The sequence below is a fragment of the Fructobacillus sp. ESL1129 genome (assembly GCF_058507945.1).
On the sequence record NZ_CP196668.1, the window covers coordinates 690,000 to 747,016 of the forward strand.

Annotated in this window: 60 protein-coding genes, 1 tRNA gene and 1 riboswitch (2 of these 62 cut by a window edge); of the genes, 6 read left to right on the top strand and 55 right to left on the bottom strand. The window is 45.7% G+C overall.

Going from position 1 to position 57,017, the window contains the following annotated elements; translation table 11 throughout:
* The 9 genes from ACSYSL_RS03305 to efp form a co-directional block, all read right to left on the bottom strand.
* A protein-coding gene (locus tag ACSYSL_RS03305; RefSeq protein WP_010017799.1) for a metal ABC transporter permease crosses the window boundary here: on the bottom strand, positions 1 to 373 show its beginning. Its footprint begins 416 nt before the window's first position; only the first 373 of its 789 coding nucleotides appear in the window; it begins with the start codon at positions 371 to 373; its stop codon lies off the left edge, out of view.
* Positions 363 to 1,064: a metal ABC transporter ATP-binding protein gene (locus ACSYSL_RS03310; RefSeq protein ID WP_010017797.1), complete on the bottom strand. Its 702-nt coding sequence runs from the start codon at positions 1,062 to 1,064 to the stop codon at positions 363 to 365. The genes ACSYSL_RS03305 and ACSYSL_RS03310 overlap by 11 nt, the downstream gene beginning before the upstream one ends.
* 55 nt (positions 1,065 to 1,119) lie before the next feature.
* Positions 1,120 to 1,350 carry a Veg family protein gene (locus ACSYSL_RS03315; protein WP_010017795.1) on the bottom strand — a complete coding sequence of 77 codons (231 nt, stop codon included), beginning with the start codon at positions 1,348 to 1,350 and terminating at the stop codon, positions 1,120 to 1,122.
* A 93-nt stretch (positions 1,351 to 1,443) separates the two neighbouring features.
* Positions 1,444 to 2,331, bottom strand: a complete 888-nt coding sequence (gene rsmA / locus ACSYSL_RS03320; protein ID WP_491709086.1) for a 16S rRNA (adenine(1518)-N(6)/adenine(1519)-N(6))-dimethyltransferase RsmA — start codon at positions 2,329 to 2,331, stop codon at positions 1,444 to 1,446.
* Positions 2,315 to 2,920 carry a ribonuclease M5 gene (gene rnmV, locus ACSYSL_RS03325; protein WP_491709087.1) on the bottom strand — a complete coding sequence of 202 codons (606 nt, stop codon included), beginning with the start codon at positions 2,918 to 2,920 and terminating at the stop codon, positions 2,315 to 2,317. Before rnmV ends, rsmA begins: the two co-directional genes overlap by 17 nt.
* The gene (locus ACSYSL_RS03330; RefSeq protein ID WP_491708347.1) at positions 2,913 to 3,707 is read right to left on the bottom strand and encodes a TatD family hydrolase; all 795 of its coding nucleotides are present in this window, start codon (positions 3,705 to 3,707) and stop codon (positions 2,913 to 2,915) included. Before ACSYSL_RS03330 ends, rnmV begins: the two co-directional genes overlap by 8 nt.
* A 126-nt stretch (positions 3,708 to 3,833) precedes the next feature.
* Positions 3,834 to 4,247, bottom strand: a complete 414-nt coding sequence (nusB, locus tag ACSYSL_RS03335) for a transcription antitermination factor NusB (RefSeq protein ID WP_010017790.1) — start codon at positions 4,245 to 4,247, stop codon at positions 3,834 to 3,836.
* The gene (locus ACSYSL_RS03340; protein WP_010017789.1) at positions 4,244 to 4,711 is read right to left on the bottom strand and encodes an Asp23/Gls24 family envelope stress response protein; all 468 of its coding nucleotides are present in this window, start codon (positions 4,709 to 4,711) and stop codon (positions 4,244 to 4,246) included. Before ACSYSL_RS03340 ends, nusB begins: the two co-directional genes overlap by 4 nt.
* Before the next feature lie 94 nt (positions 4,712 to 4,805).
* A complete protein-coding gene (efp, locus tag ACSYSL_RS03345) occupies positions 4,806 to 5,366 on the bottom strand; it encodes an elongation factor P (RefSeq protein WP_010017787.1) in 561 nt (186 codons plus the stop codon).
* A gap of 190 nt (positions 5,367 to 5,556) precedes the next feature.
* Between efp and ACSYSL_RS03350 the strand changes: the two genes are divergently transcribed.
* The 3 genes from ACSYSL_RS03350 to ACSYSL_RS03360 are packed head-to-tail and all read left to right on the top strand — an operon-like array spanning position 5,557 to position 8,452.
* Entirely contained in the window at positions 5,557 to 5,772 is a 216-nt protein-coding gene (locus tag ACSYSL_RS03350) for an RNA polymerase epsilon subunit (RefSeq protein WP_010017785.1), read from the top strand.
* Positions 5,773 to 5,777: 5 nt separating this feature from the next.
* On the top strand, positions 5,778 to 7,460 hold the full coding sequence (rnjA, locus tag ACSYSL_RS03355) for a ribonuclease J1 (protein ID WP_010017784.1): 1,683 nt from the start codon (positions 5,778 to 5,780) through the stop codon (positions 7,458 to 7,460).
* 56 nt (positions 7,461 to 7,516) lie between these two features.
* A complete protein-coding gene (locus ACSYSL_RS03360) occupies positions 7,517 to 8,452 on the top strand; it encodes a hypothetical protein (RefSeq protein ID WP_491708348.1) in 936 nt (311 codons plus the stop codon).
* 21 nt (positions 8,453 to 8,473) lie between these two features.
* Here ACSYSL_RS03360 and metK read toward each other — a convergent pair whose 3' ends face one another.
* A complete protein-coding gene (gene metK / locus ACSYSL_RS03365) occupies positions 8,474 to 9,631 on the bottom strand; it encodes a methionine adenosyltransferase (RefSeq protein ID WP_491708349.1) in 1,158 nt (385 codons plus the stop codon).
* A gap of 77 nt (positions 9,632 to 9,708) precedes the next feature.
* Positions 9,709 to 9,793, bottom strand: a riboswitch (SAM riboswitch).
* 67 nt (positions 9,794 to 9,860) lie between these two features.
* Here metK and ACSYSL_RS03370 point away from each other — a divergent pair.
* Complete coding sequence (locus ACSYSL_RS03370) at positions 9,861 to 10,712, top strand: hypothetical protein (RefSeq protein WP_491708350.1); 852 nt, start codon at positions 9,861 to 9,863, stop codon at positions 10,710 to 10,712.
* A gap of 68 nt (positions 10,713 to 10,780) precedes the next feature.
* Here the strand turns inward: ACSYSL_RS03370 and ACSYSL_RS03375 are convergent, their stop codons facing one another.
* From ACSYSL_RS03375 to gnd, 14 genes are all read right to left on the bottom strand, one after another.
* Positions 10,781 to 11,257, bottom strand: coding sequence for a hypothetical protein (locus ACSYSL_RS03375; protein ID WP_187753447.1), 477 nt, complete (start codon positions 11,255 to 11,257; stop codon positions 10,781 to 10,783).
* A gap of 112 nt (positions 11,258 to 11,369) precedes the next feature.
* Positions 11,370 to 12,509, bottom strand: a complete 1,140-nt coding sequence (locus ACSYSL_RS03380; RefSeq protein ID WP_010017775.1) for a CamS family sex pheromone protein — start codon at positions 12,507 to 12,509, stop codon at positions 11,370 to 11,372.
* A 30-nt stretch (positions 12,510 to 12,539) separates the two neighbouring features.
* Complete coding sequence (gene ligA, locus ACSYSL_RS03385) at positions 12,540 to 14,582, bottom strand: NAD-dependent DNA ligase LigA (RefSeq protein ID WP_491708351.1); 2,043 nt, start codon at positions 14,580 to 14,582, stop codon at positions 12,540 to 12,542.
* Positions 14,583 to 14,648: 66 nt separating this feature from the next.
* Complete coding sequence (gene pcrA, locus ACSYSL_RS03390) at positions 14,649 to 16,901, bottom strand: DNA helicase PcrA (protein WP_187753449.1); 2,253 nt, start codon at positions 16,899 to 16,901, stop codon at positions 14,649 to 14,651.
* A 130-nt stretch (positions 16,902 to 17,031) separates the two neighbouring features.
* Positions 17,032 to 17,661, bottom strand: coding sequence for a glycoside hydrolase family 73 protein (locus ACSYSL_RS03395; RefSeq protein ID WP_187753450.1), 630 nt, complete (start codon positions 17,659 to 17,661; stop codon positions 17,032 to 17,034).
* A 99-nt stretch (positions 17,662 to 17,760) separates the two neighbouring features.
* Positions 17,761 to 18,060 carry a DUF1292 domain-containing protein gene (locus ACSYSL_RS03400; protein ID WP_010017769.1) on the bottom strand — a complete coding sequence of 100 codons (300 nt, stop codon included), beginning with the start codon at positions 18,058 to 18,060 and terminating at the stop codon, positions 17,761 to 17,763.
* A gap of 18 nt (positions 18,061 to 18,078) precedes the next feature.
* Complete coding sequence (ruvX, locus tag ACSYSL_RS03405; protein WP_491708352.1) at positions 18,079 to 18,513, bottom strand: Holliday junction resolvase RuvX; 435 nt, start codon at positions 18,511 to 18,513, stop codon at positions 18,079 to 18,081.
* Entirely contained in the window at positions 18,513 to 18,764 is a 252-nt protein-coding gene (locus tag ACSYSL_RS03410; protein WP_010017766.1) for an IreB family regulatory phosphoprotein, read from the bottom strand. Before ACSYSL_RS03410 ends, ruvX begins: the two co-directional genes overlap by 1 nt.
* 143 nt (positions 18,765 to 18,907) lie before the next feature.
* On the bottom strand, positions 18,908 to 21,589 hold the full coding sequence (gene alaS, locus ACSYSL_RS03415; protein ID WP_491708353.1) for an alanine--tRNA ligase: 2,682 nt from the start codon (positions 21,587 to 21,589) through the stop codon (positions 18,908 to 18,910).
* A gap of 330 nt (positions 21,590 to 21,919) precedes the next feature.
* Positions 21,920 to 23,335, bottom strand: a complete 1,416-nt coding sequence (locus ACSYSL_RS03420; protein WP_187753453.1) for an APC family permease — start codon at positions 23,333 to 23,335, stop codon at positions 21,920 to 21,922.
* A gap of 125 nt (positions 23,336 to 23,460) precedes the next feature.
* Complete coding sequence (locus tag ACSYSL_RS03425) at positions 23,461 to 25,080, bottom strand: APC family permease (protein WP_491708354.1); 1,620 nt, start codon at positions 25,078 to 25,080, stop codon at positions 23,461 to 23,463.
* Between the two features lie 148 nt (positions 25,081 to 25,228).
* Entirely contained in the window at positions 25,229 to 26,611 is a 1,383-nt protein-coding gene (locus ACSYSL_RS03430) for a gluconate:H+ symporter (protein WP_010017761.1), read from the bottom strand.
* A 31-nt stretch (positions 26,612 to 26,642) separates the two neighbouring features.
* Positions 26,643 to 28,196, bottom strand: a complete 1,554-nt coding sequence (gntK, locus tag ACSYSL_RS03435) for a gluconokinase (protein WP_010017760.1) — start codon at positions 28,194 to 28,196, stop codon at positions 26,643 to 26,645.
* A gap of 129 nt (positions 28,197 to 28,325) precedes the next feature.
* Positions 28,326 to 29,234, bottom strand: coding sequence for a phosphogluconate dehydrogenase (NAD(+)-dependent, decarboxylating) (gene gnd, locus ACSYSL_RS03440; protein WP_010017759.1), 909 nt, complete (start codon positions 29,232 to 29,234; stop codon positions 28,326 to 28,328).
* Between the two features lie 131 nt (positions 29,235 to 29,365).
* On the opposite strand from gnd, the gene ACSYSL_RS03445 reads away from it, so the two are divergent.
* Positions 29,366 to 30,229, top strand: coding sequence for a MurR/RpiR family transcriptional regulator (locus ACSYSL_RS03445; protein ID WP_010017758.1), 864 nt, complete (start codon positions 29,366 to 29,368; stop codon positions 30,227 to 30,229).
* Between the two features lie 54 nt (positions 30,230 to 30,283).
* Here ACSYSL_RS03445 and ACSYSL_RS03450 read toward each other — a convergent pair whose 3' ends face one another.
* The 11 genes from ACSYSL_RS03450 to ACSYSL_RS03500 form a co-directional block, all read right to left on the bottom strand.
* Positions 30,284 to 30,424, bottom strand: coding sequence for a hypothetical protein (locus ACSYSL_RS03450; RefSeq protein WP_010017756.1), 141 nt, complete (start codon positions 30,422 to 30,424; stop codon positions 30,284 to 30,286).
* Between the two features lie 5 nt (positions 30,425 to 30,429).
* Positions 30,430 to 30,618, bottom strand: a complete 189-nt coding sequence (locus ACSYSL_RS03455; protein WP_010017754.1) for a hypothetical protein — start codon at positions 30,616 to 30,618, stop codon at positions 30,430 to 30,432.
* Positions 30,619 to 30,728: 110 nt separating this feature from the next.
* A complete protein-coding gene (udk, locus tag ACSYSL_RS03460) occupies positions 30,729 to 31,358 on the bottom strand; it encodes a uridine kinase (protein ID WP_010017753.1) in 630 nt (209 codons plus the stop codon).
* A 92-nt stretch (positions 31,359 to 31,450) separates the two neighbouring features.
* Positions 31,451 to 32,818: an MFS transporter gene (locus ACSYSL_RS03465; RefSeq protein WP_029489965.1), complete on the bottom strand. Its 1,368-nt coding sequence runs from the start codon at positions 32,816 to 32,818 to the stop codon at positions 31,451 to 31,453.
* Positions 32,819 to 32,913: 95 nt separating this feature from the next.
* Positions 32,914 to 33,936, bottom strand: a complete 1,023-nt coding sequence (locus ACSYSL_RS03470) for a substrate-binding domain-containing protein (protein WP_491708355.1) — start codon at positions 33,934 to 33,936, stop codon at positions 32,914 to 32,916.
* 101 nt (positions 33,937 to 34,037) lie between these two features.
* Entirely contained in the window at positions 34,038 to 34,271 is a 234-nt protein-coding gene (locus ACSYSL_RS03475; RefSeq protein ID WP_010017750.1) for a hypothetical protein, read from the bottom strand.
* Between the two features lie 30 nt (positions 34,272 to 34,301).
* Positions 34,302 to 34,769 (bottom strand): SprT family protein, encoded by a 468-nt coding sequence (locus ACSYSL_RS03480; protein ID WP_491708356.1) that lies wholly within the window; start codon positions 34,767 to 34,769, stop codon positions 34,302 to 34,304.
* A 49-nt stretch (positions 34,770 to 34,818) separates the two neighbouring features.
* Positions 34,819 to 35,070, bottom strand: coding sequence for an acyl carrier protein (acpP, locus tag ACSYSL_RS03485; protein WP_010017748.1), 252 nt, complete (start codon positions 35,068 to 35,070; stop codon positions 34,819 to 34,821).
* A 64-nt stretch (positions 35,071 to 35,134) separates the two neighbouring features.
* Positions 35,135 to 36,163 (bottom strand): phosphate acyltransferase PlsX, encoded by a 1,029-nt coding sequence (plsX, locus tag ACSYSL_RS03490; protein ID WP_029489963.1) that lies wholly within the window; start codon positions 36,161 to 36,163, stop codon positions 35,135 to 35,137.
* A gap of 36 nt (positions 36,164 to 36,199) precedes the next feature.
* A complete protein-coding gene (recG, locus tag ACSYSL_RS03495) occupies positions 36,200 to 38,233 on the bottom strand; it encodes an ATP-dependent DNA helicase RecG (protein WP_491708357.1) in 2,034 nt (677 codons plus the stop codon).
* Positions 38,234 to 38,356: 123 nt separating this feature from the next.
* Positions 38,357 to 38,671, bottom strand: coding sequence for a SemiSWEET family transporter (locus ACSYSL_RS03500; RefSeq protein WP_029489962.1), 315 nt, complete (start codon positions 38,669 to 38,671; stop codon positions 38,357 to 38,359).
* A gap of 327 nt (positions 38,672 to 38,998) precedes the next feature.
* Between ACSYSL_RS03500 and ACSYSL_RS03505 the strand changes: the two genes are divergently transcribed.
* Entirely contained in the window at positions 38,999 to 39,430 is a 432-nt protein-coding gene (locus ACSYSL_RS03505) for a DUF16 domain-containing protein (RefSeq protein WP_187753459.1), read from the top strand.
* A 162-nt stretch (positions 39,431 to 39,592) separates the two neighbouring features.
* Here the strand turns inward: ACSYSL_RS03505 and ACSYSL_RS03510 are convergent.
* From ACSYSL_RS03510 to pyrF, 20 genes are all read right to left on the bottom strand, one after another.
* Positions 39,593 to 39,663 (bottom strand) — tRNA-Cys (locus ACSYSL_RS03510).
* A 95-nt stretch (positions 39,664 to 39,758) separates the two neighbouring features.
* A complete protein-coding gene (locus tag ACSYSL_RS03515; RefSeq protein ID WP_010690788.1) occupies positions 39,759 to 40,061 on the bottom strand; it encodes a hypothetical protein in 303 nt (100 codons plus the stop codon).
* Positions 40,045 to 40,824, bottom strand: coding sequence for a YibE/F family protein (locus ACSYSL_RS03520; protein WP_187753460.1), 780 nt, complete (start codon positions 40,822 to 40,824; stop codon positions 40,045 to 40,047). The genes ACSYSL_RS03515 and ACSYSL_RS03520 overlap by 17 nt, the downstream gene beginning before the upstream one ends.
* Complete coding sequence (locus ACSYSL_RS03525) at positions 40,821 to 41,906, bottom strand: YibE/F family protein (RefSeq protein WP_491708358.1); 1,086 nt, start codon at positions 41,904 to 41,906, stop codon at positions 40,821 to 40,823. The genes ACSYSL_RS03520 and ACSYSL_RS03525 overlap by 4 nt, the downstream gene beginning before the upstream one ends.
* 40 nt (positions 41,907 to 41,946) lie before the next feature.
* A complete protein-coding gene (gene dnaI, locus ACSYSL_RS03530) occupies positions 41,947 to 42,900 on the bottom strand; it encodes a primosomal protein DnaI (protein ID WP_491708359.1) in 954 nt (317 codons plus the stop codon).
* A 3-nt stretch (positions 42,901 to 42,903) separates the two neighbouring features.
* Positions 42,904 to 44,259, bottom strand: coding sequence for a DnaD domain protein (locus ACSYSL_RS03535; RefSeq protein ID WP_491708360.1), 1,356 nt, complete (start codon positions 44,257 to 44,259; stop codon positions 42,904 to 42,906).
* Positions 44,260 to 44,859, bottom strand: coding sequence for a dephospho-CoA kinase (gene coaE / locus ACSYSL_RS03540; RefSeq protein ID WP_491708361.1), 600 nt, complete (start codon positions 44,857 to 44,859; stop codon positions 44,260 to 44,262).
* Entirely contained in the window at positions 44,860 to 45,558 is a 699-nt protein-coding gene (locus ACSYSL_RS03545) for a DUF975 family protein (protein WP_491708362.1), read from the bottom strand.
* A gap of 11 nt (positions 45,559 to 45,569) precedes the next feature.
* Positions 45,570 to 46,400: a bifunctional DNA-formamidopyrimidine glycosylase/DNA-(apurinic or apyrimidinic site) lyase gene (mutM, locus tag ACSYSL_RS03550; RefSeq protein ID WP_491708363.1), complete on the bottom strand. Its 831-nt coding sequence runs from the start codon at positions 46,398 to 46,400 to the stop codon at positions 45,570 to 45,572.
* A gap of 199 nt (positions 46,401 to 46,599) precedes the next feature.
* Positions 46,600 to 46,992 carry a type II toxin-antitoxin system HicB family antitoxin gene (locus ACSYSL_RS03555; RefSeq protein WP_491708364.1) on the bottom strand — a complete coding sequence of 131 codons (393 nt, stop codon included), beginning with the start codon at positions 46,990 to 46,992 and terminating at the stop codon, positions 46,600 to 46,602.
* Between the two features lie 56 nt (positions 46,993 to 47,048).
* Complete coding sequence (locus tag ACSYSL_RS03560; RefSeq protein WP_491708365.1) at positions 47,049 to 47,213, bottom strand: type II toxin-antitoxin system HicA family toxin; 165 nt, start codon at positions 47,211 to 47,213, stop codon at positions 47,049 to 47,051.
* 134 nt (positions 47,214 to 47,347) lie between these two features.
* Positions 47,348 to 47,671 (bottom strand): hypothetical protein, encoded by a 324-nt coding sequence (locus tag ACSYSL_RS03565; RefSeq protein WP_491708366.1) that lies wholly within the window; start codon positions 47,669 to 47,671, stop codon positions 47,348 to 47,350.
* A gap of 11 nt (positions 47,672 to 47,682) precedes the next feature.
* Positions 47,683 to 48,411, bottom strand: coding sequence for a multidrug ABC transporter permease (locus tag ACSYSL_RS03570; protein WP_491708367.1), 729 nt, complete (start codon positions 48,409 to 48,411; stop codon positions 47,683 to 47,685).
* Positions 48,411 to 49,304 carry an XRE family transcriptional regulator gene (locus ACSYSL_RS03575; RefSeq protein WP_491708368.1) on the bottom strand — a complete coding sequence of 298 codons (894 nt, stop codon included), beginning with the start codon at positions 49,302 to 49,304 and terminating at the stop codon, positions 48,411 to 48,413. Before ACSYSL_RS03575 ends, ACSYSL_RS03570 begins: the two co-directional genes overlap by 1 nt.
* 233 nt (positions 49,305 to 49,537) lie before the next feature.
* Positions 49,538 to 50,869 carry a DEAD/DEAH box helicase gene (locus ACSYSL_RS03580; protein WP_491708369.1) on the bottom strand — a complete coding sequence of 444 codons (1,332 nt, stop codon included), beginning with the start codon at positions 50,867 to 50,869 and terminating at the stop codon, positions 49,538 to 49,540.
* 72 nt (positions 50,870 to 50,941) lie between these two features.
* Complete coding sequence (obgE, locus tag ACSYSL_RS03585) at positions 50,942 to 52,261, bottom strand: GTPase ObgE (protein WP_491708370.1); 1,320 nt, start codon at positions 52,259 to 52,261, stop codon at positions 50,942 to 50,944.
* Between the two features lie 189 nt (positions 52,262 to 52,450).
* On the bottom strand, positions 52,451 to 54,250 hold the full coding sequence (gene uvrC / locus ACSYSL_RS03590; protein WP_491708371.1) for an excinuclease ABC subunit UvrC: 1,800 nt from the start codon (positions 54,248 to 54,250) through the stop codon (positions 52,451 to 52,453).
* An 81-nt stretch (positions 54,251 to 54,331) separates the two neighbouring features.
* Positions 54,332 to 55,957: a CTP synthase gene (gene pyrG / locus ACSYSL_RS03595; protein WP_491708372.1), complete on the bottom strand. Its 1,626-nt coding sequence runs from the start codon at positions 55,955 to 55,957 to the stop codon at positions 54,332 to 54,334.
* A gap of 207 nt (positions 55,958 to 56,164) precedes the next feature.
* Positions 56,165 to 56,794 carry an orotate phosphoribosyltransferase gene (gene pyrE / locus ACSYSL_RS03600; RefSeq protein WP_491708373.1) on the bottom strand — a complete coding sequence of 210 codons (630 nt, stop codon included), beginning with the start codon at positions 56,792 to 56,794 and terminating at the stop codon, positions 56,165 to 56,167.
* Positions 56,795 to 56,811: 17 nt separating this feature from the next.
* Positions 56,812 to 57,017, bottom strand: partial view of an orotidine-5'-phosphate decarboxylase gene (gene pyrF, locus ACSYSL_RS03605; protein WP_491708374.1) — the 3' portion only. It continues 520 nt past the right edge of the window; the window shows 206 of its 726 coding nt (coding positions 521–726); its start codon lies beyond the right edge, outside the window — the gene reads right to left on this strand; its stop codon occupies positions 56,812 to 56,814.

Genomic DNA, 57,017 nt, shown 5'->3' on the forward strand with positions numbered 1-57,017 from the left:
GCGAAATGCCCAATACCGAACCAAAGAGAATACCAGTAGCCGAAGAGGAAGAAGAGTGGCCCAAAGCCAGGAACAAAATTCCCAATCCAATGGCCAAAGCCGAAATGGCTGATGTGACATTGTCTGATTTGACTTTGGCATTTTCTAAGGACCCAATGGCTAAGGCCGATAGAGCCGTCAGGGCAATCATCCCCATCAACGGTGCAAAGCCTAACCAAAAGCCCATGGCGGCCCCTGCAAAGGCAATTTCGGAAAGTGAATGGGTTAAGAAGTTATACGACCTCGCCACCACAAACGTTCCCACAAGTGCTGAGACAATGGCAATGACCGTTCCCGCCACGAAGGCATGGACCATATAGGGTTCAGAAAACATGGTTCACCTCCTCACGGTGTGTTGAATCAGCTGCAACAGGTAGCTCCTTGGCTAAGCCCAGGTCAACTTCTTGGTTATGCAACCAAAGATAACGGTCTGCCTTCCCTTTCACCCACGAAGTATCATGAGAAATCCAGAGAACGAGCATTTTCTGCTCCTGCTGCACCTGCCGAATCTGCTTAACAAGAGCCAGCGTGTGTTCACTATCCAAGGCAGAACTTGGTTCATCTAAAATTAGTAAATCAGGTTGTTTTGCCACCGCCTGAGCGATATACGCCCGTTGCTTTTGTCCGCCGGAAGCCATGGCAATTGGCTGATCAGCAATCGCTTCAAGGTCAAAGCGCTGAATCGCGTCAGCAACATGCTGCTTTTCGCTTTTACTAAGCCAGGGGAGTCCGTAATTGCGCACCCCAAGTGCAATAAAGGAGCGAATCGATAGGGGGTAATCAGCTCCAAGATCTCGAAACTGCGGAACATAAGCAACGTTTTCAGCCTGCACTTGAATGGCCCCGGTTTTTTCCTGGCTAAGTGCGGCGTTTAGAATCGCTGTCACTAACGTCGTTTTCCCCGCACCATTTTCGCCGAGAATAACCACCAACTGATCATCAGTCAGCGTAAAGGAAACATCTTTTAAAATTACCTTTTTACCAAAAGCGGCCCGAAAATGGTCAACTTGAATTATCGTTTTCATGCTTCTTTCCTCTAAAAAATAAAAAGGACCCCGCGAGGGCCCCTTTTGTTCAGTTTTATTCCGCAAAGTCAACCTGGACATTCTTCGTCAAAATGTCTGCATAACTATACGAAGCTTGCTTAAACTGTGTATCTTCGTCTAATTCCACAACAAATAGTGATGGAAAAGTAGAACGCAAAACGCCAGAACGTTCTGTAAATTTTTTGCGGCCGGCCTGCGAAACGACGGTAACGGCTTCGCCAATGTGATTGTCTAATCTTGATTTAATTTCTTCGATGCTTGACATTTGAACCGCCTTTCTCATTAAACAATCATAATTATAACCGAATGTTAATAATTTTTCAACTTGAAAGGGAATTAAAATAGAATGAATCAAAAGTTATTGTAAGACTTTTTTCTCTTTTAAAGCCTCATAGAGTCGCGTAAAATCTGCCAACGTCAAACGCTCTGCCCGAATACCAGGGTCAATTTCCGCTAATTGCAGGGCTTGTGTGACCCCCTCCTTAACCGCCTCCTCCTTACCAAATCGTTGCAAGAGGTTATTCCACAGCGACTTACGTCGGTGTGCAAAACAAGCCTTTACTAATGAAAAAAGCTGTTTAGGATGATCGACTGGCTTTTCGGCTGGTTTAGGAGTCAGCGTTACCACTGCAGAATCCACGTTAGGTGCCGGATTAAAGGCCTTAGCAGGCACCTTCAAGGCAATGGCAACCGAGGCGTAGTAGTCTAGCATAACGGTCAAGACCCCATACTCTTTTGTCCCCGGTTTTGCGGAAAGTCGGTCAGCCACCTCTTTTTGCATCATGACCACGAGCTTTTCCCAATGGATGCCTGCTTGCAAAAGGGCGAGTAAGATGGGCGTCGTGATGTAGTAGGGTAAGTTGGCAACGACTTTGACAGCGCTTTTTTCACCAAATGATTCGGCCAGCACCGTCTTAAGATCCGCTTCCAGTACATCCTGTTCGACAATTTGCACGTTATCATAAGGTGCTAAAGTCTCGGCTAAAATCTTGACCATGTCGGGATCGATTTCAAAGGCCAACACCTTTTTGGCAGCCCGAGCAAGGTACTCCGTCAAGCCACCAATTCCAGGGCCAATTTCAACAACCAAATCCTCTTTTGTTAAATCAGCTGCTTGCACAATTCCTGACAAAATATTGCCATCTGTCAAAAAGTTTTGTCCAAACTTCTTTTTGGCACGAAGACCATACTGATTCAAAATCGCTTGTGTTCTGGCTGGTGACGCAATGTCAATTGTCTTGGCCATCTTGGCCTCCTTTTAATACTTGCAAAATGTCATTTTGTTGAAATCCAAGAGCCCGCAAACGCTTTAAGAACTGTTTCCCGTTCGCATAACCCAAAGAAAGTCGGTCGCCAACCAATCGGCGTCTTTCCTTCGCTTGACCAGAACCCACTAGTCCGTTGGTTAACAAAAAGGCCTGATCAATATCCGAAGGAGGCACTGCTTGGCCAACTCGCTGATCGGCCTCCAAAAGAATAGACCGCAAGTCATTCGGACTCGCATGCTCGACACCGAGTGATTGATGGGGGTTGTCCTTCTCGGCACGGCCTTGATCACGTGAAATACTGGCCATGACGACCGTTGGTACGGCGGCTAAAATGAGCTGCCGTAGTCGATTGCCATTAAAATCAGGGTCTGTTAAAACGATCACTCCCCGCCGCTCAGCAGCTAGGCGAATGCGTTCAATCGTTTCTTTTCCCAAGGCAGAACCACCGGTTTCAATGGTGTCACAGTTCACCGCCAAGGCTAACCGTTGGGTATCTGCCCACCCTTCAACAACGACCATGGCCCGAACAGTCGGCAATGCATTTTCCTGAACTGACAGCTTAGTCATGGTTCAAAAAAGCACGGTGGGCATTTTGAACCGTTTTAGCCGCCAATTCATCACGATCCATTTCGAGCGTTTCTGCCAATGAATCCACTACGTATTTCGTCCAACCTGGTTCATTTGTTTTGCCTCGGAAAGGCGTTGGCGCGAGGTATGGTGCGTCTGTTTCAACCAAAATTTGTTCCAAAGGAACGACTTTAGCCGCTTCTCGAACGTCTTGTGCTTTTTTAAAAGTCACAACACCCGAAAATGATACGTAATAACCAAGGTCTGCCCAGGCCTTCGCTTGTTCAGGAGTACCAGAAAAAGAATGAATGATGGCCTTCTCGACCCCTTGCTCCTTCAAAACGCGGTAAACGTCGTCAAAGGCATCCCGGTTGTGGATAATGACCGGTAAATCGAGTTGTTTTGCCAGCTCAATATGGGCCAAAAAGGCCTTCATTTGAACATCGCGATCAGTATCCCAATGATAATCCAGACCGGTTTCACCGACACCAACAACCGATGGATCTTTTAGCTGTTCGGCTAACTCGGCTCGAGCCTGATCATCAAAATCAGGTGTATCTTCTGGTTGATAGCCCAAAACGGCCCACACCCCCTCATTCTCGTGTGCAATTTCAAGCGCCCGGGTGTTCCCCACTCGGTTATAGCCGACCACGTTCATTTCGAGCACCTGAAACTCATGAGCCCGACCTAAGTAAGCCGGAACATCGAAGTAAAGCGCATCGTCATTTAAGTGAGTGTGCGCATCGTATGTTGGTGCAGGTTGTTCGTTTGGGTGGTAAATTGCCATGAAAGCCTCCTCTATATCTTCTAACATTTTAGCACAGGAAAGGGCTTTTCTGCTGCTATTCAATCGTCCTCGCCATTTTTAACGAACAAAAAGAACCGACCACAACGGCCGGTTCCTTTTGTTTCGTTATTCAACGTTAGCTGGTGCAAAGTTTTTCAACACCCCATTAATGAACTGAGCATCTTCGACCGTTGCATATTCCTTCGCCAATTCAACTGCCTCATCGACAACAACCTTGTAGGGGGTTGGTTCCGGAAGTGTTAATTCATAACTTGCCATTCGAAGAATCACTAAGTTCAAACGAGCAATTCGGTCCAATTTCCAGCCGGTTACCAAGTGCTTGGCCAATTCTTCATCCAGTTCCTTAGACGTTGCCAACACCCCATTCACTAATTGGGGTAAAAAGGCTTGGTACGAACGCTTACCAAGAACTAGATCATAATTCAAATCCATCTGGTTATCATCAGGAACTTCTTTGGTAGCCGCAAAGAGAATTTGCATGGCTGCTTGTCGTTCCTCATGTCGTGACATTTGGGTCATTTTGCTGACTCCTTCTTCCCACTTTTATCAAAAAGGTGTTCTGGATCAATCGTTTGGTGGTCCTCATCAGGCACTAAACCAGTAACGGTGACGTTCACTGAATCAACAACCAAGCCCGCTAAATTAGCCAAATCGGCCTTCACTGCCTGTTGAATAGCAAAGGCGACTTTTGGAATAACCGCCCCGTATTCAAGAATGACGGCTAAGTCAAAGGTCACTTGATTATCCTCACCCTTTTTTAACAAGACGCCAGGGACTGCTGGTTGTACCCCAGCTACCCGAGTCAAATACTTAGGCAAGTGTTCGTAAACCTTGGCTTGCATAGCCGCAACGCCATCAACTCCTTGTGCAGCAGCCTGCGCAACGGCTTCCAATGCCGCTTTTGAAACGAGCATCTGACCGTCTGCCATTTGCTCCTTTGTCAGCAAAAAGTTCTTGCTTGTTAAATCAGTTGACTTTGCCATGGGCTTTCCTCCTTGATTGACCAAAATTGACTGTCCTTAAACAGTCTAACAAAACACAAAAGACTGCTTCACCAGAGCAAAGCAGTCGTCATGATTACGCGCGGCCCTTGTAAGAACCATCTTCCGTGTTAACGATGATGGTTTCACCTTCGTTAACAAAGTCAGGAACCGTAATCGTTGCACCGGTTTCAACAACGGCAGGCTTACCAGAACCCGTTGCAGTAGCGCCCTTGATGCCTGGTTGCGTCTCGACAACCTTCAGTTGAACGGATGAAGGCAATTCGGCCCCCAACACTTCTGAACCATACATCGTGATCTTAACTTCCATCCCTTCAAGCATGTACTTCAAGGCTTCCTTCAAGTTTTCATCAGGGATGTTGATTTGTTCGTATGATTCCGTATCCATAAAGACACGACCATCGTTTTCAGCGTACAAGTAAGACATTGGACGCGTCGTAATTTCAGCTTGTTCAAACTTGTCACCAGGACGGAAAGTCACTTCGTTAACCGCACCCGTACGCAAGTTCTTCAACTTTGAGCGAACAAAAGCCGCTCCCTTACCAGGCTTCACGTGTTGGAATTCAATCACGCGCCAGATTGAATTTGAGTATTCAATCGTCAAACCTGTCTTCAAATCATTCATGCCAATTGCCATGAGCATATCCCTCGTTTATTCGTAATTGACTTTTATTGTAACAAAAAAAAGCAGTTTTCGCACGGTTTAACTGGTATTTTTTCAAGGATAAGCAAGCAATAAAAGTCGCGACTTCCCTCTATCTATGGTAAAATTGCAATTAAGGTTTCCGATTCGAGACAAAAAAATTACTATTTTGGAGAAAACAAACATGGTTTACAAAGTTTATTATCAAGAAAGTATGGAACGCAACCCTAAGCGTGAATATACCCAATCGTTTTATCTAGAGGCTGATAACCAAGCCGATGCCTACGCAATGGCACAAAAGAATACCGACTATAACATTGAAACAGTTGAAGAACTCTCTGACGCAGCTCTGGTGTACGAACAGGCTGATCCGGAATTCAAGTTAACGACTTTTAACTAATTTTCATGAATAAAATCGATATCAAACCAAACGAAGTGGCGGTCTACGCCCTCGGAGGCCTAGGTGAAATTGGGAAAAACACCTACGGGATTGAATACCAGGACGAAATTGTCATTGTCGATGCTGGTATTAAGTTTCCTGAAGATTCCCTCTTAGGAATTGACTACGTCATTCCCGACTACTCGTACTTAGTCGAAAACATTGATAAGGTGAAGGGCTTGGTCATCACCCACGGTCACGAAGACCACATTGGGGCCATTGCCTACTTCTTACAGTCCGTTAACGTTCCGGTATATGCCGGGCCATTGGCCATGGCGCTTATCCGCAACAAGCTGGAAGAAAAGCAAATGCTCAACCGGGTGGAGCTGCATGAAATCACGGATGGTTCTGTGATTAACTTCGGTAAGACTTCTGCCGAATTCTTCCGCACGACTCACTCGATTCCCGATGTCTTCGGAATTGCAATCAAAACACCGGTCGGTACAATTGTCGAAACCGGTGACTTCAAGTTTGACCTCACACCAACCACCAAGCAAAAGCCAAACCTCTGGTCAATGGCCCGGATTGGTGAAGAAGGCGTGCTCCTCTTGATGTCCGATTCAACAAACGCAGAACGGCCTGAATGGACCAAGTCCGAAGCCTGGGTACAAAAGACAGTTGATAAGTTATTCAGCCAGTTGAAGCACGGTCGAATTATTTTCGCCACGTTCGCTTCCAACATGAACCGTATTAAGATGGCAACCGACGCCGCCATCAAAAATGGTCGTAAGATTGCGGTCTTTGGTCGTTCCATGGAATCAGCCATGACCAACGGTCGCGCCCTTGGTTACTTGGATATCCCAGACGATGCCCTTGTCGAACAATCGCAAATCAAAAACATCCCAGACGATGAACTCCTGATTATGTCCACTGGTTCCCAGGGTGAATCCATGGCGGCTTTGGCTCGAATTGCCAACGGTACGCACAAGCAAGTGCGTTTGAAGCCAAAGGATAACGTAATTTTCTCCTCTTCTCCAATTCCCGGTAACACCGCTTCGGTCAACGCCGTCATTAACAAATTGGAAGAAGGCGGCGCCAACGTCATCCACGGTAAGTTGAACAACATCCACACTTCTGGTCACGGTGGTCAAGAAGAACAGAAGTTAATGCTCTCCTTGATGAAACCAAAGTACTTCATGCCCGTCCACGGAGAATACCGCATGTTGAAGGTCCACGCCGGTTTGGCTGAGGAATTAGACATTCCCAAGGAAAACACCTTCATCCAAGAAAATGGGGACGTTTTGGCAATGGACGGGGTTAACCCACCTCGTCTTGCTGGTCACTTCCCTGCCGAAGATACTTATATCGACGGATCTGGAATTGGGGACATTGGTTCCGTGGTCTTACATGACCGACTCAAATTATCACAAGATGGTTTGGTCATTGTTACGGCAACCATTGACTTGAAAAAGAAAGAAATTCTGTCAGGTCCAGATATTTTGTCACGTGGTTTCGTTTATATGCGTGAATCTGGTGATTTGATCAACGATGGTCGCCACGTTATCTTTAATACAATTCGCAAAGCAATGTCTCAAAAGTCTGCTTCCGAATCCGATATTCGTCAAGCGATTATTGATGACCTCTCCAAGTACCTACACAAAGAAACTGCCCGCAAGCCAATGATTTTGCCAATGCTAATTATGGTTTAAGGCCGAAGGCATGCCAACGCATGCCTTTTTTAACGCAATCATTTAGGAGGGCGATTATGCCCAATCAAGCACATTTTTTTCTTGATACAGAGCTGTTCCATGGTAAGAACAAAAACGCCATACTTGATCAGATTCAAGGTGAGCTAACCACAGCAAGCCTCAGCGTGAGCTTTTCCAAGTCCCGCCCCCACCACTCGCTTTACCAGGCGGCAAAACTAGTGGCCACCAACCGCCGCTATAAAGAGGACCAGTCCCCCATCGTGGTGATTGGCAATGAGGCTTCAGTGAATGCTGTTTTAAACGCTTTTCTGACCACTAACCCAAGCAAACGGCGGCCACTTTTAGCCATTAATCCCGACGTCAAACACCGTTCCGTTCATGAGCTGATTCACATTATTGTGTCATCACTTGCGAAAATGACGATTCAAGAACGACCACTAGCCGCCATTTCAGGAGAAGTACCCAATGTCGGTACACTTTATTTCTTTGATACGTTGCAAGTTGGTCCTGACTTTTCAGCACTACTCCCCGACTTTCAACAAGAAGTCATCTGGAAAAAGGCTTGGGAACAACTCCTCTCTTTTTGGGGCTATCTTTCCAGGAGTCAGGACCGAATCTTCTTCTCTTGGACACTGCGTCAGGGGACCGACTATCAACACAATGTGAAGACACTCGGTCTACAAATCCGCCTGGTCGATTTACCTGGGCAATCGCCTTTCATGGTACGCATGGTCAATCAAGTGGCTTTCCCGAAAATTCTTTGGACCTATCTGCAAGGGAAAAAAGGACGGCAAAATCCCTCTCGACGTGGATTCATTACGTTCTCTTTGGCGGAGCAAGCCGATTTTCATATTCGCGATTTACAGAGTCCCAAACTGGACGGTTCCCTTCTCAAGGCGGGTGCCTATAGTTTCACTCTTAAAATGGCCGGTTCATACCCGCTCATCCAAGCCACTACTAATCATCAAAAGAAAAACGAAAAAAAGAACTAGCTTCTGCTAGTTCTTTTTTTCTTATAACTGCTCCCGAATGGCTTCGACTTTATCCAGCCGTTCCCAAGGTAAATCTAAATCAGGACGCCCAAAGTGCCCGTAGGCGGCCGTCTGTTGATACATTGGCTTTCTTAAATCGAGCGCTTGAATAATGGCCAAAGGACGAAAGTCGAACAAATCATGAACCACTTCTTCAATTTTTTGCTCCGACACCTTGGCCGTACCAAATGTTTCGATGTTCAACGAAACTGGTTCAGCCACCCCAATGGCATAGGCCACCTGGAGTTCGACTTTGTCAGCAACACCAGCAGCAACCAAGTTTTTAGCCACATACCGAGCATAGTAGGCACCAGAACGGTCCACTTTTGTTGCATCCTTGCCCGAAAAGGCCCCACCACCGTGGTGAGCAGCCCCACCATAGGTATCCACAATAATCTTGCGACCAGTTAGACCTGAATCGGCTTGCGGGCCACCCAAAACAAAACGACCGGAAGGATTGATGTAGTACTTCGTCTCATCATCAACCAACTCCTGCGGAAGAATTGGATCAATCACCAAACGCTTCACGTCTTTTCGGAGCTGATCGAGTTCAACCTGTTCGTCGTGCTGCGTGGACAACACAACGGCAGCGATTCGCTCAACCTGCCCATCATCTGAAAGTGCCAACGTTACTTCGCCCTTTGCATCTGGACGTAGGTAATCCAACTGTCCCTCCTCACGAACTGCGCGAATCTTTCGCATGAGTTGATGAGACAGGTCCAATGCAAGCGGTAGATAGTCAGCGGTTTCATTAGTCGCATAACCAAAAACCATTCCTTGGTCGCCCGCCCCTAGCTGATCCGGATCATCATCTGCGGCATCGACAGCTTGGGCAATGTCTGCCGACTGCTCAACAATCTTGTTGGACACATTGATGGAATCAGCGGAAAAGCCCAACTCCGGTTGGTTGTAGCCAATTGCCCGAACCGTTTCAACAGCAATTTGGCGAATATTCACATAGGCCGTTGTTGAAAGTTCACCAAAGATCGACACATCACCCGTTGACATTGTCACCTCAATCGCGGCACGTGCGTTGGGATCCTGTTCTAAGACGGCATCTAAAATGGCGTCTGCAATCTGGTCCGCGACTTTGTCAGGATGACCATTGGCCACCGATTCAGCTGTAAAATACTTTGTCATTTCTTCTCCTCCTGACTATCAAAACCTATAAGAGCAAAAGAAAAGCGCCCAAAGCAAGTCTTTGGACGCCATGACCTTGCCTATCTTACAGAATTACCACCGTGCAACTGCCGGTTGGTGCAGGTTCATCGTGCTGTATCACTTCCCTGCTCTTGATAGTTTTGTAATTTATAATTGTTATTGTACATGATAAAATAAAAAAGAACAAGGATGTTAACGGAGAAAAAGTATGTCAGACGAATATTCAGATAAAGAAAAAATGGCGCTCGATGCCCTTTTAAAAAAGCCAACGGAAACGGGGCACGACTTTTTCAAGCGAAGTAAGAAAGGAAGTGCTCCAGATACAGGAAACACGGGAACCAGTAGGGTGAACGCTTCGTTACCAGCTGTTTATCCATACACGGTTCCCGGTTTCACTGTTCTTCTGGTGGCTATCTGGTGGTTAAAACCGCTCTTAACGGGGCGCTTAGCCAATGTTTTCTCTTTTGAGCAGGCCTGGCCTTTGCTTGCCTATTCTCTTTTTACCTCGCTTGCCTTAGCCTTCCTAGTGGCTAATCGCTTTCAACGACCAACGTGGCATTTTTACGTTTCGCTCATTGCTTCACTCCTTGTGCTTTTTTCTTCATCATTACGAACCCGTTTTGAAGTGATGTTGCTATTACTGCTGTTTTTACTGGTTCTAACGCTGCTGCCCTTCCCAAGTGTTCAATTACAAAATGTAATTGGAATCACCGCGCTGAGCGCTTTAATAACTTTTGCAGTCCCGGTTTGTATCACATTTTTAGCTTATAACTACGTTGATCAGGACTTTTTAAAGAACTCTTGGCACCTCTTCTATGGTTCACTCTTTTACTTCACACCGCTTTTCTTACCAAAAGCCAAAGGACGGTTGCTCTCACTCTTCACCGGGTCGGCGCTGCTCATCCACGCCTTCTACACCACAGGATTTGGACTTCCTGCCGTAGCAACAACCATTTTAGTCCTTGCAACCTTTATTTTCTCCTGCATGCGACCACAAACCTACCGCTATCAACCACTTGTCGCGCTATGTGGCTTGTTGTTAACTGTTTTATTTCTTTAAAAACAAGCAAAAAGAATCGGATTTCATCGTCCGATTCTTTTTAATTAACAAAAAACAGTGGCTCCCCCTTATTTTCCTTTAAAAAAATCAGCTAAAGAGGTCGAAATAATATGAAATTTTTTTGCTAAAATGCCCTTCTCCTCGATGACTGAATCAAACTCAAGTACCTCTTCAAGTGGTAATTGATTTTCTTCTCTCCGTTGCGGTGATAGGAGGTCCAGCATCTCTTCCACCTTATCATCAAAAGTCGAGTCGGCTAGATCAAAGTGAACATCATCCACCGTTTTATCCTGGTCAATGACTTTCTTTAAATGGATTGCTTCGGCTTCAATTATTCTTTTGACGAACAAACGTGTTTCGTATAATGCAGTTGATTCATTCAGCGTTTCAAATGCCTGTGATAGCTTATCATCAATGATTATTTTTGCCTTTTGTTGTTCTTCTTTGATTTTGTTTATCATATTTAACACTAAAATTCCGCAGAACTTCCTTAATTTTGAATACTGTTCCAGTATAAAGGGGGAATCCTCTTGTTTGGTTACCATCGAATTATTCTTCTGTAACAATATTCGACAATTTCGATAACAAAAGAGTCAACAGTAAGTTAGTCGACACTAAAAAAGGACTCCGATTAATCGGAGTCCTCACACAAAATAATTAAAGAAGTGTAACCGTATAGGCCTTTTCATCGGACTTTCGTACCAAAATCGCTTGTGTTTCATTCGCCGTTTTAATGGTAATTTGAACGGGTGCCGATGATGGTAAGAACTTCACAGCAGCCGATGCCACGTAGTTGGCAAAGGCTTGAATCTCAGTTTGGGAGTAGAACTGAGTGGTCACCGTAACGTTCATTGACGTTAACTTCGAATTGGTAAAGTGACCAACGGCAGTTGCTCCTGCAATGTTTGGGAAGAAATTGGCAATATCATTTTTAAAATTGGTAAAGCCGGTGTTTTCGTCGGAACCAATCGATGATGAATCCGATGATTCCTTTGGAAAGACAACGGTTTTATCATCAATATCAGACCAAGAAGATAAATCAGTTCCAGTTTTAGAGGTAGCCTCTGAGTAAAAGGCTCCCGATCCGAGCGAATCTTCCGAAGCATTCGCATACATGGCAATCACAATCGGAATATTCTTGTCGACACCGTTTTGTTCACGAATCTTTTTAATTAGCTTTGGTGCGATCTTCTTACCGTAAGCAATGCGGTCAGCATCCGAAATTGTTTGGAAGTAATTGGCACCATACTGTTCCTTCTGGTAGGTATCCTGCGTGTTCATCGCCACACCAACAACCATACCGGCCAACTTCAAGTCAGAACCCTCCTTGGTCATAAAGTCCTGTTCAGTCAAACTCTGGACGTAAATTGGATTACGAGAGGAGTCGGTCTTACCATTGTCCTTGGGGTTAAGGCCCGTTGAATCGGAATCCGTTTGACGGGCTAATAAACTATTAACCGTATCGGATGATAGATATTGTCCTTCCTGGAAAATATACCTTCCCGTCTTAAAATGGGACTTAGCAAGGTTTAGTAAGCCGGACTCAAAGTCCTTTACGTCAACGGCGTTTCCCTGGGAAGTCGCAGTAATCCCACGGGCTGCCGATGTCAAATAATGACCATCCTTAATCACCGTCTGATACTGACCAGCCGAATTTTGAGTTAATTGGACACCCTTCGATTTGCTAACAGAAGGTGCCTGCGAAGAAAGGTTCACAAAGAAAAAGAAAGCACCCAAAATAATGAGTAAGGCAGCGCCGATTAGCAACCAAGTCCGTAATTTAATTCGTTTTAACATGAATAATTCCTTTGTTTAAAAACAGGCAAATTAGGCCTGCTCATTCTGTTGGGCTGATAAGAAGTCCTGTTCATTCCATACCGTAATTCCAAGGGTTTCAGCCTTTTCAAGCTTCGAACCAGCATCCGCCCCCGCAATAACCAAATCGGTTTTTTTGGAAACCGAACCAGTCACGGAAGCGCCGTGGGCTTCTAGCCAAGCGGCAATCTCACTTCGAGAGCTTACTTCTAGTTTACCAGTCAAAACAATCTTTTTACCATAGAAAAATGAATTTTCGTCAACGGTTCCTTGATCAGACTGATACATCAGGTTAACCCCCGCCTGGGAAAGCTCCGCTAACAGGGCTTGTGCTTGCGGTTCCTTGAAGTATTTCACCAATGAATCGGCGATGGCCTGGCCAATACCGTCAATGGCAACAATCTCTTCTTCGGTCGCTTTCGCCACTCGCCCAAGGTCCCCAAAAGTCTGAAGAATGGTTTTTGCAGCCTTTGCGCCAACTAAACGGACACCCAGTCCAAAGAGGAGACGTTCAGCAGAATTATCCTTAGAAGCGTTGATGGCTGCAATCAGATTATCCGCCGACTTTTCTTTAAACTTATCCAAAGTCAGCAACTGTGATTTTGTTAGTGAATAAATGGAGGCCACATCCTTAACCAATTCACGGCTCAATAACTGTGAAACAATTTGGGGCCCCAAGCCATCAATGTTCATGGCGTTACGAGAAGCAAAATGCGTCAACCCTTCCTGAATTTGTGCTGGACAGGCAGGGTTCATACAACGCAACACAACCTCTCCTTCAACGTGAACTAGTTCGGCGCCACAAGCTGGACAAGTCGTTGGGATTTGGTAGGGTACGGCAGAGGTCGGCCGTTTTGCTAGCACAACCTGACCAATTTCAGGAATGATATCGCCAGCCTTGTGCAAGGTGACCGTATCGCCAATCCGAACATCCTTCATTTCCAGATAATCAGGATTATGCAGTGAAGCGCGCTGAACGGTCGTACCAGCAAGCAAAACTGGATCCATGACTGCTGTAGGCGTTACGGCTCCAGTGCGGCCAACGGTCCATTCAATATCACGAACGACCGTTTCTGCTTCTTCCGGCGGGAATTTGTACGCAATGGCCCAGCGCGGAATCTTAACGGTGTTACCAAGATCAACCTGTGAATCAAAGTCATTGACTTTCACAACCACCCCATCGATTCCATAGGGTAATTCATCTCGCTTTTCAGTATATTCCTTCAAATAAGGGGCAATCTCAGCCATTTTATCAATCACGCGATTATCAGGATTAGTTGGCAAGCCAAGCGCCCGAAAACGCTCCAGCAGCCCCGCCTGCGTCTCTGCGCCCACCTGATCTGGTTCGGCCGTGTAATACATAAACGCCGAAAGGTTTCGCTTTTTCGTGACGTTCGCATCTAATTGGCGAAGCGAACCGGCAGCGGCATTCCGAGGATTGGCAAAGGGTTCCTGTCCCTCTGCTTCTCGTTCTTCATTCAACTGAACAAATGAAGCCTTCGGCATGTAAATCTCACCACGCACCTCAACCGTAACCGCTTCCTTCAACGTCTTAGGCACATCCCCGATTGTCATCACGTTGGCCGTCACGTCTTCGCCAACTAGGCCATTTCCACGAGTCGAGGCCTGTACTAACTTTCCTTGTTCGTATTTTAAGTTAATCGCCAACCCATCAATTTTTAGTTCAAGGTTGTACTTTGGCTGAAAGCCCAAAGACTTTTTTGTTCGGTCCTCCCACTCTTGTAACTCATCAAGTGAAAAAACGTCGCCCAACGATAACATGGGAATTGGGTGCTGTACCTTCGGCAGGCCGGATTTAGTTTCAGCACCACCAACGTTTTGGGTGGGCGAATCCTGGCTAATAAATTGAGGAAAAGCCTGCTCCAGTGCCTGTAAACGGGCATATTGTTCATCGTAAACATGATCTTCGACCAGGGGGGCGTCCTTTTCATAGTATGCAATCCCATAATCGGTCAAGCGATCCTGCAAGGTTTGAATTTCTTCTTTGGCCTGTTCGGTGGTCAAATCCTTAATTGCCGTGTTTTTTTCAACCATGAAAACTTCCCTTTCTTATCTTAAAAATCTATGTACGTCAGACAATAGACTGCCTGACTTTTGAAGCTAATTGACCTTCGTGATTGGTGCAAAAGCAGCCAATAATTGCTTAATTCCGTCTTCTGGAAAGGCAACTTTTAATTCTTGATCATCAGCAGAACCCGTCACGGAGACGACCGTTCCAATGCCCCACTTCTTATGCTGAACCTTATCACCAGCCTGCCAAGAAACACCTTCAGCACCAGTCGTGTCAGCTTCTTTCTTTTGGACAGCGGAAGCCTGAACAGGACGTCCTTGATAGGTCGTTGCCGTTGCTCGTAAGAACTTAGACGACAAACCAGGTTGAGTAGCCGAAGAACCAGCGGGGTAAGCCTTTTCAATCAAATCATCGGAGATCTCATCAATAAAACGGGATGGCTGGTTGGACTGCGTCTTTCCGTAAAGCAATCGTGAGAAGGCATTTGTCAAATAGAGCTTCTGCTCAGCACGCGTAATCCCTACGTATGCCAAACGGCGTTCTTCTTCCAACAAGTCCTCATCCTGGGCAGCTCGTCCCAATGGAAAGAGGCCTTCCTCTAAGCCAATCAAGAAGACAACCGGGAATTCCAGTCCCTTTGCCGCGTGCAGCGTCATCAAAGTCACCTGACCCGAATCTTCCTCTACATTATCCAGCTCAGCCATTAGAGCGGTTGAACCCAAAAAGTCGGTCAACGGGTCAACAGCATCCTCAGCACTGGCATCGTATTTCGCTTCGAATTCTTTAGTTACCGAAATAAATTCATCCAGGTTTTCAAGACGTGACTGCGATTCTGGATCCGCCTTTTTTTGTAACTCTTTCCGGTAGCCTGATTGATCTAAAATAAGATCAGTCAACTCGGAAACATCCAAAAACTCCGCCTGCTGACGGAAGTTATGAATCATTTCCGCAAACGCAAGTAACTTTGAAGCGGCGGCTGGTCGAATATCAGCGGCCATTTCAATCTGATCAATGGCTGCTAACATCGGTAGGTTAATAGAATCAGCAAAACCAAACAAGCGGTCAATGGTGGTTTGCCCGATGGCCCGCTTTGGAACGTTAATGATTCGCTCGAGGGCGGCGTTATCAGCTGGGTTAGCAACCAAAGAAAGGTAGGCCATGATATCTAAAATTTCTTTACGATCGTAAAACTTATGCCCGCCAACGATGGTGTAGGGAATGTTCGCCTTCACCAGCGCTTCTTCCATCGCACGCGACTGCGCATTCGTTCGGTAAAGAATTGCAAAGTCCGAAAGTGATCGTTTTTGTTCTCTTTGCCCCTTTTGAATTTTACCCAAGACGTAGTAGGCTTCATCTTGAGCGGATTGGGCACGGTAGTAAGTGATTTTTTCACCCTTACCATTTTCCGTCCAAAGCTTCTTTGGTACACGTTCGTTATTGTTGTTAATAACATCGTTGGCCGCATCAAGAATGTTTTGGGTAGACCGGTAATTTTGTTCCAAGAAAACGGACTTAGCATCTGGCCAGTCTTTTTCGAAGTTCAAGATATTCTGCATGTTGGCCCCTCGCCAACCATAAATTGACTGATCGGCATCACCAACAACGGCCAAATTCTTGGACCCTTGCGCCAGCATGTTCACAATCTTGTACTGAGCATCATTGGTATCCTGATACTCATCGACGTGTAGATAGCGGAATTGATCTTGGTAACGGTGCAAAACTTCCGGAACCTTTTCAAAAAGCTCGATTGTCATCATAATCAGGTCATCAAAGTCAACCGACTGAGCCTGACGCAACGCCTTTTGATAGGCCCGGTACACTTCTGCGACCCGTTCCTCATAATAGTTACCGGCTTGTTCAGCATAATCCTTTGGCGTCAACAGTTCGTTTTTAGCGTTTGAAATTGTTCCCAAAATCGTTCGTGGATCATACTGGTTGGAATCCAAATTCAACTCGTTCACCACTCGCTTAACCAAAGTCTTTTGGGCAGACGAATCCAATATCGTAAAGTTCTTACCTAAACCAATCTGCTCGCCATCTCGACGTAAAATGCGGACAGCCAAAGCGTGAAAAGTCGATACCCAGACGGCCTGGGCTTGCTCCGGATCAACTAATTTGGCAATCCGTTCCCGCATCTCACGGGCAGCTTTGTTGGTAAAGGTAATCGCCAAAATCCGCCAAGGCCGGACATCTAAGTCTTCAATTAGGTGGGCCACTCGGTGGGTCAACACCCGAGTCTTTCCAGAGCCAGCACCTGCCATAATCAAGAGCGGCCCTTCGGTTGTTTCAACCGCCTCCGCTTGCTTATCGTTCATCCCCTTGGTTAATTCTTCAACAGTCATTTTGCCATCCTAGAGTCATTTTCTTCTTCCATTATTTTAGCATAGAAGCGCTTTTTTCACCCGGAGGATCACGGGACTTTTACCCAGTCAAAACAGTAAAAAAAGCCCTAAATAAACGGACTTTTTCACTCTAATTCACTAAGTCAAAGCGCTGTAAATGATATTTTTCAATCACCTGCACTAGCTTGACAGCATAGTCAGGATCGGTCGCGTAACCATCAGTTACGAGACCTTGTGCAGCTGCTTGATAACTTTTGGCAGCCAGAACATGTGCGTATTGCCCCTTGTTCCATGACGTTCCCTGCCTTAGGAGCTGCGCATGAGCTAACATCGAGGCTTGCCAAGAAGGGTAAGCAACAAAAGAGGCGTCGACCGTCACCCAGGAACCATCTTGATATTCCTTAGTCGGCATGGTCACAGACGATTGTCCAGATGAAGCCTTAACACCGTATAGATTGTGGGCTTTTACGGCTAGTTCCGATTGCCCGAAATCAGACTCCAAGGCTGCTTGAGCAAGTGAAATCGACGAAAAAATCCCATACTGTTTTTGTAATTGTTGCGCATAGGGTGCCCAATTTTTCAACTGTTGCGATCGCTGGTCTTCCAAACGCGCTTCCTGACGATTTGCCAAAAATTGTGGCGTCATGCAGGCAGCAGCAACCAATAGAAAGAGGAAAAAAGTGATGACGAAATAGTAACGTCGTCTTGCTTTTTTATTTTTCGGTAACTTTAGCCAAACGTGCCGTTTCCTTTTCGCCATCTGACACTCCTTTCGTTTATTTCTAAAAATAAAGTATACCGCTTTTTTACTTATGTAGAGATAAAAAAAGCACCCGCAAGGGTACCTTTTAATCAGATTTTATTCAAAGTTTGAATCATCATCCAAGAAAGTGTTTAACACTTCTTCGACCATGGCCCATTCGGCCTCATCTTCAATTGGCAAGAGGTTGCCATCTTTTTCGTCCCCGTTCTCTTCTGGGTTAAAGATGTAAGCCTGAACGTCAACTTGTTCGTCTTCCTCAACACCATCGGGAACGAGTAAGATGTAAGACTTATCGTATTCTTCAGAATGGAAAGTGAAAAGCACTTCATACAAGGCTTCGTCACCGTTATCATCCACTAGAGTAATCTTATCAATTTCAGGGTTTTGTTTAACCATACACTGTCCTTTATTACTTTATAACTTTGTTAATTTACCGTTGGCATCAAGATAATTTTGCAGAATAAATTCCGCTGCAATTTTATCGATAACCTTTTTACGCTTCTTACGTGAAACATCGGCTTCTTCAATCAGCATCCGCTCGGCCTGAACCGTCGTTAACCGCTCATCTTGAAAGTCAGTTGGCAAATCAAAGCGCTCTTCTACCTTCTCGGCATAGGCCCGCGACGCTTCTGCACGCGGTCCCTCCGTATTGTTCATGTTCTTTGGAAGACCTAACACAACGGCTTTAGCATTGGTCTCCTTGATGATTTCACCAAGACGATCAAGACCAAAAACCTGTTCATCCTCATTAATACGGATGATCTCGACTCCCTGTGCCGTCCAACCCATGGGATCAGAAACCGCCACACCAACTGTTTTGGAACCTACATCTAATCCTAATATCCGCATTATTTTTTCAAATAGGCGTGCACGAGTTCCTCAATAATTTCATCACGTTCGTGACGTTTAATTAAGTTACGGGCATCATGCAAACGGGGAATGTAGGCTGGATCACCAGACATCAAATAACCAACAATTTGATTGATTGGATTGTAGCCTTTTTCTTCCAGAGCTGCGTAAACCAATTCCATCGTTTCTTGGATATTCTTCGGCGCCTGTTGGCCAAAGTCAAAAATGGCCGTTTTATCACTTACGCTCATCGCACACGCTCCTTTCTTTAATAAATCTTAATAACTAATTCTGCTTCTAGTTTAACACGATTTCATTCACAAAATAAACAAAGATGCTAAAAATTTGAATCATCTGCTTGGGCAGGATAACCGTACTTTTCGAAGCGCAAGTTTTACAAATTACCAAGTAAATCCTTGGCCTTTTGCAAAGCAGCTGGAATCTGGGCTTGGTCCTTTCCACCAGCTTGGGCGAGGTCCGGACGGCCACCACCGCCACCACCAACAACTGGTGCAATGGCTTTCACAATATCACCGGCCTTCACGCCGGCAGCGTTTGCATCCTTATCAGCCGCAACGAGCAAATTGACTTTTTCGCCAATGGCAGCAGCCAAAATCAGCACGTTCGACGCACCCTTATCACGCCAAACATCTGCCATTTGACGCAGTCCACCAGCGTTTTCCACCGTTACCTTTGCGGCCACCACTGACAAACCATTAATATCTTCTGGATTTTGCCATAGTTCGGAAGCCTGCATGGCTGCTAACTGGCCTTGCAGAGCGGCCATCTGGTTCTTAGTTTCCTTCAATTCCGTCGCCAAATCAGCCACACGGTCCGAAACTGCTAGTAAGCTTGGCACCTTCAAGTTCTTGGCAATGCTTTGCAACGTTTGCTCTTCGGCCTGGTAATCGGTCAAAGCCGGCAAAGCAGTCTTAGCTTCAATCCGTCGAATTCCAGCGGCAACGCCTGATTCAGAGCTAATCTTGAATAGATTGAGTTCAGCCGTTGACTGAGCATGCGTTCCGCCGTCAAACTCCTGGTTGTAGTCGCCGATGGAAACGATTCGAACGGTGTCGCCGTACTTGTCGTCAAAGACGGCAACGGCGCCAAGCTTCTTGGCTTCGTCGATGGACATTTCCTTCCAAGTGATTGGCAAGTTCTTTTGAATTTGCAAATTCACTTCATCCTGAATCCGGTTGAGCGTGGCCTGGTCAACAGGTCCCTCATGGTTAAAGTCAAAACGCAAGTACTCTGGCTCCACCAAGGAACCAGCCTGGTGCACATCCCCACCAATGACGTTGCGCAAGGCTTGGTCAAGTAAGTGAGTGGCCGTATGGTTCAATGAAACGGCGTGATGACGTTCCATGTCCACCGCCAAGTTGACAACTTGACCAACCTGAACATCGTCAACCAAGTCTACTTCGTGAATGTTTTGGCCGTTTGGTCCGGCTTGAACATCACGAACTTCAGCAACCACATCATCGTTTTCATCCTTAACCGTTCCAAAGTCAGCCACTTGACCACCCATTTCAGCGTAGAAAGGCGTCTTATCAAAGACCAACCAGGCCGTCTGTCCTGCCTTGGCACTATCGGTGTCAACAGCCACGCCGGATGCATCATGAGCAATAATGGCGACAACCTTTGCGTCATCAACCGCTGTTTCCGACCAACCAACGTACTGTGAAGGAACGGTTAAGTCGGTTAAGGCAGCGTTTTGAACACCCATTGCATGTTCTTTACCACGCGCTGCTCGCGCCCGATCCTTTTGCTCTTGGAGGGCCTTTTCGAACCCTGCCATGTCCACTTTCATGCCAACTTCACTAGCTTGTTCAGCCGTTAATTCAACAGGGAAGCCATAGGTGTCCGACAACTTAAAGGCGTCTTGCCCAGAAATCTCGTTCTTCCCCGCCTTCTTAGCCTCGGCAACAAACTGATCAAACATGGTCAGACCAGACTTCAGCGTCTTGTTAAAGCGCTTTTCCTCGGCCGTCATGATGGATTCAATCAATCCTTCTTTTTCCTTCAATTCAGGATAATAAGAATCAAGTGTCCCCACCATCGCAGGAACGATTTTAGCCAAGAAGTTGCCTTGAATTCCTAACTTTTGCCCGTGCAAAACGGCCCGACGCAGGAGTCGACGAATAACGTAACCACGGCCTTCATTTGAAGGCTTGGCACCATCAGAAATCGCAAAGGCAACGGCCCGGATGTGGTCAGCAATCACCTTGAAGGAAACGTTATCTTCCGTATCCTTCGTTTCATCATAGACTTTGCCATCCGTCAACGGTTCAATTGCATGAATAATAGGCAAGAAAAGATCAGTGTCAAAATTCGTGCGACCATTCTGGAAAACAGAAACCAATCGTTCCAATCCCATCCCCGTATCAATGTTTTTATGGGGCAATTCTGGATAGGTACTGTTGTCTGTCAAACCAGGCAAGTGGTTGAACTGTGAGAAAACAATGTTCCAAATTTCCAAGTAACGTTCGTTTTCACCACCAGGATACATTTCCGGATCATCAGCAGGCAAGTCCGCAAAGGCTTCTCCTCGGTCGTAAAAGATTTCAGAATCGGGTCCTGAAGGGCCTTCTCCAATGTCCCAAAAGTTATCTTCCACTTCGTAAATATGACCGTCTGGCAAGTCCGTCTTTTCTTCCCAAATCTTCTTTGATTCCTGATCCTTGGGATAAACCGTCACGTACAACTTTTCCTTATCCAAGCCGTACCATTCAGGTGAAGTCAGCAACTCCCACGCCCAAGGAATCACTTCTTCCTTGAAATAATCACCAATTGAGAAGTTTCCCATCATTTCAAAGAGCGTGTGATGGCGGGCTGTCTTACCAACGTTTTCAATGTCATTGGTTCGAATGGCCTTTTGGGCGTTGGTCAACCGTGGCTTTGGTGGCACAACGGAACCATCAAAGTATTTTTTCAAAGTCGCCACACCAGAATTAATCCACAAAAGGGAGGGATCATTTTCTGGAATCAATGACTTTGAGGGAACCACCAAGTGATCCTTTGACGCAAAGAAATCCAAAAACATTTGCCGGATTTCTGCTGATGATAATTCTTTCATACAACAACTCCTTTTATCTAACAGAAAAAGCCATCACAAAGAGCGGACGCGTGACCGTGGTACCACCGCTGTTTGTAATGACTGAAAAAGTCTTACCTCAAACCTTGTAACGCCAGGAAAGCGGCCAAAATGGCAAATCCTTTGGGAGCACAGAACAAGAACCCTTAGCCCCTTCCACCACCCGGAGCCTCGCTAGAAAAAGTTCATTGAACTGCATATCCAAATGCTACCTATAGTATACCATAGTGCTGCTACTTTCGGTTTCTATCGCAATAAAAAAGTCGCCGGTAACGACGACTTTTCTAGTTCAGCAATCACTGTGTCCAAAAGTTACTTTGAATGCTTTGCACCATAAACGGCATAGACAATCAATCCAAGAACAAACCACCCAACAGAATAACTCTGAGCTTGGTGGTCAAGGGTATAGAAAATGTATCCAGCTCCCAGCGCTGCTAAAGCAGGCAGGACTGGGTAAAGTGGCATCTTAAATGACGGTTCAGGCAAATCGACGCCTTCACGCTTGCGTAGTGAGTAAATACCGAGTGAAACCATAATAAAGGCAATCAGCGTTCCAGCAGAAATCAAACCGGCCAATTCAGTAAAGGAAAAGATTGAACCAACCAGGATGGCAATGACAGAAAGAGCAATCAAAGCATTGTTTGGCTGTCCCTTTGTCGAAACCTTGCCAAGGAAACCTGGTAATAGGCCGTCACGGCCAAAGGCATAGAGCAAACGTGAACCAGCCAACATCATTCCAATCAAACCAGTAAACATACCAGCTAAGGCCACGACAGAAAGCAGGTGGGACACCATGGGGTGACCAGCTTCTAACAGAGCCCAAGCAGCTGGCGCCGCATTGTTGGCATACTTGCTATAGTGGAACATACCAACCAAAACCAATGCGACGGCAACAAAAAGAGCAGTCGCCACGATTAAGGAACCAATAATCCCACGCGGCATCGTCTTTTGAGGGTTCTTAGCTTCCGCTGAATTCGCTGCAATGGAATCAAAGCCAATGTATGCTAAGAAAATTTGTGAAGCGGCCGCAGAAATTCCCTGCCAACCACCAAAAGTCGTTCCAGGTTGGTGAGCTGGAATAAAGTGGGCATAGTTAGTTGGATGGATAGCCGTTGCGCCAACAACAATAAAGAGCAAGATGACGCCCACCTTCAAGACAACCAAGGTGTTTTCAACTTTAGCTGTGTTCTTTGTTCCACGGAACAACAGGGTGGCCACAATTAGCACGGCCAACAGGGCGAAGAGATCAATGACTCCCCCGTTTCCAGCAGAAAATGGATTAGCCAAAGACTTTGGCAATTCCCAACCAAAAGAGGAAAGGAATAGCTTCATATTAGCCGACCAACCAGACGCAACGAAGGCAACGGCAATAAAGTATTCGGCCAAGAGCGCCCAACCAGCGACCCAGCCAAAGACTTTACCAAAAACAACCGAAATCCAGGAATAGGCAGATCCGGCGAATGGCAATACAGAAGCAAATTCTGCATAGGCAAAAGCCGTCAACCCCGAAACGACGGCCGCCAAAATGAACGAAATTGTGACAGCAGCACCTGCGTGGCTAGCCGCTACAATTCCAGGCATGGTAAAGATGGTTGCCCCAACAATGGTTCCAACCCCCATGGCCAACATTTCTTTCACACCAAGCGTCTTGGGGAGATGCTTATCTGATTGTTCAAAGGCTGATGGATCGGCTCTTTGTAACCAGGAACCCCGCTTTTCATCGTTCATATTCTTCCTCATTTACTTTTAATTAAACTATTTTTCAACCTTATCAGTATAACATCTCATTGTCAATTGTAATAATTGAAAAAAGTAACAAAATAAAAAGCCAGGTTAAACCTGACTTTCTCATATTAATTCGTTTCTTCAGCAGGCTCTTCAAAGTCAACAGAATCGTTCACCTTTTTAGCGCGCTTGAAATACTTCGTAATCAAATGTGAACCCTTACCCCAAGCATAGAATGCTAAGGCAACAATGGCTACCATTAAGAAGTCCCATGGGTAGTGGATCCAACCAATTCCGTTGAATTCCGTTGACCCAATGTATGATTCAATTGACAAGGCAATCAAATAAAAGAGCAACCATGATGATCCTTGGAGCTGCTTCTTCAAGCGTGACCAAGCAAATCCTTGGCGCCATTCGTAATAGAAGTAGAATGGCAAGCCCAAGATAATGATCAAAATCACTTCAATGGTCGTTGGCCACATTGCCCAGTAAGTGGCTAAGGAAGCCAAAACAAAGGCCAAAGGGGCTACCCACTTCATGGACTTAGACTTGAATGGCCGGGTGAATTCCGGTGCCATTTCACGAAGTGACATCACCGTAACGGGTCCAGTCAAGTAGGCAATCAAGGTTGCCGTTGAAATTACGGCCGCCAAGGTTCCCCATGAACGGAAGAGCGAAACCATGATCATGGACAAGACCGCATCGGTCACCATGGCCATACGAGGAATACCGTACTTTTCGTTAATCTTTCCAATGAATTGCGGAATGTGCTTATCGGAAGCCATAGCTGCCAAAACACGACCGGTTGAAGCCGCAAAGGACACACCGGTTCCGAATGGCGAAATAAAGGCATCCGTATAAAGCAAGATAGACAACCAGTTCAAACCGACCAAGATGGCCAAATCGGCAAACGGTGACTGGAAGTTAATTCCATGCCAACCGAACTTAGCGATTTCAGATGGTTCAATCGCTGTAATGAAAGTCGACTGAATCAAAATGTACAAAACAGCCGCAACACTCAAAGAAATCACGATTCCACGTGAAATATCCTTGGTAGGGTCCTTCACTTCTGAACCAAAGTTAATGATGGTTTGGAAAGCGTTAAAGGAGAAAATAATACCAGAAACGGTCGTTGCCGCAAAGATAGGCGCCGTACCGTATGGCATAAAGTCATGCATGTTCGATCCATAGTTTGATGGGTGGAAAGAGGCAATGGTCAACATAATGATAGTCAACAATGGCACGCCCAACTTAAAGAAGGAAATGAATGACGTGAACTTAGTCAAAAGGGAAACAGACCAGTAGTTCAACAAGGTAAAGATGATAATAAAGCCAAACACCACCAGCAAACCTGGGGTGGTAATTTGATTATTTTCCAAGAAATGGTGCGTCCAGTTTGCCCAAGACCATGGCCAAGTCGCCATGTATTGAACGGCCGCGACGGCCTCGATTGGAATCAAGGTAATCAATGACACCCAGTTAGCCCATGAGGCAATGAAACCAAGCAAAGAACCGTGTGTATACTGAGCGAACTTCGACATCCCCCCAGATTGAGGGAACATCGTTCCCAACTCCACGTACGTGTAGGCAATCACTCCGATGACAACTGCACCAACAATCCAAGAAATAATCGCCGCTGGTCCAGCCACACGGGTTGCTTCCCATGAACCAAATAGCCAACCGGAACCAATCAAGGAACCAAGGCCTAGCAGAACCAGCTGCAATAAACCAATTTTTTTATTTTTCATAATAACCTTTCGTTTCAATTTCAAAAGTGACCACTCATTGGCGGTCATCCGATGGTCACTATTTTACCAGACTCTTCCAAAATTGCAAAACTGATTTTGACTTTTCACAATAAAAAGCCCTCCGGAACTAACCGGTGGGCTTTCATTTTTAAACGAACACCGCCGTTAAAATCAAAATTAGAATTAAGCCGGTAATCGAAATAACCGTCTCCAGAACCGTCCAAATCTGGAAGGTTTGCTTAACCGTTAGGTCAAAGAATTCCTTGAAAATCCAGAATCCAGCATCGTTGACGTGAGAAGCAATCAATGAACCCGCACCAATGGCAAGCGCAACCAAAACAAGGAGCATGTCACCATGTGGATTGGCGGCCAAAATGCCGTTCACAACACCAACCGCTGTAATCCCAGCAACCGTTGCAGAACCAACAGCAATTCGTAGCAAGGAGGCAACGGCCCAAGCAAAGAGGACAATAGTAATTGGTGACATGGAACCAGAAGACTGGAAGAGATCGGCAATCTTAGCCGACATACCCGAGGTCACAAGGACACCACGAAGGGCTCCTCCACCACCAACAATTAACAGAATACCAGAAACCGCGTTCATTCCCTCATTCAATGATGTTCCAACCGTTTTCATGTCACGCTTTTGCATGATACCCATTGTAAAGATGGCCAAAACAAGCGAAATCGTCATCGCGATGGCTGGATTAGCCAAGAAATCAATGACTTGGTAAACTGCGTCAGGGTTTTTCGGTGTCTTACCACCGGTAACGACCAACTTGTAAATCGTTGCAATAATCATGAAGACCAATGGGAAGACGGAAGTTAAAACAGAAAGACCAAATGATGGGGTCTTGTCCAAGTCGTATTCCTTTACGTCACCAACGGCCTCGATGTGTTCCTTGAACTTAAAAGCATCGGGTGCGTATTTCTGCGCCAACTTCGTAAAGACAGGACCGGCAACGACGGCTGTAATAACCGAAACGAAAAGTCCAACTAACAGCATCAAACCAATGTTTGCGTTTAACTGTGAGGCAACCGCCGTTGGGGCTGGTTGTGGTGGCAAAAATCCTTGAGCAGATGACAGCGCAGCCGTCATGGAAACACCCAAGTAAAGCAATGGCACACCAGCCTCAATGGCAACCGCAAACACGATTGGAATCAAGAGCACCATTCCCACCCCGAAAATCATTGAAATTCCAATGATGAAGGAGGCCAGCAGCACGGCCCACTGCAAGCGCTTCAGACCGAACCAAGCAATGAGCGTCTTAGCGATTCGATACGAACCACCGGCATCGGCAACCAAACGACCAATCATGCCACCAAAGATGAAGATGACGGCGTTTGATCCCAAAATGTTTCCCATTCCTTGGTTACCAAGAACTGCGTCTGGAATCTTTGAAGGGTTCATTCCCAATAGTAAAGCCAAAACAATCGCTGTAATGACCAATGATACGAAAGTGTTCAATTTGAATTTGGTGATTAAAAGCAACAAAAGCAAAATGGACAGAATTAACATGATAAATTCCATGGTTTTGTTTTAGGGCAAAGCCCCTACTCCCTTATTTCTTGTCAGCCGAACGAGCGTGCTTACGCTGGAAATCGGCAATGTTGTCATACTCAGTTTGTAATTGACGAGAAAGTCGAATAAAGATCGGCGCCAATTCTCGGTAAGCCTGAAAGTTTTCTGGATCTGGCTGATAAGTATTGGACTTACCAATGTACTTCGAAATTTCATAAAGGTCATCAATTTGACCAAGTGCTTTCTGGGCGACCACAACAGCAGCCAAAGCCCCAGACTCAAAGGCTTGAGGGACAGTCACTGGCTGCTCAAAAATATCAGCGAACATTTGACGCCAAAGTGGTGAGCGGGCAAAACCACCCGTCGCCTGGATTGATTTCAGAGAACCAACCACTTCTTCCAAAGCCAGTGACACCATGTACACGTTAAAGGTAATGCCTTCAAGAACAGCACGCAGCATGTTGGCACGGGTATGTGAGTGGTTCAACCCAAAGAATGAGCCACGAGCATTGGCATCCCAAATGGGCGCACGTTCTCCACCCAAATATGGGTGGAAAAGCAAACCATCAGAACCAGCCGGAATCTTAGAAGCAATTTCCGTCATCAGGTCATAGGCGTCTTGTCCAAGAAGAGCGGCTGTCGATTTTTCAGCATCAAAGAGGTTGTCACGGGCCCAACGGAAGACATCACCACCGTTGTTCACCGGTCCACCAACCACCCAGTGATCCTTATCCAAGGCATAGGTAAAGGTACGTCCCTTAGGATCAATCACTGGTTTATCCGAAACAACACGAATGGCACCGGAAGTACCGATTGTGATGGCAGCCACACCTGGTTGAACGGCGTCAACCCCAAGGTTTGACAGCGGTCCATCCCCCGCTCCATAAACGAAAGGTACATCGGCAGGCATGCCAATCACCGCTGCCAAATCCTTGCTCATGCCCTTTTCGTATTCATAGGGCGAAACCGTTTCAGGCAACTGTTCCTTCTTAATGCCAGTTACTTCAAGAGCCTGACTATCCCAATCCAAATCAAAGATGTTGAAAAGACCGGTTCCAGAAGCAATCGAAATATCCATCTTGTTTGTACCGAACAAACGGTGGAAAAGATATTCCTTAATACCCAAGTAGTGGGCAGCATTCTTAAAGATTTCTGGCTTTTCGTTTTTCAACCACAAAAGCTTTGATAACGGTGCCATTGGGTGGATAGGCGTTCCAGTCTTCTGGTAAATCTCCATCCCAAGACCGGTAGACTTCAGTTCTTCCGTATAATTAACGGCCCGCGTATCGGCCCAAGTGATGACACGCGTCAATGGCTGCCAATCCTTGTCAAAAGCAATCAGCGAATGCATGGCGGAAGAGAAAGAAACCGCTTGAATGGTATTGCCCTTACTTAATTCAGCCTTACGAACAACAGCTACCAAGGCGTTGGTAAAGGAAACAAAAATTTCTTCCAAATCCTCTTCTGCCATATCGGTCGTATCGCGATATAGCGGATAACCGTAATTTGCTTGAGCGACAACCTGATTCTTGTCGTCAAACAAGACGGCCTTGGTCGACGTTGTCCCAAGGTCAATTCCAATCATATAATTCATGTTCTGTCTCCATTTTTATGAGAGTTATAAGACAAAATACCGAATAAACATTCAACATTGTTACCGCTTACTTTAGCCGGCAAACAAAAAGCCCCCGAGTGGGAGCTTTTAGAATGTTTCTTTGAAAGTTTACTTAGCTGAGTCCATTGCGTGACCACCGAAGCCGTTACGCAAAGCTGAAACAACCTTTCCAGTAAACGTGTCAGCTTGCAATGAACGGTAGCGCATTGCCAATGACAAGTAGATAACTGGTGCTGGAACTTCCAAGTCAAGTGATTCTTCAACCGTCCACTTACCTTCACCAGATGAGTGCATAACGCCAGAAATCTTTGACAACTTAGGATCCTTAGCAAATTGTTCTTCAATCAATTCCATCAACCATGAACGAACAACAGATCCGTTGTTCCAAAGCTTAGCAACTGCTTCGTAATCGTAATCGAATTGTGATGCTTCCAACACTTCGAACCCTTCGGCGATGGCTTCCATCATACCGTATTCGATACCATTGTGGACCATCTTCAAGTAGTGACCTGATCCCAAACGACCAGTGTACAAGTAACCATCCTTTTGAGCGATTGACTTGAACAATGGTTCGATTTCGGCCCAAGCTTCCTTGTTGTCTCCACCAATCATGAAGTTTCCACCGTTACGAGCACCGGCCATACCACCAGACGTACCAGCATCAAACAAGTTGATGCCAGCAGCAGTCGTGCGCTTGTTTTGTTCAAGGTTGTCCTTGTAGTTTGAGTTTCCACCATCAATGATGATGTCGCCCTTGTCCATCTTTTCAATCAAAGTATCGATTGTTGAGTTGGTTGGCTTTCCGGCAGGAACCATTACCCAAACAACCTTTGGTGAAGGCAACTTTGCCAACATTTCATCGAGTGAGTTAACACCTTCAACCTTGTCTGAGTAAGCATCAGCTTCTGCAACAAAGTCCTTGTTCAAATCAAATGCAACAACTTCGTGGCCATTGTCAACGGCGTTCTTAACCAAGTTAAGACCCATCTTTCCAAGACCAATCATGGCAAACTTCATGTGTACTACCTCTTTTTAGTATTTCATTTTTTTACTACAATCCTATTATATGAAAATATTTTTCAGAACACAAGGCATAATTGAAAATAACTTTCATCTCCGGTATAGTAAAGAGAACAAAGGACCAAAACATGCTAGAAAGTAAATCACGGGCCATCTTTGCCCAACTTGGGCAAGAACCCAACAAATACAATCAAACCGAAAAAAAACTCATTCACTACATATTGAAGGAACTAAATCAAGCAGCCCAAGATACCATTCAATCAATGGCTAAAAAGACAGGTGTTTCGACAGCTTCAATTTCGCGCTTCGTTAAAAAAATTGGTTTCGAATCCTATCGCGACTTTTCGGTCGCACTAGCTTCCTACCAACAAAGCAAGCCACCAGTCGACCTTTTCGGTGAAATTACGGATGATGACAACACAAAGGCCATTCGTCAAAAAGTTTTTTCGGGTGCCCAAAACGCCCTAACAATGACGTCGGATGCCCTCTCATCTTCGACTTTGGATAAGGCCTTAGAGTGGCTAATCTCTGCCAAGCGGGTGGGCTTTTTTGGCATTGGTGGTTCGTCTATTGTGGCTTTTAATGCCTACCACAAGTTCTTAAGAACGCCCATTGACGTCATTTCACATCCCGATTATGATATTCAGCTCATGCAAGCGGTCAAACTAACACCGCAAGACACTGCCGTTGTTATCTCACATTCTGGTCGTAACGATGATACGCTCTTTTTAGCGCAAAAACTGAAAGAGCACCACGTACCATTCATCGCCATCACGTCCTTTAGTGATTCACCCCTTGCTAAAATGGCTGACATTGTCCTTCTTTCGCTGGCAGAAGAGGTTAATTATCGTTCCGAATCAATGTCTTCGTTAATCGCCCAACTAACCATTGTCGATACACTCTTCACCCTAACCGGTTCGAAGTTGCCAAAGGCCACTCAAACGGTTGTTGACACAATGCGTGATGTAATCGAAGGAACAAGACGCCATTAAAAATTAAAAGCCAACAAAAAAGAGGATTCTTAAGCGAATCCTCTTTTTTGTAGCTTACTTGTCTTCAGCCTTTTTTTCACGAGCTTCGTGAGATGAAAGCGTAAATTCTGATTGCTTTTCATCGCGAACTTCTTGGCGCTTTGCGTCTTCAACTTCGCGTGCGTCAGCTGCTTCAAATTCGTGTTGCTTTTCCATAAAAATTACCCCTCGTATTCCTTCTTTTCAGCTTCAAAAGCTTCATTGTCATAACGGGCGTCCTTATGCTTAGCATGTTCAACTGCAGCATCTTGGTGTTCATGCTGTTCTTCAGCCTTGTCACGGACTTCCTTTACTTCCGCCTTCTTAAATGATTCGCGGTTTTCCTTTAATCCATCACGTTCAGTTGCCATCATGAACCTCCTTTTTTCTTTACCCACATAATAGCACTCTATAATAAACTTGCAAGAGATTAGAATAAAAATAATTAAAAAAAGATAGGACGCCCTATCTTTTCAAACAATTAATCTTCTTTTTTCACCATCGCGATAGCCTGGTTCATCAACATATCAATGGCCACGTAGTTACCACCACCTTCAGGCACTATGATATCCGCATAGCGCTTTGTGGGTTCCACAAATTGGTTGTGCATCGGCTTGACCGTTGCGGTATATTGTTCAATCACACCTTCAACCGTACGTCCACGCTCATGTGTATCCCGCTGCAAACGACGAATAAAGCGAATGTCATCATCCGTGTCAACATATACCTTGAGATCCATTAAATCACGCACTCGCGCATCGTTAAAGAGCAAAACACCATCAACAATAATGACATCCCCCGGTTCAATGTGTGTGGTTTCTTTTGAACGGGTGTGTGCAGCATAGTCATAAACGGGCGCATCAATTGCTTCTTGATGAATCAACTTTTCCAAATCAGAAACAAATAAGTCCGTTTCAATTGAATCCGGATGATCATAGTTAGTTTTCATCCGCTCTTCCATTGGTTTGTTTGACTGATCCTTATAGTAGACGTCTTGTTGCAATAAAATTGGATTATTATCAGAAAGTCGTGTAATCAACGCCTTTGAAACGGTCGTCTTTCCTGATCCTGAACCACCAGTAATTCCAATTAAAAACGGTTTCTTTGCCACGATAGCCTCCACAATGCTCGCCAGATTTTAAAAAAACTTATTTTTTCTATTTTACGTGATGTTACAAACAAAAGCTAGTAAAAAAGCCGACATTAGTCGACTTCAACGTCTGGATTAACCGCCTTGATGCGGGTTGCCAAAAGATAACCAGAAAGTGGAATCAAAACAAACCAACCAGCCGTCATGTTTAATGACAGACCATAACTGTGCACGTTGTGGAAGAAACCAATAAGGATTCCGGCTAGTAAAATTGAAGAGGCCCCAATTAATTGGCGCATGGTCGTGATAATGGCCGTTCCGTGAGAAATTAAGTGGTTTGGCAAAGCATTCGAAGCGGCCGTTACGGCTGGCATCATAATGAAGGCGTTACCACCTTCAAGCAACATCGCACCAATAATTGCCAGAAGGAGGAACTTTGTTCCAAAGAACGCTAAGAAAAGATACCCTGCAATCATCATTGTTGATCCAATCAACACTAATGGACGCAGCCCAATTTGACCAAGCAAGCGTCCCGTTTTAGGATTCAAAAATGACAAGAAGGCCGCTCCGGGAATCATCAAAAGGCCGGACCACAGTGGCGCAAGCCCAAAGACCTTTTGAAAATAGAGTGGCATAATGACCGTTGCCGTAATCAATCCCGAATAAGACATTCCCGTCAATAACATGGCTGGCAAGTATCCCTGGTGTTCAAAAACACGCAAATCCAAGAACGGATTATCCTGCTTTAACTGACGCCGCACAAAGATTGCTAGCAAAACAATTGAAACGATCAGTGTCACTGCCAAGCTAATTGACCAACCCTTTGTTGGCAAAATAGAAACCGTGTACAAAATACCGGCAAAACCAATCAACAAGAAGGCGGACAAAAAGTCAAAGTCACGCTTGTTTAGTTGATGCGTATTCTTAATTTGTCCCTGCATCAGCGTAATCAACGCCAACAAAACAACGAAGAAAAAGGCAAAGAGCAAGCGCCATGTCCCAAATTGCAAAACAATCCCTGACACAATTGGGCCAACTGCTAGAGCGGACGACATGACCAGCCCAACGGCGCCCATGGCAATTCCGCGTTCTTCCTTCGGCGTGTTTTCCATGATTACCGCCTGGTATGTTGGAAAGAGTGCACCCACGGCCATTCCTTCTAGCAAACGGCCCACAATGACGCCCAAGAAGTTTGGTGTCACCATGGCAATGGCTGTTCCAACTAGGAACGTTGCCACAATAACGTTTAACAAGGCCTTCAAATGTAAATTATCCAATAACCAGGGTGACAGCGGCATGACCAGCGTCATGGCCACCATAAAGGCGGAGGTTACCCACTGAACAGCGGCAGCATCAATACCGAACTGCTTCATCAAAATGGGATAAGCCGTTGTCATTGTCGACTGTGAAATCGACATGGTAAAGGAAATAAAAAGTAACACCAATGAAAATGGTGATAATGTTCGAATGTTTTTCAAAATGCTTTCCTCCCAAAACTTTCTCTAAACAGTTTAATGGAGGATACTACAAAAGGCAATAATTTATTTTCATTCTAAATAAAAGGAACTAATCAAGATTAGTTCCTTTTTGCAGACTTTGTTGATGCGCGGTTCACCATGGTATGTGGCAAAATCACTTGCTTTTGATTGAGTGAATCCTGGTCCATTAACTTGGTTAACAAACGCATCGCAACTGCACCAATATCATACTTTGGCTGGTCAATTGAAGACAGTTCTGGACGGGCCACCATTGTAAAAGTCGTGTTATTGGCCGAAACAATTTCAAAGTCATCCGGCACTTTCACCCCGGCATCTTGCAAACCGTTCAACACCCCAAGAGCCACTTCATCATCGTAGACAATCGCGGCTCGAGCACCACTAGCATGAATTTGGGCAGCCAATGCCTGTCCGTCCTCATAGGAACGGGGTCCTGAAAAAATCAACGATTCATCCACATCTCGACCGACTTTTTCTAATGCCAGTCCATAGCCGGCCCGCCGATAATCCACATCAATCGGCCGATCAGCCGATCCAATGACTAAAGCGATTCGCTCTTGTCCTTCCGACAAAAAGCGATTCGTCACCTCTTCAAAGGCGGCCTGATAATCAATGTTGACGGAAGGCAGGATTCCCTTTTGATCAACGGAGCCCGCCAACACGACGGGCACGTCAGCCATTTTCATGGCCTCTTGTACCTGTTTAGACAGCTGGCTACCCATGTAAATCAACCCGTCAATTTGCTTATCAGCCAAATTACGAATGGCGGTCACGGCTCGTTTGGGATCATCATCAGTGTTGGTGAGCAAAACATCGTATTGGTACATGTTGGCCACGTCATCAATGCCACGAGTCAATTCAGAATAGAATAGATTCGTCATGTCTGGCATGACAACCCCAACCGTGGTCGTTTTCTTAGAAGCCAAGCCACGGGCCACCGCATTTGGTCGATATCCCAACTCTTCAATCGCAGCCCGGACTTTATCACGTGTTGCGGGACGAACATTTTCGGACCCGTTCACGACTCGAGAAACCGTGGCCAAGGAAACCCCAACTGCCGCAGCAACATCATAAATTGTGGCGTTTTTCTTTTCTTCAGCCATTGGAAACCTCTTTTGTAAGCGCTTAATTCTGCCATTTATCATAGCAAAAAAAGCGCTCCCCCGCAAATAACGGGTGAACGCTTTACCTCAACTCTTGCTAGTCATTCATGGTGCTTTTCGGTCACCGAACGATTGTCAAAGGGGTCTTTGGGACGACTTTTGTATTGAAAATAAATAATGGCAATAAAACAAGCGTTCGACAGCAAAAAGAAAAGTGAAGCGCTCACAATGGTCACGGTCACAGAAAAACGGCCGTGGTAGGCGAGCAAAAATAGAAATGGATAGACCAGTAAATTTAGAAAGGCCCAGGCAATTTTTAACCAGGTGTATAACATGACGATTCGTTCTCTTTCTTCTTGGAGTGGTTACTTTCCATCCTGTCGAACCAAAAACAGGCGACCACGACAGCGACCACAGCGGTAGCGCGACACGTTCACCGCTCGAACTCGATCAAAAGGATGACCATTCTCGCAAACATAATGATAGGGCTTGGCAACCTGCCGACGCGCCCCAACATCTGGTGCATAACGGCTGCCGCCAACTCGTTTTAACAAAATCTTGAAATCCTGATCAACATGGCGATAACCCCGCTTTGCTAAATGCAGATGATAATGACAGAGTTCGTGTTTAATCACCTGCTCAAAGTCGTCACGGTCCGCCATCTTTGGATTAAAATCCAGGTGATGATCAGAAAGATGGTAACGACCGCCGGTTGTTTGCAAACGGGCATTAAAAACAGCCTGGTGTTTGAAAGGAAGACCAAAAGCAGAAAGGGACACCTGTTCAACTTGCTTTTGTAAAACCAGCTGTTCGGGAGTCCCTATCCTCTTCATCCAAGGTTTTTGTTGCTTGGTTGATTGGGTAGCTTTCTTCTTTAAAAAGTTACTTACCCTGGTGGTCATAAATATAATCCGTTACTTTATTTAGCGTTGTTAATTCGTCGAGGTCTTCGTCTGGAATTTCAATATCAAATTCGTCTTCCACTTCAACAACGAGTTCCACGACGTCGATTGAATCAGCACCGAGCTTCTTAACAAAGTCGTGGTCGCCCTCGATTGTCTCTCGCGGCACCTCAAATCGTTTGGATACTTCACACGCCAGCTTCTCGTAAATTTGTTCTTTCGATAACGCCATTGCTCTCTCCTCAAGCTAAATCAAATCGAACCTATACTACCACAAAAAAGGCGCTTTGCGGTAGTTATTTTGACGATTTTTTCACTTTCAGTTGTTCAGCATTTTCCTTAATGAAATCGGTTGTTTTTCCAACAAGGTTTTCTTGAACCATCCGCTTAATTTGACCCATTGAATTGGCCACCGCATTCGCTTTAGCAGATCCGTGTGTCTTGACAACCGGCGCCTTAACACCCAAAACAACGGCTCCACCGTTTTCGTTAAAGTCGAGCTTATGCTTCAATGAACGCAGCGCCGGCTTCAAGAGCAATGCCCCCAACATACCGCGGATTCCAGAACCCTTAATGGACTGCTTAAGTTGGTCCATCATGGTCAAAGCCGTTCCCTCGATTGCCTTCAAAGTTGCATTTCCTGAGAAGCCATCTGCCACAACCACGTCGGCCGTGCCATCCATAATTTCGCGGGATTCCACATTTCCTAAGAAATTAAAAGCATCCGTATCCTTCATCAGTTGATGGGCGGCCTTGTGAATCTCATCGCCCTTATCTTCTTCACCCCCGTTGTTCAACAAGCGGACACGGGGATTTTTGATTCCCATAACAGATTCGGCATAAAAGCTACCCAAAATACCATACTGGTAGAGATGCGATGGCTTATTTTCAGCGTTTGCGCCAAGGTCCATGAAGACAAACTCGTCATGACCGCCTCCAAAACATGGAAAGGCAGAGGCCAAAGCTGGACGTTCCACGCCACGAATCCGGCCAATGATAAAGATTGAAGCCGCTAAAATTGCCCCAGTGTTTCCAGCCGAGAAGAAAGCGTCTGCTTGCCCATCTTTAACGGCTTGAGCAGCCCGAACTAAAGAAGAGTTTGGCTTGTTTTTCATGGCCTTCACGGGTTCTTCACCCATCTCGATTTCTTCCGTCGTTCCAATCAAAGTCAAACGGTCCATGTTTTGAATCAAGGGCTTTACCTGATTTTCTGTTCCAAAGAGTAGGAACGTCAAATCATCATAACGATCACGAGCGGCTTCCACCCCTTTCACAATTTCTTCTGGGGCAAAGTCACCGCCCATGGCATCAACTGCAATCTTAATCACGATTATTCTCCTTAAAAAAGCTATTTCTATTTATTAATCAAAGTGCCGATAGGCCGCCATCGTTTCGGAAAGGTGCTCAACCAAGGCTTGGTTATCAACTTCTTTTTCCCAGTCGGGCTGTCGAACGACCTTCAATGCCTCTTCTTGGGCAATGGTCAGCATGGTTAAGTCCTTGATTGGATCCCCGACTTTAAAGTCTGGCATGCCCGACTGCTTCGTCCCCAAAATATCACCAGAACCTCGCAATTCGAGATCCTTTTGGGCTAATTCGAAGCCATCCGTCGTTTCAACGAGTGCTGCCAGTCGTTCCTTTCCGTAATCCGTTTTTGGATCCGCCAGGAGAATCGTATAGGATTGACGTTCTCCACGACCCACACGACCACGCAACTGATGCAGCTGCGCCAGCCCAAAACGGTCAGCATCTAATATTAACATAACTGAGGCATTGGGCACATCCACCCCAACCTCGACAACAGTCGTCGCAACCAGTACCTGCACTTCATTGCGGCTAAAGCCGGCCATCAACGTGTCCTTATCCTCTTTGGGCAGGCGGCCATGTAAGAGGCCAACTGTGTAATCTGGGAGCGCTTCTTGCAGCTCCTGATAAACCGCCGTCACGTTTTGCACGTCCAGACTTTCTGATTCTTCAATTAAGGGGGTCACCACGTAAGCTTGGGCCCCCTTGGCCAATTCAGACTTTAGCAGCGCCATCGCTTGGTCGTGTTGCCGGTTTGAAAGGTGTCGCGTAATAATCGGCTTTCGTCCCGCTGGCAGTTCGTCAATTACCGACACTTCCATTTCCCCATAGGCGGTTATGGCTAACGTTCTCGGAATTGGCGTGGCCGTCATGGCTAAGATATCAGGATTGACGCCCCCCTCACGCAACTTCGCCCGTTGTTTCACACCAAAACGATGTTGTTCATCAATCACGGCTAACCCAAGGTGATGAAAATGAACCCCGTCTTGTACCAAAGCGTGGGTGCCAACCACAATATCAATATCACCAGATTCCAAATCTTCAAGAATTTGTCGTTTTTGGGCAGCTTTCAACCCCGAGGTCAACAGTTCGACACGTAATGGAATACCAGCGGCATCAAAGAGCTTGGCTAAACCCTTGGCATGTTGCTGAGCTAAAATTTCAGTCGGCGCCATAATGGCTCCCTGGTTGCCAGCGGTCACCGCCGCATACATGGCGATAGCTGCCACGACCGTTTTTCCGGAACCAACATCCCCCTGAAGCAAACGATTCATGTGTTGCGGGGCTGCTTGATCGGCCAAAATTTCGTCAACCACCCGTTTTTGTGCGTCCGTTAATTCAAAGGGCAATGCCTTGATGAAGGCCATCACCTTTTCACGGTCATACTGTAGGGCCTCGCCAAGGAAACGTTGGTCTGCTTGTTTAATCAACTGTAAGCGCATTTGGAAAAGGAAGAACTCTTCAAAAGCGGCCGAACGCCGGCCGGCTTTTGATTCGACCTTATCTTTGGGAAAGTGAGCGTATTCGACCTGCTGATTCTTATCAAGGAGGCGGTACTTAGCACGGAGCGTTGCTGGCACAAGATTGGGCATGCTGCCCCGCATTTGTCCCCAGGCCTGCTCCACTAATTCAGCAACGGTCTTTGCCTTAATCCCCTTTGACACCGGATAAATCGGCGCCAAACCATCAGCAGAGGCCGGCACCAATTTTATAGCGGTCAACGAGGCTTTCGCCGCGTTATAGGTACCGTAAATGGCCACTTCCTGACCAACTTCTAGATTTTTGGCGATCCATGGTTGGTTAAAAAAAGTCACCCGGACGTTTTCACGGTCGACGAGAAGGCCAAGAACCGTTTGCGACCGTTTTCCAAAGCGACGAACAATGGCGGGTGTGGAAATGACCCCTTTAAAAGTCACTTTTTCCCCATCCAATGTTTCTGAGGGAAGTCTTTCACCAAGGTCATCATAGCGATATGGATAGTAAGTAAGCAAATCGTTAATAGTAAAAATGCCTAGTTCTTGTAGCGCTTTTTCCCGCTTCGGGCCAACGCCAGATAGGGCACTGACTTTATCAGCTAATGCAATTGACATCGTCGACTCCTCTCATTTCAATAAGCAATATTTTACCACCCCGACAAAATAAAAGAAAAGCACGGTATTATTGGCACAAAAAAAGCAGCCCCAATTGGCGCTACCTTTGTTAGTAATCAAATCTTAGTGGACGTAAATCGTGATAATGGTTAACAGTCCAAAGAAAATTCCTGGCACGTTCGAAATGATGATTGGCCAATCCTTGTAGGTCTTCAACCAACCATAACCCGTCCACAACGTTGCGTTAATCATCGCAACTGCTGGCTGAACTGGGTTCACAGGGTTACCAGAGAAGTTCGAAATAATTTGAGGGATGTATGAAACATACATCAAGATACAAGTTGCTGTCGCTACTTTAGAAAACAGCTTCAACATCTTGATGCGCTTGTCATCAACTTCCTTCTTTTCTTTTGGATCAACATAATTATCAACACGCATTCCCATGAATTATATCTCCTATCCATTATTCGCTCGAATAATTAAAACCATTATAACATACTTGCTAGATTGGCTAATTGAAATACCCGAATTTGTTCAATTCTGATTATGTGTGAAAGGCGAATTCTAAGGCGCCATTACCGTTTATTACAGTTTGAAAAAGCTATATTGTGCAGTTTAAAACATAGTTTCATTAGAAAATCAGTTCTGCTATATACCCTTTCGTGATATCAATCAATTCAAACAAAAAAAGTCGATAAACTATAGTTAGAAAATTTCATCAATAAACCGTATTACCAAATAGCAGTAAATAAATAGGAGGTCATCATGACAGCAAATGATGCAATGCCAATTCCCTCATCCCCTGATTGGGTCACTCAAAAGGAATTTCAAGAATTTAAAACGGAAGTAAAGCAAAATTTCAAACAAATTGATCGACAATTTGTAAGGATTGACCAACAATTTGTACGAATTGACCAACAATTCAAATTAATCGATATTCAGTTCGGAAAGGTCAATAATCGTTTAGATCGTATCGACGACCGACTCGATGTGATGGAAAAGAACTTCGCAGTACATGAAAAAAGTTTCAAGATGATGGAGAAGAATTTCCAAACAATGGAAAAAAACAGTGACTTACGTTTACAATCCCAAAATGAACTGTTAACCGCTCGAATCGAAAGAAGCAACCGGCGACAATGGGCTTGGTACATCGCCACACTAATCGCCATTGCGACTCTAATGGTGACGACACGTTGATGAAGGAGACTATCTTTTGAAAGATAGTCTTTTTTGGTATGTGTATGGCATTTTTTTAAAGTAAAAGGTAACTGATGATAATTTATCAGCTATAAACCACTTCACATCAACATTTCCAAACAAAAAAAGCCATTCTCCAGGAATCCTAGAAAATGGCCGAAAAGGTGGTAACCGGAATCGAACCGGTGATCAGGGTGTTGCAGACCCATGCCTTACCGCTTGGCTATACCACCATGAAGCGTTAAACAACGCTTATGATTATAAAGAAAAATCCAGACTTTTTCAAGCACAAAGCGCTGAATGAGCGATTTGATTCAAGAAAGGCACACTAGCCCAGCTTATTGTCTAGCAAAACCTGTTGCATTTCCTTTTGGATTTCCTCAGGCTTGACCCATTCATCGAAATGGTCGCTTTCAATCGGCAACTGCTCGTAGGTCTTATTGATGTAGTCTTCGACTTTTATTAAGTGAGAAGAACGAGGAACGTTCATCTTCAAAATGCGCACTTCCTTGATAAAGCCGTGGTTGGCAGCGTATTCGGCGCGCGAATTTTCTGTTACGTTACCGAGTTCATAGTAGATTGACCCGTCGTTACGGGTAATTTCTTCAATTAAATTAAAGGTCTGATTCATTTAAGATACCCCTTCCTTCCCGGTGAAAGGCGTGTTCCACCAAGAATATGGCGATGGTAATGGAACAAAGAATCCCAATCATGCCAAGTAGCATGGTTACCACTTCAAAAATCAATAACTTGCCGTTCATGAATTCCGAAAACGAATAGTGTAGTCGGAAAAACCAAACGAGCAGTGGAATGTTGGCACCCAACATTCCGAAGAAAAGCGTGTTAATCGCTGTACCCAAAATTTGCTCGCCAATGACTTTTCCCTGGGCCTGCAGGTTAGCAGCTGAAATGTTAGGCGTTCGCTCCACCACTTCAAACAAATCAGCGGTAACTGCCATGGCCGCCTCGGCAATGGCCCCCAAAGCTGACATGACCATGACAATGATGGCTAGGTTTGAAAAGTCAATACCGACCGACAAGGACAGCCCCTCCAACTCATCCGAGTTTTCGAGCGTATACCCCTGCAAATGACCAAAGTGCTGCGCCAAAAAGGCTAAGATCAGAATAAGCACGAGGACAATCACCGAACTCTGCCAGGTGATTTGCAAAACACGTGGCCGTCCAGCCGACAGATAAATGGCCACGGATAGAATCAAAATGGCCATAATTGGAAGCACAACGAGTGGCGTAAATCCCCAGTTAACCAAGGTAATGAGGATGAAAATCAGGATACAGTTTAAGAAAAGACCAAAAAAAGTCATCAGTCCTTGCTTACCACCAACAAACAGGAGCGATAACAGAAGCAAAATAATCAGTAAGAGAATGGCATTCATGAGTTGATGGCCCCCTTCTTTGTCAACAAAGTGGCCGTGATGAACGCGGTTACCGGCACCGCCCAGACAATGCCCAGGGCGGAAACAACCGTTTGCAGGATCCCTAGGTTCATGGTCTGATCCAAAATATAGGACCAGTTATTCCCATTTCGTAGCATTAAAATAACCATCGGCACCGTTTCGGCAATAAAAATCATGAACAAAACGTTGGTTAAAGTTCCTAAAATTTCACGACCAATTGAACGGCCAGCCTGCCAGTAATCCGCAAAAGTCCGTTCAGAAGATTCTCGTTTCAGCCCAAAGAGGCCGGCCACAATATCCCCTGATTCATCCATGACCGCCCCCAACACACCAATCAGTGCCTGCGCATAAAAGACGGGTTGTGGTATCTGAGTAACGTAAGACATGGTTTCAAAGTGAATCCCCTTGGCGCCCGTCACGGCAATCACAGCGGCCATGGCAAGCACAGCCAAAAGGGTGGCCAGACAGGTTGCTAACCAGGTAATCCACGCCTGTAGTCCCCAACCCAAGACAAAGTAAAGCGCTAAGGCCGAAAGAAGGAGGGCCAACACGACAAAGACTGGTAAAACTGGCAACGAACGGGACGTGGCATCCCATAAAATGGTGGCCAAAAAGAGACCAGCGTTGACCACGATTGAAAGCGCTAAGAAGGAAAACTTCCGCCGACTCATGGCTAAATAAAGGCCGGCAAATAGCAAGCCCAGCAGAGCAAACAAAACATTGTCTCGTTTTGCCATATCAATCTGATAACCATCATCCGATTTGGTTAACAGTATTTGGTCACCCTTTTGGTAGCGAATCGTTTCGGCCTGAGAGGACAAGTAGGAATTTTTGATGACTTTTTCCTTGTCTTTTCGGTTCAACAACTTCACCCGCAGCTGCTGATCAACCGATTCGTCTTGATTCCCGTGCTCATCCGTTGTTGATTCCGACGAAAGTGTCTTCACCGCTGTTACCTGACCAACAGGCTGTTGGTATAAAACGCTGTCGAAACGGCCAAAAAAATAACCAAGTGCCGTGATGACAATTACGAAAAGTATTTTTTGCCAATTTTGTTTCATTACAAACCTTCTTTGCTAGCAAAAAAGTCGAAACGGCTTTTTACTGATTTAACCGACGGTTCCGGCCAGCCATGGCCACTGGACTTGACAGATACAACACTCGTTGCATCAAGCGGGCGGCTTTCCCAGGCTCCTGCCCTTCACGTGTTTGCGCCAGATACTTTTCAAGCGAATCCAAATCAAAATTCGAAGTAAAGCAGGTTGTTAACTCATGTTGCATCCGGTATTCCAGAATCACACCCAGAACCGAGTCCCTCGACCAAGCCGAAAGCGTGTCAGCACCCAAGTCATCCAGAATCAAAACAGGCGCCTTCTTGGCTTCATCAATCAGGGACAAAACGGACTGATCGCCATTTTGACCGAAAGATTCCTTCAAACGTTCAATCAACGAGGCCCAGTGAACCATCATCACCCCAATCCCATTATAGGCTAGGGCATTGGCTAAGGCGCCCATCAAATAGGTTTTTCCAACCCCAAAATCACCCGACAAATAAACACCCGGAACGAAATCCTGACTGTCTGTATCGCGCTGATTAACCAAAGCGGAAAAAGTCGCCACAACGGCCGCCACCGCAGGCGCACGCCCTTCATCCTGACCAACCTCTTCAACGATTTGGTTCAAATCGGCTTTGGCGACCGACTTTGGCACCGCAATGGCTCGCAGTAATTCAGCCTGTCGCAGCCGCTTTTTTGTGGCTTCCGTTGGTTCATAGGTGACGTGTGGGTAGCCCTTTTCCAACACAAGCGTTGGTCGGTACCCAGGATAGAGTGTCGCTTTACCTTCCGCTCCCCGTTTCTTTTCCCGAACATACTCAAACAAATCCATCATGGAAATTTCGAGTGCGTCTTTTTTCAGATAATCCTGATTTTCCCGCCAAAAAGCCTGGACATCCGCATCGCCCAAAACGGCCTCTTCAACACTCAGCCCCTTACCGACTGCTGGTGCGGGATATTTCTTTTGAAACTCTTTCAAGACGCTTGCTAAATCACGCATGGCTTAATCCTTTGTCTTATAGTTTTTCATCAAATCTAGGGCCTGCTTAACGGCAGCCTGATCCACCTGCTGCTTCTTAGCAGCTTCGTTTGACGTAAAAGTCGGTTCCTGTTTATTGGCTGAACGAGACCAAGTCGATGTCCTGCCCGTTGCCTTCTGTCGGCTCTTATCCTTGTGCGCCTTAATTGCTGCCACGGCATCTTCAGCCGTTCTCACACCGGCCTTCGCCCAGGAATTGGCAATGGCATCGACTAAGTTTCGTTTCAAGTCCGACTGGTCCATGTTCACCAAAACCTGGTAAGTGAGCAGGTTAATGGCTGGCACCGGTAAAATCCGCTTTTCCAACAAGTCGTTTAAAATTCGCCGTTCATTTTGAGTAACATAGCCGGCGTTTTGTTCCTTAATTTGACTAATAAAGTCAATTGGCGACAGGTTATTGGCCGCTTGGTAAAGCGCATCTAAAGCCCGGTTCCCCGTCTTGGCTGTTGGCTCCTCACTGGCGACGGTTTTTGCGGTTACCGAACGCTCAGCCCCCTGATCGGCCAACTGCTGTTTCTGCTTCCGGTTTGACCAAGTACTAGCCAAGTAGGCAAGAAAGGCTTGCTTATTGACCTCGTGGTCATCCAAGTTAATGGAACGGGTCAGCGCTGTCGCCATTTCCGCCTCATTCAAGCCATAGAGCACCTGCTGCGTTAAAATCAGTTCCCGCACCTTTTGGACTTTTCCCGTGGTCGTTCCGTGCACCAAAGCAGCCATCCCCTCAAAATCAAAGGACACCTGGTCAAAGTCAGCTTTTGGAGCAGCAGTCTTAGCATCCTCAATGGCCACATTCGGCTTATGCTGTGTATCTGGCAAATCAAAAATTGATAGGAACGAAGCCGAAAGTTCTTTTTGCTGCTGCAATGGTGCACCGCGCTTTGCCTGATAGCGCTTGGCTAATACCAAAAAACGTTCCTCGCCAACATAATGGAAAAGCAATCCGGACAAAAGATCTTCGTTAAAGAAAGCTTCCGCCGTCATTGGTCGCTGCAAAACATAGCGCAGTTGTGGCTGTCCCATTCGTTCCCCAGCATAGGTCTTCAAGAGCGATAAGGCTTCCAAAGCCTGCCTTGCTCGAATAAATTCTGGCGAAGACAGGGCCAACGAATCTAACAAGAGATAGTGATTTTTGAACGCCGTCTGCCCTCGCTGGTCTTTCTGTTCTTCGTACAAAAATTGGTAAAGGGCGTACGCCTTAGGACCCAAAAATGGGAGGTAAAGATTAAAGAGCAAAGTCACATCATCGTCACTGATTTGGCTTGCTTGCTCAATCAAAAAGGGCGTTGCCGCCTGAAAATCAGTAAGCACTTGTTTGACCATTTACTCCTCCTTTAGCCTGTTTAAATAATCAGCAACCTTTTGTTGCAGTTCCTCAGCACTTCCGTCGTTTTCAATCACAACATCGGCCTTGGCTACTTTTTTCGCCACTGGCATCTGGGCCTTGATTCGTGACTGGGCCGCCCATTCATCCAAATGGTCACGGGCCATCAAACGGTCCAACTGTTGTCGTTCACTAGTGGCAACCACCACGACTTGGTCGAACCACCCCGTATCTTCATAGTGCTGTTCAAAAAAAAGTGGAATCGCACAAAAGACAACCGTCTTCCCCTTCATTCTGAAAAAGGAAAGTTGTTCTTGAATTCGAGAACGAATTTCTGGGGCGGTGAGTGCTGTCAATGACTTTAATAAAGTGGGATTCGAAAAGACGCGTTCACCTAAAGCATGGCGATCCAGAACCCCGTTTTTGATGATGCTTTGACCAAAGCGCTCCTTGACCTGTTCCAAGGTGTGGGTTCCAGGTTCGAGCACCTGGCGGGCCAACACATCCGCATCAACAACCGGATAGCCAGCTCGTTGAATCGTCTTAGTGACTTCTGTTTTTCCAGAGGCAATGCCTCCTGTAATGGCAATGACTAACATTTACTTTGTTTCCTCAATGGCATGTGCAAAAACTTGAGTCGAATAAACGACGCGACAAACATTCAAATACGGTGTTACCCAAAAACAGGCCAATCCCCAGGTAACGATGGTCAAACAGTGCCAACCAACGAACGAAAGTTCCAAAAGGAAGAGCTCGCGCTTACGACCATTCATCACCCGCTTGGAAATGGTAATGTAATCTGTTAATGACCGCTGTTGTTTCTTAAAAAGCAGGTCCATTTTATAGGCATAGTAGGTCTGTGAGTAAGAAAAGACTTTGATAAAAACGGGAAAGAGTAACAGGGACCAAAAGAACAGTAAAATTTTTTGAACAAAGGCCAAGAGAAAAGAAGTCAACACCTGTTGGGGACGAAACCCTTGTAAGGCCTTCGACCAACCAATCGTCACATCTGGTTTCTGAAAGGTATCGATGATCGCCCACTTGGCAGACCAAGTAAACAACAGCGCCAAGGCCGAGAAAAAGGTGCGCAGAAGGTACCAATCACCGGTTGACTGATCGACCGCCAAGCGGTAGCCAAAAACGGCCAGCCCAATCGTCAACAAAAGTAGCAAATTCTGCACCATTTGCATTAAAATAACGGGCCAAGTCGCCTTGATTTCGTTTTTGAAATGTTCTTTTAATTGTTTTTTAGCCGTCAGCTTGACACGGCGACTAGAGATAGCTGCTAATTCTGTCATAATTCCTTTGATTATTGTTTAATTTGGCACTGAGGACAGAACGTAGTGCCCCGTTGCCCGACTTTGGTTTTTTGCAAAGTCGTTCCACAGCGAAGACAAGGTAGTTTTGCCCGACCGTATACCTGTAGTTCATTTTGAAAATGGCCAGTTTCACCAAAAATATTTGAAAATGAGTGAACCGTTGTCCCGTGATGGGCAGTGGCTCGGTTAATTTCTTTGATGATGTTTTGGCGTAGCTCGGCCAGTTGTTCATCACTCAACTTATCGGTCGTGGTTTCCGGATGTATCTTGGTCATCCAGAGAACTTCATCAGCGTAGATGTTTCCCAAACCAGCAATCTTTGACTGATCCAACAAGAATGACTTCACGACCCGATGACTTTTGTGGAAGATTTCCTTCATGTAGTCAAGCGTTAGGTCTTCTTCGGTCGGTTCCGGTCCCAGGTCTTTCAATCCAGAAACCGTCGCCAATTCCTCCCCCGTTTTGACCAAAGTCATTCGACCAAAGCGTCGAGTGTCATTATAAAACAACTGCCGGTCATCTTCTAAGTGAAAAACCGTCTCCGTGTGCTTGTGAAGAGCGGCTCCCTCAGGTTCAACCGAATACTGCCCTTCCATTCGGAGGTGTGAAACCATGGTTTCATTCGTTGAAAAGCGGAAGAGGAGGTATTTACCACGGCGATCGATACGTTCGATCGTTGCGCCCACCAAGTCATGTTTAAAAGCAGTCAAATCGGATGTAACGACCTTCGGATAAGGCACATCAACTTGACGAACAATGGCACCCTTTACTAAATTCGTTAGTCCACGACGGACCGTTTCTACTTCGGGCAGTTCAGGCATCTCTCTTCCTCCATCTTTTTCCCATGCTAAAAAGGAACAAAAACCAACTTATCAATATCGAAACACAATTATCCTAAAACCTAATTTTACCACAAAAAAAGAACAGCTAAGAACGTCTAGCTGTTCAGCATGATGGCTGCTCGTCTATTCCATTCCATGCTCGCCTCGCATATAAAGAGCGTGTGACAAAAGAGCATATTTATAAAATACCGTATCGTTTTTCCAAGGCTTGCGTTAGGATTTCAGATACATTATCACCGTTTTGCTTAGCAAGGATTCCTAAATAACTTGGAACAGTCACGTTTTTTCTCACTGTCTTCGAAACGGCTTTTAAATAATCCAACAAAGAAACGTTCACCATCTGAACAAAACCCTCCTCTGGATGAAGATCGTCAAATTTCGTCGGACTAGGAACCTCTAAAGTACTCGACAGTGCCAATTCAATCGCCTCTTTAAGATTTTTCAACACTTCCTCGACTGAATCACCGGTTGTGAAAGCGCTGGGAATGTCAGGAACGTTGGCCCAGTATTGCCCATCTTCCTCATGAATGATAACCGGATAGGTTTCATTAAATTTAATTTTCTCTGTCATAGTTTTATCCTCTTAGGAGCAAGCCTTATATCGATATCTTCTATGTACATTCATCTTCAAGACAGGCCTGCTTGTTTTAATATCGCGCGTTCTAATCCCTTTGGAAGTTCTTTGGCATGCATGGGCACCTCTGTATAATGGCTTCCCTTCTGCAACATGACATGGGAGCCTTTATACCCAATTACCTGAAACCCTTCTCTTTTCAACCTTTTAATCATCATTCTAGGTTTGACAGTCAAATTAAGCTCCTTCTTGACTATTAATTATTATACACACTATATAAGTATACTCAACTCGTAATTTATCCACTCAACAAATAATACGAATCAATCAGGATAAAATAAAAAAACTTAATCTAATGACCAAGTTTTTTCCATTCATTAAATGCTGCTCGATAACCTTCCATAAAGTCAGTTACTTCATTCAATCGGCCATTCAACAATTCATTAAATAAGAACAGCAATCGATAGGAATGCCAATGACGGACTTTTCCATGCTGACAATCATAATAAAATTGTCGAACCCCTCGATCGTAATCCGAAACATTATCCTGACTGTTTTCCTGCCCATTAACTCGTTGATTAGGATGGTAAGAATAATCGCGAGAATAATTACCGTTTTCATAATTCTTTTTGACATAATCGTGCAACGATTGTGTCTTGCTTTCTGTTTCTTTCAAACTTTTCTCCTCTAAATTTGCTTCAGTCGTCTTACTGATAGCAAGGCCACCGGAATCAAAATCAAGAGCGTTGTCAAGACAAAGCAGCTAAGTGACTGAAAGACATCCTGTCTATTCAGCATCTTTTGAATTACTTGATACACATAGTAGCCCGGGAAAATCTTTTGGATGGCAGTAAATGCAGTCAAAAACCAACTCGATCCATGCACGAAGGAGGCCCATGGTGCCATTAACAGAGAAGCCCCCATACTTAATGGCATTGCAAGTGCTGAAATCGTTTGCCCATCAAGTGTTAATCCAACAAAAAAACCAATAACACTTAAGTACAAGCCAAGAATAAGCAGTAAGAATATGAGCAATAAAAATTCCATTGTAAACGGAATTGCTTGGTAACAAAAACCAATCACAACCAAAACAAAGCAAATCGTGCTATTCAATAGCAATTCAACAATGAGTTGGTCAGCCAACCATTGTCGCATTCCATAGTGTGACGTCTTACTTTGCAATTGAAAGAATCCACGAGTTTCACAGATTTTTTTAGAAAAGGTAACAACTGAATTACCACCAATACCAATGATGGCTGCTGTTAAATACAGGAGATAATTCGTACTTTTTCCTGCAAAAGCAACGCCCTGCCCCATCGTCAAAATAAATAAGTACCACGCAGCTGGAAAGACGACTGTGAAAAAAAGAAAGCGTCGATTTCGAAAGGTATTTTTAAGATCTAACCATTTAATCATTAACCAAGTCCCTCCTGGTTTTTCATCCGATACCACTGTTCAATCGTTTGGTTGTTAGAATGAATGGTCGCCACTGATTCATCACCAGCAATGACCCCATCTTTTAACAAAACGACCCGTGAAAAGTATTGATCAATCTGGTTAAAGTCGTGAGTTATGGTAATGACTGTTGCCTTCACATGGTCTAAGGATTGCCAAAAAATGTCAATTGACTCCAGGTCCATTCCTACCGTCGGTTCATCTAAAATAAGCAGCTTTCCAGGACGTAGCATAGCAATTAACAAGGATAAACGACGTTTTTGCCCTCCTGATAATTGGTAAATCATCTTAGAAGACTGTTCATCCAACCTATATTGTTGCAATAATTCTCTTGCTTTTTGTGCGTCAAAGCACCGTTGAATACTTGCAGAAAGCGTCAATTGATCGATTACGCGATAAGTGTCAATTAACAGATCTTCTTGTGGCATCACGCTTAAATCATCCTCTGAATGAAAATGTCGGACGATTTCGCCTTTATCGGACATTAAGTTACCAAGAATCAACCGTACCATCGTTGACTTACCAGATCCGTTACTCCCTAATAGGGCAATTCTTTCTTGCGTATAGACATCAAGATTTACATCCTGTAGAACTTTTTTATCAAACGATTTTTGAAGGTGTTTTATTTCTAAAAGTAATTGTCGTGTTTGACTTTGTCCAACTAATAGATAATCAAGGTCGACCGCAAAAATTTCAGATAAGGTCAATAGTTTATCAATACTTGGTTCTACTTCGCCATTTTCCCACTTTGAAACTGATTGTCTCGAAACAAAAAGTTTCTTTGCTAATCCCTCTTGAGAAAGATTACGTTTTTGACGAAGAAGGGTTAATTGTGTACCAAAAACATTTTTCATGTTCTGACTCCCATTCGTTCTTCTGTTTTACAAGAAATAAGTATAGATAAACTGACTTCTTTTGCAATCAAATTCAAATAATTACTCGCCCGATATACGGGCATAGCTCGCAACCCCTTCATTTCAAGCCTTTCAGCTTCCTCGTCATCAAAATAAGAATAAAAAAGAGACCCCTACCATCCGAGAGGTCTCGCCTTAAGAACAGCTCAATGAGTCAACAATTGAACCGGCTACTAATCTTTTTTCTGTGCCCACTTGGGCTTGCCCTTGTTTTTCTTTTTACGGGCCTGGTGTTTTTGCTTGGTCTTTTTAATGGCTTTTGGATCGTCTACTTTCTTAGCTGCGGCTTTTCGAGCAGCAAAACCCTTTCCCGGTGTTTTAACAGAAGCCGGCTTCGCTTTTTTCGTTGAGGCCACTGTAACGGTGGCCGGTTCATCCACTGGTCGATTTTCAGAAACCGTTGCTGCTTTTTTCTTTTTATCAGCTACTGAAGCCCAAGAAAACTTGGTCAATTCCAATTCATCCGGCAAGTACTGCTTTAACAAGCGAATATCGTGGTCGTTTCCAAGGGTCAAAACCTGGCCCTTTTCACCAGCACGTCCTGTTCGTCCCGAGCGATGGAGATAAGTGGTCAAGTTGCGCGGTACCTGGGCATTAACCACAAGGGGCAACCCGGTAATGTCCAAACCACGACCAGCAACATCTGTTGCCAAAAGTAAGTCAAGGTCACCTTTTTTGAAAGCCTTCAAGGCGTCGGCGCGCTTCAAGTGTGATTTTTCGTTGTTCCCCACCGACATGACGGAGGCGTGTTCGTGACGCAGGGCAGCCTGGGCGGCTACCAAAGCATTGATCGAATTGAAAAAGACCAGGGCCTGAACGTGCCGTCGGGCTAATTCAATTAGCACCTTATGGTTGGCGCGCCCGTCCACATGTAAATAGGTATGGGCAATGGTTTCGGGTGATCGCTGGCCAACAGAAACTGGCTTCACCGCATGACCAAAGAGTCGCTCAACCCAAGCTAAATCCACGCCAGAGGTTGCCGAAAAGAGGCAGACCTGCTGCAAATCTGGCAGCGAATCAGCCAACTTTGCCAATTCCGCCTCGTGCTCCTCCGTCAAAGTCGCGTCCGCCTCGTCCACAACGAGCATGGAAAAGTCCTTGGTTTTCAAGGCCTTGCCGTCAATCATTGTTTGGATACGACCAAGCGTTCCCACGACGACAGCGGGCTTTTCTTTTTTGAGTTTATCCGCCTGACGTTTTCCATTGGCACCACCAATGAGCGCAGCGACTTTGACACCGATTAGCGCCGCATAGGGACGAATTACCTGTGCCAGTTGGGCGCCCAATTCCTGGGAAGGCGCTAAAATGAGCAATTGGTGCCCCTTTTTAGCCAAGTCTAGTCGAGATAACAAGGGCAAAGCAAAGGCCAAGGTCTTTCCAGAGCCAGTCGGAGCCAAGCCAAAAAGCGACTGCCCCTCAGAAAGCGGACCAAAGAGCGCTTCTTGAATGGCCGTCTTGGATTCAAAATGCTGGTTAAATTCTTGTTCAAGTTCAGGTAAAATCATGCGTTTCTCCAAAAATACGGTTCCCTCATCGGCTTTTTTCTGCTAAAAAAACCCGGTCGCCCAGGTTTTTTCTTAATCAGAATATTCAAAGACAAAGTTTGTGTTGTTAATGCGGACGTCATCGCCATCCTTTGCACCGGCTTCGCGGAGCTTGTCGTCAACGCCCATGTGGCGTAACTGGCGGGCAAAACGCATAACGGTTGCTTCACGCTGCAGGTTTGTCATTGCTGCCAACTTCTCGACCTCGGGTCCAGAAATCAACCAACACTTTAGCTCAGCATTCCAATCAACGGAAATGTCGACTTCCTTCTCTTCATACTTGTACAACTTGTCGTCCGAATCAGTTTCTTCTTCCAACTTGTAAGATTCAGGGACGGGGGCCTTATCCAGCATATCAGCCGTTTCACGAAGAAGCGCATCAACGCCTTGGTGCGTGACGGCAGAGATTGCCATGATTTTAGGTTCGGACTTCAAACCGGAATCAGCCTTAACCTGCCGAACAAAATCCTCATACAGACCTTCGGATTCAGGCATGTCCATCTTCGTTGCCACAACAATTTGTGGCCGTTCTAAGATGGTTTCATCGTATTGTTCCAATTCCGTCAAAATCTTACGGTATTGCGTGTAGGGATCTTGTCCCTCGATACCAGACATATCCACGAGATGCAGGATAACACGAGTCCGCTCGACGTGGCGTAAGAACTGGAAACCAAGCCCCACCCCTTCCGAAGCCCCTTCAATCAATCCTGGCAAATCAGCCATGACAAAGTCGCGGTCATCCGGCAAACGAACCATTCCGATGTTTGGGTTAATCGTCGTGAAATGATAGGCGGCAATCTTTGGCTTGGCGTTCGACACAACGGAAAGCAAAGTCGACTTTCCAGCTGATGGAAAACCAACAAGTCCGACGTCAGCCAAAACACGCAGCTCCAACTTAATGTGACGAACCTGACCCGGTTCTCCGTTTTCGGACAATTCGGGTGCTGGGTTAGCAGGAGTGGCAAAGTGGATGTTTCCACGACCACCACGGCCACCACGGGCAACTAACAACGTTTGCCCTTCATAAACCATGTCGCCTAGGAATTCACCCGTATCGGCATCGGTGACAATGGTCCCTTGGGGAACATAGATCACCTTATCTTCTGCCGAAGCCCCAGTCATCCCCTTTGTACCACCTTTTCCACCCGACTGGGCCTTAAAGTGGCGGTTATAACGAAAGTCCATCAACGTGCGGAGGCCTTCGTCAACCTTCAAATAAATGGAGCCACCATGGCCACCATCACCACCGAAGGGACCGCCCATGGCAACAAACTTTTCATGTCGGAAGGAGACGATTCCATCGCCACCCTTACCGGCTTTTAATTCTACTTGTGCTTGATCAACAAATGCCATGAACCGGTCTCTCTCCTTTTATTCATTCGTGTTACAGACATTTAAGTATATCACGGAACCAACTGTCTGCCTAGCGCTAAAAGTGCAATATAAAATTAATTATACGCTAAATTTCCAAAATGAAAAAGCCATTCTTCGATGAATCAAAAAAGTTGGTAAGCCATGCTCCCCAACTTTCGTTATCTCGATTTATTTCTCCACCTTCGACTGTGACAACGACCAGTGGACCAATTGAGCGGTCTTCTTAGAAAGACCAAGCGCTTGTAGTTCTTCAGGCGCAGCCGCTTCAATTTTTGACAGTGAACCAAAGTTCGTCAAAAGTTTCTGTCGTGTCTTTGGTCCCACTCCCGAAATGGCATCAAGACGGGACGCCAAGGACTTTTTCGAACGGGACTTCCGATGGAAGGTAATGACAAAACGGTGCACTTCGTCTTGTATCCGCTGTACAAGGAAGAAACCTTGTGAATGGTGATCTAAGTGGACCACCTCCTCCGTTTTACCGGAGATTAGGTCCGCGGTTTTGTGCTTTTCATTCTTAACCATTCCAGCAATCGGGATGTCCAAACCTAATTCATCCTCCAAAACTTCCTTGGCGGCGTGTAATTGAGCGATTCCCCCATCCATCAAGATTAGGTCAGGTAGCTCGTCATGCTCCTTTAGCAGACGGGAATACCGCCGGCGAATGACTTCTTGGGTTTCCAACCACTCGTCGGCATGGTTCGTGGAACGAATCTTGTACTTACGGTATAGATCCTTGTTTGGCCGGCCATCTTCGAAAACAACCATGGCTGAAACAATTTCATCCCCCTGTGTATGGGAGTGGTCGAAGGCTTCAATCCGGTGCCCCATGGAAATACCAAGGGCGTCGGTCACTTCTTTCATGGCCTGGGTTGTCTTTTGTTCGTTTAATTCCATCAAACGGAACTTTTCTTCCAAGGCAATCCGGGCGTTTTTTTCAGCCAAGTCCAACAAATCCTTCTTCTCCCCACGAACCGGTGTCCGAACGGGCAAGTCCAACGCCTGACTCAAGAGTTCCTTGTCCACTACCTTGGGCACTAAGACTTCTTTTGGCTTTTGAATGTTTTTTTGCAAATAAAACTGCTGAATAAAAGTCGTTAGCTCGTCAATACCATCCGACACGACGGCAAAAGTCTCTTTTGATTGACGAATCAAACGGGCCTGCCGGAGAAAGAAGACGGAAACCGTCATCCAGCCCTTGTCCATGTAAAAATTAAAGAGATCGCGTGGCGTTGAGTCCTTGGACAACATCCGCTGACTTTCCACCGTCTCATCGATATACTTCAGTTGATCGCGCAAATCGGCGGCCCGCTCAAATTCCATGCTGTCGGCGGCTTCGCCCATTTCCTTTTCTAGACGCTTTTTGACGACTTTGGTATCGCCGGACAAAAAGCGCTTAATGCGATCAACTTGGGCATCGTATTCGGCCATTGGTACGGATTTAAAACAAGCCCCCAAGCACTGACCCATTGAATAGTAGAGACAGGGGCGACCTTGCCGCCCCTTACAACGACGCAATGGATAGTTTTTCTCCAAGAAATGAAGGGTTTCTTGGGCCGCATAGACGTTGGGATAGGGACCAAAGTAAAAGGCGCCATCCTTTTTCACTTCCGACACCAAAGCCAGACGCGGATTCCGTTCCTGCGTAATCTTAATGTAGGGGTAACCCGTCCCATACTTCAACCGGATGTTGTAGTAGGGTTTGTACTTTTTAATCAACTCGTTTTCGAGCAAAAAAGCTTCCTTATCCGAGTTGGTCACGATAAAGTCAAAATCAACAATGTTTTGGACCAGTTCGGCCGTCTTTCCCTCATGATCCTGCTTAAAATAAGACCGAACGCGGTTCTTCAAGTTTTTGGCCTTACCAACATAAATAATTTTGCCGGTATAGTCCTTCATTTGATAAGAACCTGGCTCCGCCGGTAAAAGGGATAATTTATCCTCAATATGTTTTGAAGTTTTTGCTAACATAGGTCCATTATATCCTTTCCCGACTAAAAAGACCGCCCAAGAGCGGTCTTTTATTCAGTCCAACTGAATTGAATTAGTCCATTACTTTTGCTTTTCGTCTTGTGCAATGGCTGCCTTGATAAAGGCGTGGTACAAACCTTCTGGACGGTTTGGACGTGAGATGAATTCTGGGTGATACTGAGCGGCGATGAAAAAGTCGTTCTTTGGATATTCGATGACTTCCATCAACTTATCATCGGGTGAAGTAGCTGAGAAGAGCATGCCGTTATCCTCAAACTGCTTCCGGTATTCCGTGTTGAATTCGTAACGGTGACGGTGACGTTCGTCCACTTCTTCCTTGTTGCCGTAAGCCGCTGCTGTCTTTGAGCCTTCCAACAGGCAAGTTGGGTAGAAACCAAGACGCTGCGTTCCCCCAAGGTCCGTCACTTCGTTTTGTTCGTTCATCAAGGAAATCACAGGATGAGTGGTCTCTGGATTCAACTCAATGGAGTTAGCATCCTTGTAACCCAAAACATCACGGGCGAATTCAACAGAAGCCAACTGCATTCCCAAACATACCCCCAAGAACGGGATGTTGTTTTCACGGGCGTACTTGATGGCCTGAATCTTTCCTTCGGTTCCACGGGCACCAAAGCCACCAGGAACCATGATGCCGTCGTAACCCTTCAAGAGCTTTTCAACGTTATCGGCGTCCACCGTTTCGGAGTTGATGTGGTCAATGTGCACATCCGTGTTTTCGCTGTAACCACCGTGCTTCAATGATTCGTTAACCGAAATGTAGGCATCGGGCAGGTCCGTGTACTTTCCGACAACGGCAACCTTAATCGTCTTCTTAGGATGCTTGATGCGTTCGACCATTTCGGCCCATTCCTTCATATCGGCTTCTGGGGCCTTCACTTGCAACTTGTCCAAGACAACGTCGTCCATGTGCTGTGCTTGCAAGTTCAAAGGAATTTCGTACAAGGTATCTACATCACGTGATTCAACCACGGCACTTGGCTTGACATCCGTGAAGGTTGCCAACTTTTCCTTCATCGCATCAGTCAAAGGCTTTTCAGTACGCAAGACCAACATATCGGGTTGAATACCCAGGCCACGCAGCTGCGTTACTGAGTGCTGGGTTGGCTTTGTCTTTGCTTCCCCTGCGGCACGGAGGTAAACAATCAATGACGTGTGGATGTAGAAGACGTTTTCGTTACCAAAGTCAGACTTCATCTGACGCAAAGCTTCGATAAATGGCAATGATTCAATATCACCAACCGTTCCACCAACTTCGACGATGACCACGTCGGCATCCGTTGATTCACCGGCTTTGACAATCTTGTCCTTAATGGCGTTCGTGATGTGCGGGATGACCTGAACGGTGGCACCGTTGTAGTCCCCACGACGTTCCTTTGCCAAAACTTCAGAATAAATACGACCAGTCGTGACGTTGGAATACATGTTCGTGTTGATGTCCATGAAACGCTCATAGTGTCCCATGTCCAAGTCGGTTTCCAGACCGTCTCCCGTCACGTATGTTTCCCCGTGCTGGTAAGGTGACATGGTTCCTGGATCGACGTTAATGTATGGGTCGAGCTTTTGGATGGCCAACTTCAGTCCGCGGTTCTTCAACAAGCGTCCCAATGATGCTGCCACAATTCCCTTACCAAGTGAGGAAACGACCCCACCGGTCACGAAGATGTACTTGGTTTGTTTCTTAGCCATAATGCCTCCTGTAGCGCTGCCTTCAACACGATCTCATCCCGATGGGTTTCGGTCAATCGTTATATATAAAATAGAAAAACTCCCAAGCAATGGCTTGGGAGCTATAAACGTATTCACATTAAATGTGAGCCCTAATATATATTACTGATTGCCCAAGGGGTTGTCAAGAAATTTTGGTCAAAGTCTGACAAACCCTCTAGACCAATTTTAGCCCTGCCAATTCCAGGGATCTTCATGCCAAGATTGGAAGGATGCGACTTTTTCAGCCGACAGACCCGTCCGTTTCTGATAGGAAGACAAAAGGGCGGAATAGGTGATTACCGATTCAAAAGTCAGCCCGGCTTCCGCAAAGTTTTGCTCGGCATCGGGGAACCCGTATGAAAAGATACTCAAGACACCGCTCACTTGGTAGTCCGCTGCCAAGACGGCCTTTGCTGCCTTTAATACGGACCCACCGGTTGAAATCAAATCATCAATCAAGAGAACCCGATCGTCCTTTCGAATCACGCCCTCAATTTGACTCTTTGTTCCGTGATCCTTAGGCTTTGAACGAACGTAGACCATGGGTAGGTCCAGTTCTTCAGCAACTAATGCCGCTTGGGGAATCCCCGCAGTGGCAACGCCCGCGATAACCGTCGTTTCCGGATAGTGCGTGGTCACTAATTTAGCTAGTGCCTGTGTAATCGCTTTCCGAGTTTTGGGAAACGAAATTGTCTGACGCAAATCCGTGTAGATTGGCGATTGAATCCCGGAGGCAAAGGTGAAGTGCCCTTCCTCCTTAAACTTAACGATGTCTTCATCAATTAAATCATTAATAATCGTTTCTTGTAAAGTCATCCTGCACTCCTTTTCGACTAAACCGAATGGCTATTTTGCCAGTCCGCCAGGTAGTATTCGTAGGCAGCTAGCGGTTCTTCACTTTGGTTGATTGGCCGACCAACAACAATCGCACTGGCCCCATCCGCCTTTGCCTGAGCCGGTGTGGCCACGCGAACCTGGTCACCGACTTGCGCGTCAGCCATGCGGATGCCTGGCACGAGGTAGAAAAAATCATCCCCAA

Excerpts from the sequence above, each read along its gene's own strand:
- ACSYSL_RS03310 (WP_010017797.1), bottom strand. The coding sequence starts at position 1,064 with ATGAAAACGATAATTCAAGTTGACCATTTTCGGGCCGCTTTTGGTAAA.
- ACSYSL_RS03315 (WP_010017795.1), bottom strand. The coding sequence starts at position 1,350 with ATGTCAAGCATCGAAGAAATTAAATCAAGATTAGACAATCACATTGGC.
- rsmA (WP_491709086.1), bottom strand. The coding sequence starts at position 2,331 with ATGGCCAAGACAATTGACATTGCGTCACCAGCCAGAACACAAGCGATT.
- rnmV (WP_491709087.1), bottom strand. The coding sequence starts at position 2,920 with ATGACTAAGCTGTCAGTTCAGGAAAATGCATTGCCGACTGTTCGGGCC.
- ACSYSL_RS03330 (WP_491708347.1), bottom strand. The coding sequence starts at position 3,707 with ATGGCAATTTACCACCCAAACGAACAACCTGCACCAACATACGATGCG.
- nusB (WP_010017790.1), bottom strand. The coding sequence starts at position 4,247 with ATGACCCAAATGTCACGACATGAGGAACGACAAGCAGCCATGCAAATT.
- ACSYSL_RS03340 (WP_010017789.1), bottom strand. The coding sequence starts at position 4,711 with ATGGCAAAGTCAACTGATTTAACAAGCAAGAACTTTTTGCTGACAAAG.
- efp (WP_010017787.1), bottom strand. The coding sequence starts at position 5,366 with ATGGCAATTGGCATGAATGATTTGAAGACAGGTTTGACGATTGAATAC.
- ACSYSL_RS03350 (WP_010017785.1), top strand. The coding sequence starts at position 5,557 with ATGGTTTACAAAGTTTATTATCAAGAAAGTATGGAACGCAACCCTAAG.
- rnjA (WP_010017784.1), top strand. The coding sequence starts at position 5,778 with ATGAATAAAATCGATATCAAACCAAACGAAGTGGCGGTCTACGCCCTC.
- ACSYSL_RS03360 (WP_491708348.1), top strand. The coding sequence starts at position 7,517 with ATGCCCAATCAAGCACATTTTTTTCTTGATACAGAGCTGTTCCATGGT.
- metK (WP_491708349.1), bottom strand. The coding sequence starts at position 9,631 with ATGACAAAGTATTTTACAGCTGAATCGGTGGCCAATGGTCATCCTGAC.
- ACSYSL_RS03370 (WP_491708350.1), top strand. The coding sequence starts at position 9,861 with ATGTCAGACGAATATTCAGATAAAGAAAAAATGGCGCTCGATGCCCTT.
- ACSYSL_RS03375 (WP_187753447.1), bottom strand. The coding sequence starts at position 11,257 with ATGGTAACCAAACAAGAGGATTCCCCCTTTATACTGGAACAGTATTCA.
- ACSYSL_RS03380 (WP_010017775.1), bottom strand. The coding sequence starts at position 12,509 with ATGTTAAAACGAATTAAATTACGGACTTGGTTGCTAATCGGCGCTGCC.
- ligA (WP_491708351.1), bottom strand. The coding sequence starts at position 14,582 with ATGGTTGAAAAAAACACGGCAATTAAGGATTTGACCACCGAACAGGCC.
- pcrA (WP_187753449.1), bottom strand. The coding sequence starts at position 16,901 with ATGACTGTTGAAGAATTAACCAAGGGGATGAACGATAAGCAAGCGGAG.
- ACSYSL_RS03395 (WP_187753450.1), bottom strand. The coding sequence starts at position 17,661 with ATGGCGAAAAGGAAACGGCACGTTTGGCTAAAGTTACCGAAAAATAAA.
- ACSYSL_RS03400 (WP_010017769.1), bottom strand. The coding sequence starts at position 18,060 with ATGGTTAAACAAAACCCTGAAATTGATAAGATTACTCTAGTGGATGAT.
- ruvX (WP_491708352.1), bottom strand. The coding sequence starts at position 18,513 with ATGCGGATATTAGGATTAGATGTAGGTTCCAAAACAGTTGGTGTGGCG.
- ACSYSL_RS03410 (WP_010017766.1), bottom strand. The coding sequence starts at position 18,764 with ATGAGCGTAAGTGATAAAACGGCCATTTTTGACTTTGGCCAACAGGCG.
- alaS (WP_491708353.1), bottom strand. The coding sequence starts at position 21,589 with ATGAAAGAATTATCATCAGCAGAAATCCGGCAAATGTTTTTGGATTTC.
- ACSYSL_RS03420 (WP_187753453.1), bottom strand. The coding sequence starts at position 23,335 with ATGAACGATGAAAAGCGGGGTTCCTGGTTACAAAGAGCCGATCCATCA.
- ACSYSL_RS03425 (WP_491708354.1), bottom strand. The coding sequence starts at position 25,080 with ATGAAAAATAAAAAAATTGGTTTATTGCAGCTGGTTCTGCTAGGCCTT.
- ACSYSL_RS03430 (WP_010017761.1), bottom strand. The coding sequence starts at position 26,611 with ATGGAATTTATCATGTTAATTCTGTCCATTTTGCTTTTGTTGCTTTTA.
- gntK (WP_010017760.1), bottom strand. The coding sequence starts at position 28,196 with ATGAATTATATGATTGGAATTGACCTTGGGACAACGTCGACCAAGGCC.
- gnd (WP_010017759.1), bottom strand. The coding sequence starts at position 29,234 with ATGAAGTTTGCCATGATTGGTCTTGGAAAGATGGGTCTTAACTTGGTT.
- ACSYSL_RS03445 (WP_010017758.1), top strand. The coding sequence starts at position 29,366 with ATGCTAGAAAGTAAATCACGGGCCATCTTTGCCCAACTTGGGCAAGAA.
- ACSYSL_RS03450 (WP_010017756.1), bottom strand. The coding sequence starts at position 30,424 with ATGGAAAAGCAACACGAATTTGAAGCAGCTGACGCACGCGAAGTTGAA.
- ACSYSL_RS03455 (WP_010017754.1), bottom strand. The coding sequence starts at position 30,618 with ATGGCAACTGAACGTGATGGATTAAAGGAAAACCGCGAATCATTTAAG.
- ACSYSL_RS03470 (WP_491708355.1), bottom strand. The coding sequence starts at position 33,936 with ATGGCTGAAGAAAAGAAAAACGCCACAATTTATGATGTTGCTGCGGCA.
- ACSYSL_RS03475 (WP_010017750.1), bottom strand. The coding sequence starts at position 34,271 with ATGTTATACACCTGGTTAAAAATTGCCTGGGCCTTTCTAAATTTACTG.
- ACSYSL_RS03480 (WP_491708356.1), bottom strand. The coding sequence starts at position 34,769 with ATGAAGAGGATAGGGACTCCCGAACAGCTGGTTTTACAAAAGCAAGTT.
- acpP (WP_010017748.1), bottom strand. The coding sequence starts at position 35,070 with ATGGCGTTATCGAAAGAACAAATTTACGAGAAGCTGGCGTGTGAAGTA.
- recG (WP_491708357.1), bottom strand. The coding sequence starts at position 38,233 with ATGTCAATTGCATTAGCTGATAAAGTCAGTGCCCTATCTGGCGTTGGC.
- ACSYSL_RS03500 (WP_029489962.1), bottom strand. The coding sequence starts at position 38,671 with ATGCGTGTTGATAATTATGTTGATCCAAAAGAAAAGAAGGAAGTTGAT.
- ACSYSL_RS03505 (WP_187753459.1), top strand. The coding sequence starts at position 38,999 with ATGACAGCAAATGATGCAATGCCAATTCCCTCATCCCCTGATTGGGTC.
- ACSYSL_RS03515 (WP_010690788.1), bottom strand. The coding sequence starts at position 40,061 with ATGAATCAGACCTTTAATTTAATTGAAGAAATTACCCGTAACGACGGG.
- ACSYSL_RS03520 (WP_187753460.1), bottom strand. The coding sequence starts at position 40,824 with ATGAATGCCATTCTCTTACTGATTATTTTGCTTCTGTTATCGCTCCTG.
- ACSYSL_RS03525 (WP_491708358.1), bottom strand. The coding sequence starts at position 41,906 with ATGAAACAAAATTGGCAAAAAATACTTTTCGTAATTGTCATCACGGCA.
- dnaI (WP_491708359.1), bottom strand. The coding sequence starts at position 42,900 with ATGCGTGATTTAGCAAGCGTCTTGAAAGAGTTTCAAAAGAAATATCCC.
- ACSYSL_RS03535 (WP_491708360.1), bottom strand. The coding sequence starts at position 44,259 with ATGGTCAAACAAGTGCTTACTGATTTTCAGGCGGCAACGCCCTTTTTG.
- coaE (WP_491708361.1), bottom strand. The coding sequence starts at position 44,859 with ATGTTAGTCATTGCCATTACAGGAGGCATTGCCTCTGGAAAAACAGAA.
- ACSYSL_RS03545 (WP_491708362.1), bottom strand. The coding sequence starts at position 45,558 with ATGACAGAATTAGCAGCTATCTCTAGTCGCCGTGTCAAGCTGACGGCT.
- mutM (WP_491708363.1), bottom strand. The coding sequence starts at position 46,400 with ATGCCTGAACTGCCCGAAGTAGAAACGGTCCGTCGTGGACTAACGAAT.
- ACSYSL_RS03555 (WP_491708364.1), bottom strand. The coding sequence starts at position 46,992 with ATGACAGAGAAAATTAAATTTAATGAAACCTATCCGGTTATCATTCAT.
- ACSYSL_RS03560 (WP_491708365.1), bottom strand. The coding sequence starts at position 47,213 with ATGATGATTAAAAGGTTGAAAAGAGAAGGGTTTCAGGTAATTGGGTAT.
- ACSYSL_RS03570 (WP_491708367.1), bottom strand. The coding sequence starts at position 48,411 with ATGATTAAATGGTTAGATCTTAAAAATACCTTTCGAAATCGACGCTTT.
- ACSYSL_RS03575 (WP_491708368.1), bottom strand. The coding sequence starts at position 49,304 with ATGAAAAATGTTTTTGGTACACAATTAACCCTTCTTCGTCAAAAACGT.
- ACSYSL_RS03580 (WP_491708369.1), bottom strand. The coding sequence starts at position 50,869 with ATGATTTTACCTGAACTTGAACAAGAATTTAACCAGCATTTTGAATCC.
- obgE (WP_491708370.1), bottom strand. The coding sequence starts at position 52,261 with ATGGCATTTGTTGATCAAGCACAAGTAGAATTAAAAGCCGGTAAGGGT.
- uvrC (WP_491708371.1), bottom strand. The coding sequence starts at position 54,250 with ATGTTAGCAAAAACTTCAAAACATATTGAGGATAAATTATCCCTTTTA.
- pyrG (WP_491708372.1), bottom strand. The coding sequence starts at position 55,957 with ATGGCTAAGAAACAAACCAAGTACATCTTCGTGACCGGTGGGGTCGTT.
- pyrE (WP_491708373.1), bottom strand. The coding sequence starts at position 56,794 with ATGACTTTACAAGAAACGATTATTAATGATTTAATTGATGAAGACATC.